Source organism: Pseudooceanicola batsensis HTCC2597, from assembly GCF_000152725.1.
Lineage (GTDB): Bacteria > Pseudomonadota > Alphaproteobacteria > Rhodobacterales > Rhodobacteraceae > Pseudooceanicola > Pseudooceanicola batsensis.
The window spans coordinates 2,090,905-2,143,054 of the sequence record NZ_CH724131.1 but is presented as its reverse complement, the minus strand read 5'-3'; the positions used below and the strand labels follow the sequence as shown (position 1 = coordinate 2,143,054).

Genomic DNA, 52,150 nt, shown 5'->3' with positions numbered 1-52,150 from the left:
GACGCCATGGCGACCGAAACCACTCAAGCCGCCGGTCACGCAGCTGAGGCCGCGTCCGCACCGGGCATGCCGCAGCTCGACTTCTCGACCTGGGGCAACCAGATTTTCTGGCTGATCGTCACGCTGATCGCGATCTACTTCATCCTCAGCCGTATCGCGCTGCCGCGGATCTCTGCGGTGCTGGCGGAACGCACGGGAACGATCACCAATGACATCGCCGCCGCCGAGGACCTGAAGCAGAAGGCCAAGGACGCGGAAGCGGCCTATGAAAAGGCGCTGGCCGATGCCCGCGTCGAGGCCAACAGGATCGTGGCCGAGACCCGGTCCGAGATCCAGGCCGATCTCGATGCGGCGACCGCCAAGGCCGATGCCGAAATCGCGGCGAAGACCGCCGAGGGCGAGAAGGCGATCGCCGAAATCCGCGCGAACGCGATGGAAAGCGTCGAGACCGTCGCCAAGGACACCGCCCAGGCCATTGTTTCGGGGCTCGGCTTTTCCGCCGAAGCCGCGTCTGTCGACAAGGCCGTGGCCGACCGGATGAAAGGCTGAACGATGCGTTATGCTGCCCTGATTGCCGCCCTGATCGCCGCGACACCCGCCGCGGCCGCGACGGGCCCGTTCCTTTCGCTCGGCAACACCGACTTCATCGTGCTGCTGGGCTTTTTGCTGTTCATCGCCGTGCTGATCTATTTCGGCGTTCCCGGAATGCTGATGGGCATGCTGGACAAGCGCGCCGACCAGATCCGCTCGGAACTGGACGAGGCGAAATCGCTGCGTGAAGAGGCGCAGGCGCTGCTGGCCTCGTACGAGCGCAAGCAGAAAGAAGTTCAGGCCCAGGCGGACCGGATCGTCGAGACCGCCCGTAAGGAGGCGTCCGACTCTGCGGCCCAGGCCAAGCTCGATCTCGAAGCCTCGATCCAGCGCCGTCTTGCCGCGGCCGAGGATCAGATCGCCTCGGCCGAGGCCTCGGCCGTGAAAGAGGTCAAGGACCGCGCTGTCGCCGTCGCCATTGCCGCCGCCCGCGAGGTCATCGCCGGTCAGGTCAAGGCCGCGGATGCCAACAAGATGATCGACGACTCGATCGACACGGTCGAACAAAAGCTGCACTGAGGTCCCCTGCGGGACTGCAGAAAAGCCCGGGCCGCTCTGCGTCCCGGGCTTTTTCGTTGCGTCAGGCCCTTGCGCGGTCGGTTATCGTCGGGCTTGACCCAGGGGTCCCGTGACCCGCGCCCTGTTCAAGTGGGAGTTCCTCGGGACCGGCCCGAGGATGTTGCGCAGCCGCCGCCTAGAATTCGACGCCGACCTGCGCCTTGATGCCGGACCGGAAGGGATGTTTGACCAGTTCCATCTCGGTCACGAGGTCGGCGATCTCGATCAGCTCGTCCTTGGCGTTGCGGCCGGTCAGCACGACATGGGTCATCTCGGGCTTTTCGGTGGTCAGGAACCCGGTCACCTCGGCGATGTCGAGATAGTCATAGCGCAGGGCGATGTTGATCTCGTCCAGCAGCACCATGCGGTTCGCGGGATCGCGGATCAGGTCCTTGGCCTTTTCCCAGGCGGCCTGGGCCATCTCGGTGTCGCGGGTGCGGTCCTGGGTTTCCCAGGTGAAGCCTTCGCCCATGGTGTGAAAGGCGCAGATGTCGGTGAATTTCGACAGGATCAGGTCGCGTTCCCCGGTGGACATGCCGCCCTTGATGAACTGCACCACCGCACAGGGCATGTCGTGGGCGATGCAGCGGAAGATCATGCCGAAGGCGGCCGAGCTCTTTCCCTTGCCCTTGCCGGTGTGGACGATGACCAGACCCTTCTCGTCGGTCTTGGTGGCCATGATCTTGTCGCGGGCGGCCTTTTTCTTGGCCATTTTCCTTGCGTGGCGGTCGGGATCGTCGGTCATGGCATTCTCCTGTCGCGGACATACTGCGTAGCGCGGGCCCGCGGGCGGAGCAAGGGAAAGGGCGGATCGGGCCCGCGTCGGGGCCACCCGCCGAGCAGCGGTCCCGGGGTCGCGCGGCGGTGACGCCCGCCGGGAACGTTGTGGCGTGTTCGCGTCGCGGGGCGCTCGTGGCTGGGGCTTAACGGAATGTTCACCTTTTGAGACGCCAATGAAACGATGGATCGCCTCATTCCGATTTTCCTGCTGATCCTTCTCGGGGCCTGCGATGCCGCCCCGACGGGCTTTCGTGGCGTGCCGCCGTCGCGCCATGTGGTCGAGGGCAGCCAGTTCAGTGTCTATCGCAAGGGCGGTCTGGCCCAGGCCGTCCGGACGAACCGCCAGTTCGCCCCTCGGATCGGGCCGCTGGCCGGGCGCGCGGCGGTCGCGATCCAGCAGGCGACCGGGTGCCGCGTGACGGAGCTGGCGGGCGACGCGGCGGTTCTGGTCGGGCGGCTGCGGTGCGACGCTCCGGTTGCGCGGGCCTGCGAGGTCGATGCCGAACTGCGGGGGCGTCGCGGGATGCGCCTGCCGGTGGTGCGCAGATGTGCGGGATAGCGGCTCAGACGGGCCGTTCGAAAGTCACGCTCGTGGGGCGGTCGTGGCCGGGATGCGCGGTGCGTCCGGTCTGCACAAAGCCGAGCCGGCGGAAGGTCGCATGGTTCTCTGACAACTCGACCCTTGTCTGGAGGCGCAGTGTCGGCAGGCCGTGCGCAGCGGCCCGATCCCGGGCGAGGCCGATGAGGCGGCGGGCAAGACCCGTGCCCCGCGCACTCTCGGCGACGGCCAGCTTTCCGATGTACAGGTGATCGGTTGCGGGCGTGAGGATCACGCAGGCCGTCGGTCCGGGAATGATCCAGAGTTCGTTCTCGCGCGCCTCTTGCGCGAGGCTGGCAGGGGTCATCCGCGTAAGCGAGGAGGGCGGGTCGATCCGCGCATCCATAGGGGCGAAGGCGCGCCGCAACAGGTCCAGCACCGGCGCCAGGTGGTCGTCGGGACCTAGCCGCATCGGCCGTTCCGTGTGCGCTTGGCTCATGCGAGGTCCGAGATCCGGGCGCGGGCCGAATTGGAGCGGGGTGTCCAGAGCCCCCGGTCGATCGCCTCCTGCAGCCGTTCGGCCATTTCGCGCAGGGCCGCGGGATTGTGGTCGGCGATGAAGGCGCGGGTCTCCTCGTCGGCGAGAAAGGCTTCTTCGACGAGGTCGAAGTGGTGGGGCTTGACCGCGCCCGTGGTGGCGGCGAAGGCAAAGAGATAATCGACCGTGGCCGCCATCTCGAAGGCGCCCTTGTAGCCGTGCCGCTTGACCCCCTCGATCCACTTGGGGTTCACGACGCGGGAGCGGAGCACGCGGGAGATTTCCTCGTCCAGGGTGCGGATCACGGGCCGTTCCGGGCGGGAATGGTCGTTGTGATAGACCGGCCGCGCGCGGCCCTGGAGATGTTGGATCGCGGCCGAGGCGCCGCCTTCGAACTGGTAGTAGTCGTCGCTGTCCAGCAGGTCGTGCTCTCGGTTGTCCTGGTTCTGCACGACGGCCTCGGCCTGCGAGAGGCGCTGCTCCAGGCCCGCGCGATCGGCCTCGCCGCCGGTCGATGCGCCGTAGGCATAGGCTCCCCAGGTCAGGTAGGCCTCCGCCAGGTCGGCGGTGCCGGACCAGAGCCGTTCGTCGATCATCGCCTGCAGGCCGGCCCCGTAGGCGCCGGGTTTCGATCCGTAGATGCGGTGCGCCGCCTCGCCCGCGCGCCGCCGCGCGGCGGCCGGGTTGATCTCCTCGGGCTCGTCGAGCTGCTGGACCGCCCGGGCGGCGCTGTCGAACAGTGCGATGAGCTGGGGGAAGGCGTCGCGGAAGAACCCCGAGATGCGCAGGGTGACGTCGACGCGGGGACGGCCCAGGGCGGTCTCCGGGATGATCTCGAACCCGGTGACGCGGCGGTTCGCGGCGTCCCATTGCGGCCTGACGCCCATGAGAGCCAGCGCCTGTGCGATGTCGTCGCCCCCGGTGCGCATGTTGGCCGTGCCCCAGGCGGTGACCAGCAGTGAGCGGGGATAGTCGCCGTGGTCCTGAAGATGACGCTCGATCAGGAGGTTGGCAGATTTCCAGCCGAGCTTCCAAGCCGTCGGCGTGGGCACCGCGCGGCTGTCCACGCTGAAGAAGTTGCGCCCCGTGGGAAGGGTGTCGAGGCGGCCGCGGGTCGGCGCGCCGGATGGCGCCGGGGCGATGAAATGCCCTGCAAGGGCGGTGAGGAGGCCCGAGCCCTCGGCCGCGCCGCAGGCCGCGAGGGTCGGGGCGATGTCGTCGCGGATCGTATCGAGCACCGCGCGGCTCGCCGGGCCGGGGCACGCAGCCTCGCGCGGGGGCGCCAGGATGGCGTCGACCAGCGCGGCGCCGCAAAGCTCGATCCGTTCGACCGTGTCGCCGGTGCTGCGCCACGGGTCGTCGGACACGGCGGCCAGCGCGGCGGGGCGCGGTCCGGTCCAGGGCTGCCCTGGGTCGCAGTCGAGCGGGTCGAACCCGAGGTGGAGGTCCCGGGCCAGCGCGCGGGGGAGAGAGGCGTCGCCCCCCGTGCCGTCGCCGCGCGGGATGCGGGTGAGCGCGAGCAGGAGGTCACGGAAGAGGCGGCCGGTCGGGGACTGGCCGAAGATGTGCAGGCCGTCGCGGATCTGCGCCTCCTTCAGATCGCAGAGCCAGGCGTCGAGCTTTTGCAGGTCGGTCTCCTCCTCGCCGGTGAAGCCGACATCCAGATCGATGCCGGTGGCGGAGGTGAGGCTGAGGATCTCGCGGCGGAGGTGGTCGATGCGCCGCGGATCGACCCCGGCGGCCTCGTAATATTCGTCGACCAGCGCCTCGAGGTCGCGCAGGGGGCCGTAGCTTTCGGCCCGTGTCAGGGGCGGGGTCAGGTGGTCGATGATGACGGCCTGGGCGCGCCGCTTGGCCTGGGTGCCTTCGCCCGGGTCGTTGACGATGAACGGGTAGATATGGGGCATCGGGCCGAACACCGCCTCGGGCAGGCAGGTTTCGGACAGGGCGATGGCCTTGCCCGGGAGCCATTCGAGATTGCCGTGCTTGCCCATGTGGACGATCGCATGCGCGCCCCATGCCTCGCGCAGCCAGATGTAGAAGGCGAGGTAGTTGTGCGGCGGGGGAAGGTCGGGGGCGTGGTAGGTCTCTTGGGGGTCGATGTTGTAGCCGCGGGCGGGCTGGACGCCGATCATGACGTTGCCATGGGGGTGGAGGGAGAGCTTGAAGCCGGGGGTGCCTTCGGCCCGGGCGGCCGGTCCGGACGCCTCCGGCGGGAGTATTTCCGGCAAGATGAAGCCGGGGTCCTGCGCTTCCTCCGGCGTGAGGTGGTGAAGGAAAGGGTCGTCTTCGGGGCGGCCCCATCTGTCGGTGATCTGCTGCTTGACCTCCCAGGGGAGGGCATTGAAGTGCTGGAGATAGGTGGCGAGGGGGAGGAACGTGCCTCCGGTGCGCGCGGCGCGGTCCGTCAGGTAGTTGGTGGGGCCGGCCGTGATCTCGGCCATCAGCGCGGCGCTGTCGGCGGGCGGGGTCTTCACGGTATAGCCCTGGCTGGCCAGCAGGGACAGGGCGTGGATGGTGGCTGCGGGCGTGTCGAGGCCGACGCCGTTGGCGAGGCGACCGTCCTTGTTGGGGTAGTTGGCGAGGATGATCGCGGCGCGGCGGTCCGGCGGCGGGGTGCGGCGCAGGGTGGTCCAGCGGCGGGCCAGCTGGGTCACGAAGTCGATCCGGTCGCCGCGGGTCTGCCAGCCGGCGATCGGGCACTGGGTGGCCTCGTCGTAGAAGCTCTCGCCCTTGAAGGCGACCGCGCGCGAGAGGATGCGGCCGTCGACCTCGGGCAGGGCCACGTTCATGGCGATGTCGCGGGCCGAGAGGCCGGTCAGGGTTTCTGACCAGACCTCTTCGGAGGTGGCGGAAAGAACGACCTGGAAGACCGGGCTCCGGTTGGCCGAGGGAGCGGTGAGGGGGTTTTCTCCGGTGTCGTCGCCGTGCGGCGAGCCGACGGCGAAGCTGGTGAGGTTGAGGATCAGCTCGGGCGTGGTTTCGGCAAAGAGATGGTCGAGCGTGGCGGCGGAGACCGGATCCTTGAGCGAGGCCACGTAGACCGGCAGCGGGTTGAGACCGGCACGCAGGAGGGTCTTCGTCAGGCGGTTGATGGGGCCGAGGTCGCCGGCCTGGAGAAGGGCGCGGTAGAAGACGATTGGCACGGTCGGGGCGTCGGGGGTCCAGGCCCGGCGGAGGGTGGCGAGGTCGGGGGCGGAGGCGCCGGGCCAGTAGAGGCCGGCCTTGAGGAGCGGCCGCGCGGGGGCGGGGCGGTCGGCGCCTTCGAGCATGGCCCGGGCATGGGCGAGGAAGGTCCGGGCATTGTCCGGGCCGCCTTCGACGAGCGCCTGCCAGAGGGCGGTGTAGTCCTCCTCGGGCACGGTGGAGAGGCGGCGCAGATCGGCATCGGGCCTGTCGTCGCCGGGCAGGGCGGCGAAGGGCACGCCGGCCTCGGCCAGGCGGGCGGCGTATTGCTCCAGCCCGTATGCCCAGTAGGCGGCGCCGCCGAGGATGCGGGCGACGACCAGTTTCGATTTCGTGGCGGTGTCGTCGAGGTGCAGGTCTACGGACATCGGGTGCTGCAGGTTCGACAGGTTGGCCAGCCTGAGGGAGGGCGGATCCTGCATCGCCGCGCGGGCGTGGGAGAGGGCGGCGAGTTCGGTGTCCGCGGCGGAGATCACGACGATTTCGGCCGGGGTCTGGGCGAGGTCGACGGCCTCGGTGTCGTCGATGCGTCCGGGCGTGGCGGCGAGAAGGTGCATGGCGGGTGTCCGGGGTCGCCCCTGCGGGGCGATGCCTCCGGCGGGGATATTTGCGGGACCAAAGAAGCGGGGGCGGGCGCCCCGGCCGGTCAGGCGGCGGTCTCGGCCTCTTCCGTGGCTGGGAGGGTCTTTTCCATGAAGACGGAGGTTCCGTTCTCGGCATAGGCGCCGAAGGGGCCGCGCCGGGTGAAGCCGTGGCGTTCGTAGAGGCGGCAGGCGGCGTCGAGCCTGTCGGCGGTTTCGAGGCGGAGGAGCGAAACGCCTTCGTCGCGGGCCGTGTCTTCGATCTGGCGGAGCAGGGCGGCGCCGATGCCGCGGCCGCGGGCGGCGCCGGAGACGTAGAAGCTTTTGACCTCGCCGTAGCCGTCGCAGAGCTTGAGCGCCGCGCAGCCGAGGGTCTCCGCGCCGTCGCGGGCGGTGAAGAACCGCACATCGGGCTGCGCCAGCGCGGCGTGGGAGAGGAAGTGGTTCTCCTCGGGGTCGAAGAGGCGGCGCATCAGGGCCTGGCTGGCGTCGAGCAGGGCCGAGGCGGGCGGGGCGATCGGATCGCCGGGTTCGACGATTATCATGCGGCCAGAGCCCTTTCGATCGCGGCGCGGTCGAGGCCGGTCTGGCCGATCACGACGAGGCGGGTTTCGCGGGGGGCGGCGCCGAAGGGCTGGTCGTAGTAGGTGTCGATGCGGGGACCGACCGCCTGCAGGGTCAGCCGCATCGGCTTGCCCGTGACGGCGGCGAAGCCCTTGAGGCGCAGGATGCCGTGAGCCCGGATCGTGTCGGCGACCTGTTCGGCGAAGGCCTTCGGGTCGGCGACTTCGCCGCGTGTGACGACGAAGGATTCGAACTCGTCGTGGCCGTGCTCGTGTTCGTGATCATGGTCCTCATCGTCATCGTCATCGTCATGGTGATGATGGTGGTGGACCTCGTGACGGGCCTCCATGTCGGCCTCGGCGGCGGTTTCGAGGCCGAGAAGCACTTCGGTCGGCAGCGCACCCATGGCGGCCTGAACGACACGGACGCCGGGACGGGTGGCCTGGGTCAGCGTCTGCGTGGTGGAGGTGAGCGCCGTGGAGTCCATCAGGTCGGACTTGTTCACGACGATCATGTCGGCGCAGGCGAGCTGGTCCTCGAACAGTTCCGACAGGGGCGTCTCGTGGTCGAGGTTCTCGTCCAGGGCACGCTGCGCGTCCACGGCGGCGACGTCATGGGCGAAGGTGCCGGCGTGATGGGCGGGGCCGTCGACCACGGTCACCACGCCGTCGACGGTGACGCGGGTCGAGATGGCGGGCCAGTTGAAGGCACGGACGAGGGGCTGGGGCAGGGCGAGGCCGGAGGTCTCGATCACGATGTGGTCGGGGCGCTCCTCGCGGTCGAGCAGCTTTTCCAGCGTCGGGATGAAATCCTCGGCCACGGTGCAGCAGATGCAGCCGTTGGAAAGCTCCATGATGTCTTCTTCGCGGCAGGCCTCGTCGCCGCAGCCGCGCAGGATGTCGCCGTCGACGCCGAGGTCGCCGAATTCGTTGATGATGAGCGCGATCCGTTTGCCGTTCGCGTTCTGCAACATGTGGCGGATCAGGGTGGTCTTGCCGGCGCCGAGAAAGCCGGTGACGACGGTTGCGGGGATCTTGGCGGGCATCCTGTGCCTCCCTCAAACGGTGGAAGGGCGGCTCGCGATGAGCCGCCCGGGATGGTCGTCGGACTGTCCGTGGATCAGGCGGCGGCGAAGAGGCGCGGGGTGAAGAGGCGCGCGGCCCGGGTGTCGCGCAGCGTCTTGGCCCCGGCGAGGACGGCGAGATCGGCCAGAGGCTCGATCACGATGACCATCATGTAGGCTGCGCCGAAGGACAGGACCGAGGCGACGTTGGTCGCGCCGAAGCCCTGACCGTAGAAGGCCCAGAAGGCGACCCATGCCACGACACCGGCCTGGAAGGTGGTGGAGAGCGCCAGCGCCTGGCCATAGCTCACGTCGGCATAGCGCGTACCGGCGGGGATGATCCGCCGGGCGAGGATCGACATGGCGTAGAGCGGGGCGAGCAGTGTCGTCACGTTGATCGTGTACTGCGGCAGGTCGAACGGCGCGAAGAGCAGGCCCTGCGCCAGCAGGCCGAGCGCCAGGCCGATGGCCGCGGGGGCCGCACCGAACAGCAGGAAGAGCGTCGAGCCGAGGATGAAGTGAACCTCGGAGACGCCGACGGGGAAGTGCGGCAGGACCTGGAAGAAGATGAAGGTCAGGACGGTCGAGGCGGCGGTGCCGATGGCGAGGCGGGCGATGTCGAGGCGTTTCACCTGGTCCCAGACCAGTTTCGCGGTGTAGCCGCCGGCCGCGGCGGCCGTGCCGTAGCTGAGGACCATTTTCGCGCCAGTGACGATTCCGGGTTCGATATGCATGTGTCTGTCTCCTTCGCCGTCATCCCCGACGGCCGGTTAGAATTGACGCAGGGCTGGTCTCCTGGCTCGCGGGTCGTCGCATCGTGCCGCCTTCCCGGTTGCCCAGTGGCTCGTGACACATGCTCTCCGCTCACAGTCGCGGGGGCGGCTGCGGCTGAAGGCCCCGATGTGGGTCGCCTCTCCGCATTCCCATTTGATCCTCGGGCCTGAGACCCGTCTGAGGAACCATGCCTTTCGGTTGTGCCGCGCGCGGCCCGGCCCGGTCAAGAGCGAATCGTGGCGCCTGCCGGTCCGGGCTGACGGACTCGTGATGCAACCCGGTCCGGGCCCGGCCGTTGACTCCCGTTATCCAAATCCAGAGGGAGACTGTGAATGACCCTGCGAACCAGCCTGCTGTCCGGTGCGGTAATTGTCGCCGCGGCCCCCGTCCTGGCCGACCCGACCTTCAACCGGGGCGATCGCAACACCGACTTCGAGCCTCAAAGCGACAGCCAGTTCCGGGCCGAACTGGTGTCTTCCGACATGGAACTGGAGCGTACCACCGTTGCGGGCGGGCTCGTTCATCCCTGGGGTATCGATGTCCTGCCGGAGGATGCCGGGTACCTCGTGACCGAACGCAGCGGTCAGCTGCGGCACGTCAGCGAGGCGGGCGAGATGTCGGACCCGATCGCCGGTCTGCCCGAGGTGGCGGCGCAGGAGCAGGGCGGGCTGCTGGACGTGGCGCTCGGGCCGGATTTCTCAAGCGACCGCATGATCTATTGGACCTATGCCAAGCCGGTGGAGGGCGGTTTCGTAACCGCGGCCGCGCGGGGCGTGCTGAACGAGGAGTTGACCGAGGTCACCGAGGTCGAGGACATCTTCGTGCAGACACCCGCCGCAAGCGCACCGATGCATTTCGGGTCGCGGATCGTGTTCGACGGCGAGGGGCATGTCTTCATCACGACCGGCGAGCACTTCACGCAGGAATACCGCGTCCTGGCACAGGAGCTTGACAACACCTTCGGCAAGGTCGTGCGGCTCAACCTCGACGGGTCGGTTCCAGACGACAATCCCTATGTCGGCGACGACAGCGCGATGGACGAAATCTGGAGCTATGGCCACCGCAACATCCAGGGCGCCTGGATGAGCGACGGGCAGCTCTGGACGATCGAACACGGGCCGAAGGGCGGCGACGAGATCAACCTGACCGAAGCGGGCAAGAACTATGGCTGGCCCGAGATCTCCTATGGCGCGCAGTACAGCGGGAACCCGGTCGGCAGCGGCGAGGCCCAGGCCGAGGGGATGGAACAGCCGGTGTATTTCTGGGACCCGGTGATCGCACCGGCGGGCACGGTGGTCTACGAGGGCGAGACGTTCGGCGCATGGTCCGGCGACCTGCTGATTTCGTCGCTGCACCCGGGCGGGATCGTCCGCCTTGTCATGGAGGACGGCACGGTCACCGCGGAAGAGCGGCTGGTCCGGGACATGGGGCGCGTGCGCGATCTGGCTGTCGATGACGACGGGACGATCCTGGCGCTGACCGATTTCGAGGACGGGCGGCTTGTCCGCATCGCGCCGGCCCCCTCGGGGAATTGATCGGCCTCCGGTGATTGCCGGCCAATATGTTGTGGATATCGCCGCTGCGCCTTCAATATTTGGGCGCGGCGGCGTTGACTAGTCCGCGCGGGCTACGTCAGTCTGAAAGCCGGTCCAGAATCATCGACAGGCGCGCTCCGTGCGGTTTTCCAAACTTCGCCTCACCGGCTTCAAGAGTTTCGTCGATCCGACGGATCTTCTGATCCATGACGGGCTGACCGGGGTCGTCGGGCCGAACGGCTGCGGCAAGTCGAACCTACTCGAGGCGCTGAGATGGGTCATGGGCGAGAACCGTCCCACGGCCATGCGGGGCGGCGGCATGGAGGACGTGATCTTTGCCGGCGCCGCATCGCGCCCGGCCCGGAACTTCGCCGAGGTCAGCCTGATCATCGACAATGCCGAACGGCTGGCGCCGGCGGCGTTCAACGACTCGGACCAGATCGAGATCGTGCGGCGGATCACCCGCGATGTCGGGTCCGCCTACAAGGCGAACTCAAGGGACGTGCGGGCGCGGGACATCCAGATGCTCTTTGCCGATGCCTCGACCGGATCGCAATCGCCGGCGCTGGTGCGGCAGGGGCAAATCTCGGAACTGATCAACGCCAAGCCCAAGGCCCGGCGCCGCATCCTGGAAGAGGCGGCTGGCATCTCCGGTCTCTATCAGCGGCGGCACGAGGCCGAACTCAAGCTGAACGCGGCCGAGCAGAACCTCAAGCGCGTCGACGATGTGATCGAGACGCTGACCCAGCAGTTGCAGACGCTGGAGCGGCAGGCCCGGCAGGCGCAGCGATACCGGGCCATCGGCGCCGAGTTGCGCCGGGCCGAGGGGCTGTTGCTCTACCGCCGGTGGAAAGAGGCGGACGATGCGCGGACGGCGGCCAGGGACGGGCTGAAGAACCGGGAGGCCGAGGCGGCGCAGGCCGAGGCGGCGGCGGTGCGTGCCGCGGGTCTGCGGGCCAAGGCCGAGGACGGATTGCCCGCGAAACGCGAGGAAGAGGCCGTCGCGGGGGCCATCCTGCAAAAGCACCTGGTCGAGCGGGACGCGCTGACCGAAGACGAGGCCCGGGCGGCCGAGACGATCGCCCTTCTGACCGGCCGGATCGAACAGCTTGTCCAGGACCGCACGCGGGAAGAGGGCCTGAACCGCGACGCGGGCGAGACCATCGACCGGCTCGAGTGGGAGCAGAGGGAACTCGCCAAGGCCGGCGAAGGCCATGAGGCGGCGCTGGCAGAGCTGAAAGAAACGGCGCGCCAGGCGGCGGCGGTGCTGCAGCAGCGCGAGAGCGATCTGGCCACGCTGACCGAGGACGTGGCGCGGCTGGCGGCGCGGCACCAGTCGGCTCAGCGGTGGTACGACGACAGCCTGCGGACCGTGACGCGCAGCGAATCCGAGGCCGAGAAGGCCCGGTTCGCCGTCTCCGAGGCCCGGACCGTGCTGTCCGGGGCGGCCGAGGACCGGACGGCGGCCGAGGCCGAACTGTCTCAGGCCCAGGGCACGGTGCAGCGGGCCGAGGAGACGCTGACGGCGGCTGAGACTGCGCGGGCCGAAACGCAGTCGCGGGAATCCGATGCACGTGCGGCGCTCTCTTCGGCTCAGGGCGAGGTGAACGCGCTGCGGGCGGAGACCACGGCGCTGGCCCGGCTGGTGCAGCGCGAATCCAGCGAAGGCGGCCAGGTTCTCGACGATGTGCGGGTGACGTCGGGCTACGAGAAGGCGCTCGGCGCGGCGCTGGCGGACGACCTCCGGGCCCCGGCGGTGTCGGGGGACGGACCGTCAGGCTGGGTGATGCTGGACGATTATACCGAGGCCCCGGCGCTGCCCGCAGGTGTGATGCCGCTGCGCGACGTGGTGACCGTGCCCGCGGTGCTGCGCCGGCGGATCGCGCAGGTGGGGCTGATCGATCCCGAGGAGGCGCCGCGCCTGCAGCCCCTGTTGCGGCCGGGCCAGCGCCTGGTGTCGATCGAGGGCGACCTGTGGCGATGGGACGGCTATCGCGCCTGGGCGGAGGATGCGCCCTCGGCGGCGGCCCTGCGCCTGGAGCAGTTGAACCGGCTCGAGGAACTCAAGCAGGAGAGCGAGCGCGCCACGGCGCAGGCCGAGGGTGCGCAGGCGGCACATGCGTCGCTTTCCAGGCGCCTGGCGGATCTGACCGATGCCGACCGGCGCGCGCGCGAGGCGCGGCGGCAGGCGGATCAGCTGGTGGCCGAGGCGGCGCGCAAGCTGAACCGGGCCGAGGCCGACATGTCGCTGGCCGAGAGCCGGCTGGAATCGCTGGGCCTGTCCGTGTCCCGGCACGAGGAAGAGGCGCTGGCCGCCTCGGCCCAGCTGAAGGAGGCCGAGACGGCGCTTGCGGATCTGCCCGATCTCGACCGGGCCCGGGGCGGCGTCGAGGACGTAAAAATGGCGGTCGAGGCGGCCCGGGTCACCATGATGTCCCGCCGCGCGTCGCACGACGAACTGCGGCGCGAAGGCGAAGCGCGGGTGCGCCGGGCGCAGGAAGTCAGAAAGGAGATCAGCGGCTGGCGGCTGCGGCTCGAGACGGCGGACAAGCGGATCGCCGAGATCGAGCGGCGCGATGCCGAAAGCAGGGCCGAGCTGGACAGGGCGAAAACGGTGCCGGCAGAGCTGGCGGCGCGCCGCGAGGATCTGAATGTGGCGGTCGCGACGGCCGAGGCGCGCAAGGCCGAGGCGACCGCCGCGCTGTCTGCGGCCGAAGCCGCCCTGCGCGAGGCCGTCGCCGCGGAACGGGATGCCGAGCGGACCGCCTCGGAGGCGCGCGAGGCGCGGGCACGGGCCGAGGCCCGGGTCGACGGGGCGCAGGAGGCCGTCGAGACGGCGGCCGAGCGCATCGCCGAGGCGCAGGAGATGACGCCGCGGCAGCTGCTGGAAAGCCTCGGCGCCGATGTCGACACGATGCCGCCCTCGGACGCGATCGAGAACGAGCTGAACCGCCTGCGCCGCCAGCGCGACGCGCTCGGGGCGGTCAACCTGCGTGCCGAGGAGGATGCAAAGGAGGTCGCGGCCGAGCATCTGAACCTGATCCGGGAAAAGGACGACCTGACCGAGGCGATCGCGACCCTGCGCGGCGGAATTGCCGGGCTGAACCGCGAGGGCCGCGACCGGCTGCTGGCCGCCTTCAGCCAGGTGAACCGCAACTTCGGCATGCTGTTCCGACACCTCTTCGGCGGCGGCGAGGCCAATCTCGTGCTGGTCGAAAGCGAGGATCCGCTGGAGGCGGGGCTGGAGATCATGTGTCAGCCGCCGGGCAAGAAACTGTCGGTCCTGTCGCTGCTGTCGGGCGGCGAGCAGACGCTGACGGCGCTGGCGCTGATCTTCGCCGTGTTCCTGGTGAACCCCGCGCCGATCTGCGTGCTGGACGAAGTCGATGCGCCGCTGGACGATGCCAACGTGACCCGCTTCTGCGACCTGCTGGACGAGATGTGCCGGCGCACCGATACGCGGTTCCTGATCATCACGCACCATGCGGTGACGATGGCGCGGATGGACCGGCTGTTCGGCGTCACCATGCAGGAGCAGGGCGTCTCGCAGCTGGTTTCGGTCGATCTTAAACGGGCGGAAGCGCTGGTGGCGTGAGGCGGCGGCCCCCGGCCCTTGGAAGGCTCGGGGTGCATCGCACGTGAAGATGGTGCCTGCGCGAGAGTTGCCACGTCGTGTTTCCTGGAATTGTCCGGGGCGTCGGTGGCTCCCCCGCGCGTCGGTCCTGTTGCGCAGGGGCGCGATCCGGGGCGGGGGATCCTCGGGGCGCGATCCGGGGATGGCGACACGTGGGGCGGTGACGCGCCGGCCGAGGGTTAGAGGCGCCCCGGCTGCCTGACGCGAGCAAGCCGGGCCGCGGTCCGGGTCTCGGCGAACAGCCGCCGAACGGTTTGATCCCGCCGCTGTGCGGCCACAGATCCCGGGGGTACCACGACAAGAGAGGAAGCCTGTGATGCTCATGCTTCGCGATGCGCTGTCGTCTCTCTGGACGCAGCTGAATCCAAAGGAACCCGGGATCGGGTTCCTGGTGGCCTTCATGGCCACCGCCCTGACGATCTTTGCCCTGGGGCTGATCATCGGCGCCGGCGCCGAGGTGGTTACAGCCGGTTGAGCAGCGCCGGGGTGGGCCAGGCATCGGCGGGAAGGCCGAGTTCCTGCTGGACCTGCTGCACGGCCTCGCGCGTCTTCGCCCCGAGGATGCCGTCGACCTCGCCCACGTCATGGCCGCGCGCGACGAGCCTGCGCTGGAGCCGGATCATCTGCTTGTCCGAGAGACCGGGCTCGGGGTTTCCGGCGTCGAAGACCGGCGCCCCTTCCAGCCGGGTGGCGAAGTAGGCGGCCGTCAGCACGTAGGTGAAGCTCTGGTTCCATTCGAAATAGACGCTGAAATTCGGGTAGGCGAGGAAGGCCGGACCCTTGCGCCCCTGCGGAATGATGACCGAGGCGGGCTGATCCGACAGCCACCTGCCCGAGCGCGGGCGGACCCCCATCTGCTGCCACTGCTGCGGCGACATTGCGGTTCTCAGCCCCGTCTTCGACCAGTCCATCCCGTCCGGCACGTCGATTTCCTGCAACCACGGCTCGCCCGGGCGCCATCCGAGGTGCCGCAGCATCCTGGCGCCCGACATCAGCGCATCGGGGGCGGATGTCTTGAGGGTCACGTGCCCGTCGCCGTCCCCGTCCACGCCGTTCTCGATGATGTCGCCGGGCAGCATCTGGACCATGCCGATCTCTCCGGCCCAGGCGCCGGTGGTGCGTGCCGGGTCGAAATCGCCGTTCTCGTAGAGTTCGAGGGCCGAGAAGATCTGCGGGCGGAACAGGTCGGGGCGGCGGCAGTCATGCGCCAGCGTGGCCAGGGCGTTCAGCGTGTTGAAGTCGCCCTGGAAGGCGCCATAGTCGGTCTCGAAGGCCCAGAAGGCCAGCAGGACACCCCGGTTGACGCCGTACTCGGCCTCGATCCGGTCGAAGATGGAGTCGTATTTGCGCGCGTTGGCCGCGCCCGCGTTCAGGCGGTGCTGCGAGATCAGGCGGCGGGCGAAGGTGGTGAAGTCGAGTTGGAACACGCCTTGCGCGCGGTCGGCCCGGATGACCTTGGGATCCTGGCGGACCGAGGCGAAGAATCGATCCACGGTCGCCCGGTCGTGGCCCCTCTGGACCGCTTCCGCCTTCAGGCCGCTGACAAACGTGCCGAAGCTGCCACCGCAGGCCGCGAAAGCGGGGCTGGCGGCGAGAAAGAGGGCGGTCGCGGCAAAGATCACTCGGTGCATCTGTATCCTTTCTCAAGCGGTTCGGCGCACCCTAGCAGGTCGGGGCAAGGGGGCAACGGGGCTAGTGCCCCGCCACCAGCGCCACCGGGAGCAATAGCGCCCAGCTGCGCCAGATGAGCGCGACGGCGGCCTCGATCTCGGCCGGGCCGATGGTCCGGCGGCCCGCGGGGTTGACGAAGGGAAACGCCCGCCGTTCGCCGTGATAGGACCGGGGGCCGGCCAGGGCGACGCCGAGGCACCGGGCCATCGCCGCCTCGGGCCAGCCGGCATTGGGCGAGCGGTGCCGGCGAGCATCGGCGCGCAATTGCGTCCAGTCCGGCCAGTGCCGGGCGGCGAGGCACATCAGACCCGCCGTCAGCCGGGCGGGCAGGAGGTTCAGCAGGTCGTCGCAGCGGGCGCTCGCCCAGCCGAAGTCCGCGTGGCGGGGCGTGCGATACCCGATCATGCTGTCGGCGGTGTTCACCGCCTTGTAGGCCAGCATGGCGGGAAGCCCGCCGACCATGAACCAGAAGGCGGGCGCGACGATCCCGTCCGAGAGGTTTTCGGCACCGCTCTCGATGGCGGCGCGGCTGATGTCGGCAGGGTCCATCCCCGCGGTATCGCGCCCGACGATCCGCGCCACGGCAAGCCGCCCCGAGCCTGGCGAGAGGCGCAGGCCATCGGCGACGGCCCGCACGTGATCCGCGAGAGACCGCTGGGCCAGCAGGACCGCCGCGGCGAGGATCTCGACGACCGGACCGGGGATCGCGATCAGCGCGCCGGTGGCCAGCCCGCCGGCGATCAGGGCGAGGCAGAGGAGCGTGCCTTTCGCCTTCCGCATCCCGCCGCGGTTCAGCCGGCGATCCGCCCAGCCGATCGCATTGCCGATCGCCACCGCGGGATGCGTGACGCGGGACCAGAGCCATTCCGGTTCCCCGAAGGCGGCGTCCAGCAGGAGCGCGGCGGCCAGGATCATGCGAAATCCTGCAGCGCGGTTGTCAGCCGCGTCCATTGGTCCGGCGCCGGCAGGCCGAAGCGGATGGCGGTTCGGGACCAGGGGAAGAGGCGGGTAAGGATGTGCCGGCGCATCAGGTGGTCGTGCAGGTCCTGCGCGCGCGGATGATCATAGAGCCGGAAGAGCGTCGTGCCGCCGGTCAGCGTCGCGCGGGTCGCGGTCACAGCGCGGTCCAGCCGTGCGGCGTCGCGCGTCAGGCGGTCGCGCGTGGAGCGCGCCCACTCTCCGTCCTTCAGCGCCGATGCGCCAATGGCGAGGGCCGGGCCGGACACCGGCCAGGGTCCGATCCGTGCGGCGAGGTGACCGATCAGGTCCGGATCGCCGATCACGAAGCCCAGGCGCAACCCGGCCAGCCCCCAGAACTTTCCGAAGCTCTTGAGGATCAGGATCCCGGGACGGGCGGCGAGATGGACGAGCGAGGCGTCGGGGTCGGTATCGCAGAAGCTCTCGTCGATGATGGTGAGCGGCGCGTCCGCCTCGGCCGGACCATGGCGGGTTCCGTCGGGATTGTTCGGGTGGACGAGGATCCGGGCGTCGGGTGCGTCGTCTGCGCAGGGGCGCCAGCCAGCGGCACGGAAGGCTGCGGCGTGCTCGTTGTAGGTGGGTTCGCGGATGGCGAAGGTTCCGGGCCCGGCGAGCCGGGGAACCTGCGCGATCGCGATCGAGGCGCCGGGCACGGGGAGGAGCGCGGCCCCGTCCGGTACGCTCCAGGCCCGTCGGGCCGCGGCGATGAGGCGGTCGTTCGCCGCACGGTCCGGCAATTCGGCCCAGGCGGCCGCGGGGACCGCGCCCGTGGGGTAGGGCATGGGATTGATGCCGGTTGACAGGTCGATCCACGCCTCCCGCGCGCCGCCGAAGCGGTCGATGGCCTGATCGAGCCGGCCTCCGTGATCGCGTCCGCTGGCGTCTGAAGTCATGCTGAAGCCCGAGCTGTTGCCGTCACCGGGCCCTGCGGACCCGTCTGCCGGCGGGTTTGACCGCATTCCGGCGGATTTGGCAATTTCTCCCGCAAATTTTTCGATCCGAAAAAGCGTTTACCGTTTATTAGGATTTTTCGGCCCATGCTGAGGGGGCTCGTCGGTATGTGGATGTCTGGTCATGGCGTAGATGAACAAGCGAGGGTCCCGATTTGAAGCTCTTGGAGTATGCGCAGCCAGAAGGGCCGGCGGAACGGTCAGGGGGCGTTCCGCTGCGGGTCCTTGTCATCGGCGCCACGACCGATGTTCTCCGACGCATGTGGATTCGTGATCTCACCGCGCACGGTTTCAACGTCGAGGTGGCGGAGGGCGAGGGGCAGGCCCTCGACCACCTGCGAGAGCAGGCCTGCGACGTCATCCTCCTCGACATGGTCTTTCAGCGCGGTTCGGCGCTCGTGGTGTCCGATTACGCCAATTTCCGACGACCGGAGGCCAAGCTGATTTTCGTGAACAGCGACGATTTTCTCGCCGACGGAACGATCTTCCGCCTCTGCTCCAACGCGCGGGCGATGATTCCCGCGCACAGCAAGCCCGCCGACGTCGCTGCCATGGTCGCCTATTTCGGCGGCGCCGTCTGACCCCGCTCAGTCCCCCCGGCCATGCGGCGCCTCGAGGTCGAGTTCCGCCGTGATCGGCACGATGCGGTACGGATTGATGTGGTCGTGGCTGTAGTAGTAGTGGCGGGTGATGTGGTCGAAATCTACCGTTCCCGCCACACCGGGCCACTGATAGAGTTCGCGCAGATAGCCCGCCATGTTGGGGAAATCGACGATCCGGTTCCGGTTGCACTTGAAGTGGGTGTGGTAGACCTTGTCGAACCGGATCAGCGTGGTGAACAGCCGCCAGTCGGCTTCCGTTACCCGGTCGCCGGCGAGATAGCGCGAGGTCGAGAGGATTCCCTCCAGCCAATCCAGGCTGTCGAAGAGCGCGTGCACGGCGGAATCATAGGCCGATTGCGAGGTGGCAAAGCCCGACTTGTAGACGCCGTTGTTGACCGTGTCGTAGACGCGGGCGTTGATCTCGTCGATCCGGTCGCGCAGCTCTTCGGGATAATAGTCGTCGGTATTTCCGGTGATCCCGTCGAAGGCGCTGTTGAACATGCGGATGATCTCGGCGCTTTCGTTCGAGACGATGGTGCCGCGCGTCTTGTCCCACAGGACGGGTACGGTGGCGCGGGTCGTCACATCGGGATCGGCGGCCGTATAGACGCCGTGCATCGCCCCGGCGTTCAGGATCGGATCTCCGGTCGCACCGGGGAAGTCGGTCGAGAAGGTCCAGCCCTCGTCCAGCATGTCGGGATGCACGACCGAAAGCCCGATGTGGTCGGTCAGCCCTTTCAGTTCGCGAAAGATCAGCGTCCGGTGCGCCCAGGGGCAGGCGTAGGACACGTAGAGGTGATAGCGGCCGCTCTCGGCCTCGAACCCGCCCTCGCCCGACGGGCCGGCAGAGCCGTCCGCGGTGACCCAGTTCCGGAACGAGGATTCCTTGCGTTTGAATTCTCCGTCCTCGGCGAGCTTGCCAAGGTTCTCTTTCTGCCATTTGCCGTCGACCAGTTGGCCCATGATGTCGTCCTCTGTCTCGTCTCCCCATCAGAATAGGGCGCGGAGGTGGCGATCCAAGCCGGGGCGCCGCAGGTCCGACCTGCGCAGGCGCACAGCGCTCATGCACGCCCGCGAATGTCGCTCCGGCGGGCGGAGTGGTCGGGAAACCTCGTTGCGGAGCGCGGGGCGGCGGGGTATCCAGACCCGAGACGAAGTCCCTGTTGGGACCGGAAAGGGGCCGGCCCTCCGCATCGACCCAGACAGGGGATGCCGGGCCGGATCGTCGGAGCCCGCCGGTGCGGGACCTGCGCTTTCCGCAATCGGAAAGGACACAACATGCGTGTATCTCTCGCCATCCTGCTGACGGCCGTCGCCGGCCCTGCCGCTGGCCATGTCGGCCATCTGGGCGAAGTTGCGGGCCATGGTCACTGGCTGGGAGCCGCGGCGCTCGGAGCGGCCATCGCGATCGGACTGTGGCAGGGGCTGCGCGGCAAGTCCTCGGACGAGGGCGATGAGGCGGAGGCCGAGGACGAGGCGCGGGACGAAGAGCCGCAGGAGGCCTGATCCCATGTCCAAGACAGGTGTGATGATCTGTGGCCACGGGTCGCGGAGCCAGGCGGCCGTGGACGAATTCGCCGTTCTGGCCCGGAAGCTGCCGGCGCTTCTGCCCCCGGACTGGCCGGTCGACTACGGCTATCTGGAATTCGCGAACCCGGTCATCCGCGACGGCCTGGACCGGCTGCGCGACCAGGGGTGCGATCGCATCCTCGCGGTGCCGGGCATGCTCTTTGCGGCGATGCATGCCAAGAACGACATCCCGACGGTGCTGAACACCTACGCCGCGCGGCACGGGGTCGAGATCACCTATGGGCGGGAGCTCGGGGTCGATCCCAAGATGATCGCCGCAGCCGCCGAACGGGTCGGCGAGGCGCTGGCGGCGGCGGGCGACGATGTGCCCCTGTCCGAAACCTGCCTCGTCGTGATCGGGCGCGGGGCCTCCGACCCGGATGCCAACGGCAACGTCGCCAAGGTGGCGCGGATGCTGCACGAGGGCATGGGCTTCGGCTGGTGCGAGGTGGGATATTCCGGCGTGACCTTCCCGCTGGTCGAGCCCTGCCTGAAACACGTGGTCAAGCTGGGCTACAGGCGCGTCGTGGTCTTTCCGTATTTCCTCTTCACGGGGATCCTGGTCGACCGGATCTACGGGTTCACCGATCGCGTCGCCGCCGAACATCCGGAGATCGAATTCGTGAAGGCGGGTTACCTGAACGACCACCCCAAGGTACTGGAGACCTTCGCCGAGCGGGTGACCGAACAGCTGGGCGAGGTGCCGCCGCCGAATTGCGCGACCTGCAAGTACCGCGTGCAGGTCCTGGGATTCGAAGCGGAGGTCGGTGCTCCGCAGGAAAGCCATCACCATCACGTCGAGGGGCAGGGCGCCTCGGCCCCCGGGTCCAATGTCGAGGACTGCGCGCTGTGCGACACCTTCTGCACGGGAGAGTGCCGGCTGGACATGGATCATCACCACCATCACGACCACGACCACGGTCACGGTCACGGTCACGACCATGGGCACGGTCATGACCACGGGCATCACCATCACCCGCAATATCCCCACGCGCAGCATCCGCACGGGCCCGAGAGCGCGCGGCGAAAGTGACGCGACCTCTCTTCGATACGCATGTGGTGGTGGACTGGTCCGCCCGGAACGCGCCCAGCCCGGCCCGTCCCTCGAAGGACGCGATATGGATCGGGATCGTCCGGGAGGGGGCCGCGCAGGCGCCCGTCTACCTCAGGACCCGTCACGAGGCGGTGGCCTGGCTGGCGGATTTCCTGTCGGCCGAAGCAGAGGCCGGGCGCCGGGTCCTCGCGGGGTTCGATTTTCCCTTCGGGTATCCGGCCGGTGTCGCGCAGAGGCTCTGCGGCTCCGACAGCGCGCTGGCCCTCTGGGACTGGCTGGCCGGGCGGGTCGCGGACGGGGCGGACAATGTCTCGAACCGGTTCGAGGTGGCGGCGTCGATCAACGCCGAGTACGACGGTGTCGGCCCCTTCTGGGGGCGGCCGGACACGGTCGATCTTCCCGCGATTCCGATCCGGGCCTCCGATCGGCACGGGACGGATCATCCGCCCGAACGCCGTGTGGCGGACGCTTCGGCCAAGGGGGCCAAGACGGTCTGGCAACTGGCCTATGCGGGGTCGGTCGGGTCGCAAGTGATCGTCGGGCTGCCGGCGCTGGCGGCCCTGCGTGCGGATCCCCGCCTGCGCGATCGACTGCAGGTCTGGCCCTTCGATACCGGGCTGGCCGTGCCGGAGGGCCGCATCGTCCTGGCCGAGGTCTATCCCTCGCTGTTGCAGACGCAGGCTCATGCCGAGCGCGCGGAGGACGAGGTGCTGGACAGCGCGCAGGTGCGGGTGGTGGCGGGTGCCCTGGCGGCGCTCGACCGGGAGGGGGGGCTGGCGCCACTCTTCCGCGGCGCGCCGGACCTCACGGGCCCCGAACGCGAGGTCGTGGCGCGGGAAGAGGCCTGGATCCTCGGGTTGGGGCACGAGGCGGAACTGGTCGCCGCCGCCCCCGACGCGTCCGGCCCCGCGCGGGCTCCGGTGCGGCAGATGCGCTATGAACGGGACCCGGCCGAGATCTATGCACAGAGTTTCGCCACCGTTCGCAGGGAGGCCCGGCTGGACAGGTTCCCCCCGGGGCTTCAGTCGGTCGCCATCCGCCTGATCCATGCCTGCGGCATGGTCGAGGTGGCCGACCGGCTGGCCTCGTCGAGCGGGGCGTGGGAGGCGGGCCGGGCGGCGCTGCTGGCCGGCCGGCCGGTCCTCTGCGATTGCGAGATGGTGGCGGCCGGCGTCATCCGGCGCAACCTGCCGGCCGGGAACGAGGTCACGGTCACGCTGAACGCGCCCGAGGTGCCGGATCTGGCGCGACGCATCGGCAATACCCGGTCGGCGGCGGCGGTCGAGCTTTGGCTGCCCCATCTGGAGGGCGCGGTCGTGGCCATCGGCAACGCTCCGACCGCGCTGTTCCACCTGCTGGAACTGCTGGACCGGGGCGCGCCGAAACCCGCGATGATCCTGGGATTCCCGGTGGGGTTCGTGGGGGCTGCGGAAAGCAAGGCCGAGCTGGCGTCCGATCCGCGCGGGTGCGAGTTCCTTGCCCTGCGCGGCCGTCGCGGCGGGTCGGCCATGGCCTCGGCGGCGGTCAATGCGCTGGCTGCGGGTTTGCCGGGGGAACAGGTCTGATGGCGGGTTGCGCGGCCGGCCGGGCACGCCTCCGGCGGGAGTATTTCAGGCAAGATGAAGCCTGGGGCGGTTCTGCGCGCCGGTGTCCGGCGCGGGTAGGCGGCGCGTCATGAGCGCGGCATGGCTGCATGTCGTCGGGATCGGCGAGGACGGGATGGCGGGGCTGCTGCCGGCCACCCGCGCCGTTGTCGAGGCGGCCGAGGTGATCGTCGGCGGCGACCGGCATCACAGGCTGTCGGACGCGGTCACGGCCGAGCGTGTCGCCTGGCCGCATCCGTTCGACGCGCTGATCGACACGCTTCGGGGGTTGCGCGGGCGGCGGGTGGTCGTGCTGGCGACCGGCGATCCGCTCTGGTTCTCGGTCGGCGCCCGGATCGGCCGGTCGATCCCGCCCGATCAGATCGTCTATCACCCGCAGCTTTCCGCGTTCCAGCTGGCCTCGGCCCGGATGGGCTGGTCGATGGCCGACCTCGAGACGCTGACGGTGCATGGCCGTCCGGTCGAACAGATGATCGCCTTCATCCAGCCCGACGCACGGCTGCTGATCCTGACGACCGGCGGGGATACGCCGGGCCGGATTGCCCGTTTCCTGACCGAACGGGGGTTCGGCAGATCCACGATGACCGTTCTCGCCAACATGGGCGGAGAGGCGGAGCTGAGGGTCGAGGGGCTGGCGGAAAGCTGGTCTCACGAGGTGCCTGCCTTCAACACGCTGGCGGTGGACTGCGTCGCCGCCCCCGACGCGGCGCTGCTGCCGCGCGTGCCGGGGCTGGCGGACGATCTGTTCCAGTCCGACGGAACGATGACCAAGCGCGAGGTGCGTGCGGTGACGCTGGCCAAGCTGATGCCGATGCGCGGGGCGCTTCTGTGGGACATCGGTACCGGCTGCGGGTCGGTCGCGGTCGAATGGATGCGGGCGGCGCGGTATGCCAGGGCGGTCGGGATCGAGCCGCGCGCCGACCGGCGGGCGATGGCGGCCGAGAATGCGCTGGCGCTCGGCGTGCCGGGACTGCAGCTGATCGAGGGCGAGGCGCCCGCGGCGCTGGCCGGGCTGGACCGGCCAGATGCGGTGTTCATCGGTGGCGGGCTGAGCGAGGCGGCATTCGCCACCGCCTGGGACCGGCTGAAACCGCTCGGCCGTCTCGTGGCGAATGCCGTCACGATCGAGAGCGAACAGGTGATGCTGGCCCTGCAGGCCCGGCACGGCGGAGAACTGGCCAAGCTTCAGGTCGCGCGGGCCGAGGCGGTCGGACGGCTTTCGGGCTGGCGGCCAGCAATGCCGGTGACCCAGTGGAGCCTGGTGAAACGATGAGCGGTCAGGCGGGACGACTGATCGGTGTCGGGCTGGGGCCCGGGGACCCGGACCTGCTGACGCTGAGGGCGGCGCGGCTGATCGGCGGCGCGCGGGTGATCGCCTATCCGGCGCTCGCGGGGGGGGACAGCTTCGCCCGCTCGATCGTCGCGGAGCTGATCCCCGACGGGTGCCGCGAGATCGTCATGGACGTGCCGATGACGGTGGAACGCGGCCCGGCGCAGGCGGCCTACGATCGCGGCGCCCGGGAGATCTCGGCCGCGCTGGAGACCGGAGCCGACGTGATCTGCCTGTGCGAGGGGGACCCGTTCTTCTATGGCTCGTTCATGTATCTCCATGCGCGGCTCGCCGACCGGTTCACGGTCGAGGTGGTGCCCGGCGTGACATCGCTGAGCGCCTGCGCCGCGCGGGCGGGTCTGCCCCTCGTCGCGCGGAACCAGCAGCTGACGGTGCTACCGGGGCCGCTGCCGGCGGCCGACCTGCGCGACAGGATCGGCCGTGCGGAGGCTTTCGCCATCATGAAGGTGGGCCGGCATCTCGGCAAGATCCGGGCGGTCCTGGCCGAGGTCGGGTTGCTGGAGCGCGCCGTCTACATCGCCCGTGTCGGACTGCCCGACGAACACGTCTGCGCGCTGGCGGATGCGCCGGACCGGGCACCCTATTTCTCGATGGTCCTGGTCGGACAGGAGGAGGATCCATGGCTCTAGAGCCTGTCATCATGGCGGTGTCCGGATCGGGCGCCGCAACCGCCCGCCGGGTGGCGGACGCGCTCGGCCTGCCGGTTTGGGGCCGGGCGGGGCGCGTGCCCGGGGCGGATCACGCGTTTCCGGACGCGCTGGCCTTCGCGCGCGAGATGTTCGCGGCGGGGCGGCCGGTGGTCGGCGTCTGCGCCTCGGGCATTCTGATCCGGGCGGTCGCGCCCCTGCTGGGCGACAAGCGGAGCGAACCGCCGGTGCTGTCGGTCAGCGACGACGGCGGTGTGGTCGTGCCGCTGCTGGGCGGGCACCGCGGGGCGAACCGGCTGGCGCGGGAGATCTCGGTGGCGCTCGGAGGCCGGGCCGCGGTGACCACCGCCGGCGACGTCGCGCTGGGAATTTCGCTGGACGAACCCCCCCAGGGTTGGAGGCTGGCGACACCGGACCTGGCCAAGGGCGCCATGGCACGACTGCTCGCCGGTGCATCGGCCCGCATCGAGGGCGACGCGGCAGAGCGGGCCGACTGGCTCGGCGGGCTCGCGGCGGCGGGGACCGGCGGCGACAGGGTGCGCATCGCGGCGACGGAGGCCCCGGCGGCCGAGGGGGTCCTGACCTTCCATCCGGTGCGTTATTCGCTCGGCGTCGGCTGTTCGCGCGATTGTCCGCCCGAGGAACTGGCGGCACTGGTGCGCGGGATGCTGGCGGAGTCCGGGATCGCGCCGGGGGCGATATCCGCGGTGCATTCGCTGGACCTCAAGGGGGACGAGCCGGCGATGATCCGGCTGGCCGAGACGCTCGGCCTGCCGTTTCGCCTGTTCTCGGCGGCCGAACTCGAGGCCGAGACACCGCGCCTGGCTACACCTTCGGAGGTGGTCTTTGCCGAGGTCGGATGTCACGGCGTCTCCGAGGGGGCGGCGCTGGCGGGGGCGGGGCCCGAAGGCGTGCTCGTCCAGCCGAAACGGAAGAGCGCCAACGCCACATGCGCCCTCGCGGTCTCTCCCGAGGTGATGCCCGGGCCGCGTGGCCGGGCGCGGGGGCGGCTGGCGATCGTCGGGATCGGGCCCGGACAGTCGGCCTGGCGGACGCCCGAAGTGTCGCGGCTGATTTCCGAGGCCGATGAACTGGTGGGCTACGGGCTCTACATCGACCTGCTGGGGCCGCTGGCGGCGGGCAAGCCGCGGGCGGACTTCCCCCTGGGCGGCGAAGAGGACCGCTGCCGCCATGCGCTGGAGCGTGCGGGCGAGGGGCGTTCGGTCGCGCTGGTCTGCTCGGGCGACGCCGGGATCTATGCCATGGGCGCGCTGGTCTTCGAACTTCTGGATCGCGGCGATGGCGAAGGCGGGGTCAGCGACGCCGCGCGACGGGCCGAGGTGGTCTGTTCGCCGGGGGTCAGCGCCCTGCAGGGGGCGGCCGCGCGCGCCGGGGCGCCGCTCGGTCATGATTTCTGCGCCATATCGCTGAGCGATCTTCTCACGCCGCGCGCCGACATCCTGCGGCGGATCGAGGCGGCGGCGACCGGGGATTTCGTCGTGGCCTTCTACAATCCCGTCAGCCGGACGCGCCGCGTCCTGCTGGCCGAGGCGCGCGACATCCTGCTGCGGTCCCGCTCGCCCGATACGCCGGTGATGCTGGCCACGAACCTGGGCCGGCCCGAGGAGCATCTGCGCTACCGGCGGCTGGCCGATCTGGACGTGAACGAGGTCGACATGCTCACCGTGGTCCTGGTCGGGTCGTCGAATTCGCGGCTGGCGAACCTGGGCGAGGGGCCGCGCATGTACACGCCGCGCGGCTATGCGCGCCGGATCGACGGCGACCTGCGCGAGGTCGGCAACCGCCATCTGGGCGACAGCACGAAGGGATCGGTCGCATGACGGTCTATTTCATCGGTGCGGGCCCGGGGGATCCCGAACTCCTGACGCTCAAGGCGCAACGGGTGATCGGGCAGTGCCCGGTCTGCCTCTATGCGGGCTCGCTCGTCCCGGCCGAAGTCGTGGCTTGCGCGCCCGAGGGGGCGCGGGTGTTGGACACGGCCCCTATGACGCTGGACGAAACCCATGCCGAGATCGTCACGGCCCACGAGCAAGGCGAGGACGTGGCGCGGGTGCATTCGGGCGATCCGTCGCTCTATGGCGCGATCGCCGAGCAGATCCGCCGGTTGCGGGCCGATGGGATCGGCTACGAGATCATCCCCGGCGTGCCGGCCTATGCGGCTGCGGCGGCCGCGCTCGGGCAGGAACTGACCGTGCCCGAGATCGCGCAGTCGATCGTCCTGACCCGGGTGAGCATGAAGTCGACCTCGATGCCCGAAGGCGAGACGCTGGCCAATTTCGCGCGGACCGGCGCGACGCTGGCGATCCACCTCGGCGTCCGCCACCTGCGCGAGATCGAGCGGCAGCTGTCGCCGCACTACGGAAGCGATTGCCCCGTGGTCGTGGCCTACCGCGTCGGCTGGCCGGACCAGATGTTCATTCGCGGCACGCTGGCGGACATCCACGCAAAGGTGCGGGCCGAAAAGATCACGCGCACCGCGCTGATCCTGGTGGGTCCGGTCCTGCAAGACATCCGCGATTTCCGCGACTCCGCCCTTTACGACCGGGATATCCCCCATGTTCTGAGGCCCAGGGTCAGGCTGCGGGAAAGCTGACAAAAGTTTCGCGAAACAGTATGGAACCTTTCCGTTAACTTGACGCTAATCTCAGGTCGGGCATCCTGTTGTCGGAGGAACAACCATGACCTATCTGCCGAAAGAGGTACGGGAGGGGCTGGAAGCGGCCCGCACGGCGGCGCTCGGGCGTCGCAACCGGCTGCGCGTCGTCATGGCGGACACCGTGGTTCCGCTGCTGCGCCTCTGGGATCACGGCTTTGCGGTTCCAGTGGCCCAGGCGCCGCGCCTGCGGGGGCTGGTGGACGTTCACGACGGGGGGCGGCACCTCTGGCAGTGCCTGATCGTCGCGGCGGCCGAAGAGGGTGACGAGATGCTTTACGAGTTCAAGCGGCAGACCGCGGCGCTGGACCGGCCGGCGCCGGATTTCGTCATTCCGCAGGATGCGCCGGCGGGGCTTCTTCCGTCCTCCTGAGCCAAGTGATTCGGCCGGAAATACGATGAAACGGTTCCGTCAGCCGGGTTTCCCGGTGCTCCGGAGTGGCCGTCGCCCCAGAAAATAGGTGACAGTGCCACATGTTTCCTTGGAAATTAAATCACTGACCTCCAGAACGTTTGACAGCGCCAATTCCCATCGGCATCTTTTGCCGGCACGACCGCCATTGCGGCAATCGGAAGCGGACGCGGACAGGGCCTTTCGGGGCGCCTGTTCCTCTCTCCGATACCGGCACGACGGCGCGACATGACGGGAGGACAACATGTCATACATCAAGACGGCACTTCGCGGGATTGCCGCCGCAGCCCTTCTTGCCGGCACCGGATCGGTCGCCATTGCGCAGGAATACACTTTCAAGATGCACCAGTTCCTGCCGGCGCAGGCTTCCGTGCCGCGGCTGATCCTGGATGTCTGGGCAGACCGGGTCGAAGCGGACAGCGACGGACGCATCAAGATCGATCGCTACCCGGCCATGCAGCTGGGCGGGCGCCCGCCCGAACTGGTGGACCAGGTGATCGACGGCGTGGCCGACATCGTCTGGACCCTGCCGGGGTACACGCCGGGACGCTTCCCGCGGGCGGAAGTCTTCGAAATGCCCTTCATCATGAGCAACGGCGAGGACACCAGCCGTGCCTACTGGCGCTACGCCGAGAAGAACATGATGGACAAGGATTTTGCCGAGTTGAAGATCCTCGGCACCTGGGTTCACGGCCCGGGCCTGATCCACTCGAAGGAGCCGATCACCTCGGTTTCGGACCTGAACGGCGTGAAGCTGCGCGCGCCGACGCGCGTGATCAACAAGCTTTTCACCGACATGGGGGCGACCACGATCGGCATGCCGGTTCCCGCGGTGCCCGAGGCGCTGTCCAAGGGTGTGATCGACGCCACGGTGATCCCGTGGGAGGTGACCACCGCGCTCAAGGTCTCGGAACTGGTCGAGAACCACACGACCTGGCCGGGCAACGCGCTTTATACCGCGACCTTCATCTGGGCGATGAACAAGGACAAGTACGAGGCGCTGCCGGATGACCTGAAAAAGGTCATCGACGACAACTCGGGCGAGGAATTCTCGGCCTTCGCCGGCCGCGTGATGCAGGAGGCGGACCAGCCCGCCCTCGAATTCGCCCAGGAACGCGGCAACAACATCATCGACCTCAGCGACGAGCAGATCGCCGAGTGGAAAGAGGCCGCCGCGCCGATCGAGACCTGGTGGGTCGAGGAAATGACCGATGCCGGCCTGGACGGCCAGGCGCTTCTCGACGAGGCCAAGGCCCTGATCGAAGAGGCCAGCCAGTAACACCACGGGCTGTCCCTCGGACGCCCCCGCCGCGCCGGGTCCACGGATCCGGCGCGTTTCATTCACCCCCGGAACAGGCTGGCCAATGACCCGCGTCTTTCTGACCCTCGCCCGGTTCGCCGCCATCCTGGGCGGTATCGTGCTGACATTCCTGATCCTGCTGACGGTCGTTTCGGTCGTCGGGCGGGCTCTGAACACCCTGATGCACGGCATGATCGACGCCGGGCTTCTGCCGGGGCTGGCGCAGCAGGTGCTGGACGCCGGGGTCGGTCCCGTCCTCGGCGATTTCGAGATCGTCGAGGCAGGGATCGCCTTCAGCATCTTCGCCTTCCTCCCGCTGGCGCAGATCAGCGGAAGCCACGCGACCGTGGATATCCTGACATCGCAACTGTCGGGCCGGATCAACCGCCTGCTGTCGGCGGTCTGGGAAGTGGTCTTCGCCGCCGCGCTGATCGTCATCGCCTGGAAGCTCTACGAAGGGATGGCGGGCAAGATGCGCTACAACGAGACGACGATGCTGTTGCAGTTTCCGGTCTGGTGGGCCTATGCCGCCTCGTTGGCCGGGGCCTGCGTCGCGGCGGTCGTGTCGGTCTATGTCGCCTTGGCCCGTGTCGCCGAAACGATCACGGGGCGTCCATTTCTGACGGTCGAGGGGGCCGCGCACTGATGAGCAATTTCGACATCGGGCTCCTGTCCTTCCCGGTCCTCATGCTGCTGATCTTTCTGCGGATGCCGATCGGGCTGGCGATGTTCGCCGTCGGTTTCGGCGGCATGTACTTCGTGACCGGGGGTACCATCGTCGCCCTGGCCCGGCTGAAGTCCGAGACCTATTCGACCTTTTCGTCCTATTCCCTGTCGATCGTGCCGATGTTCCTGCTCATGGGGCAGTTCGCCACCCTTGGCGGGATGAGCCAGGCGCTGTTCAAGGCGGCGGAAAGCTGGCTGGGGCACCTGCGCGGCGGCGTGGCCATGGCGGCGATCGGGGCCTGTGCGGGCTTCGGGGCGATCTGCGGATCGTCTCTCGCCACCGCCGCCACCATGGGGCAGGTCGCCCTGCCCGAGATGAAGCGCTACGGCTATTCCGGCGGGTTCTCCTCGGCCACGCTGGCTGCTGGCGGAACGCTGGGGATCCTGATCCCGCCGTCGGTGATCCTCGTGATCTACGCGATCCTGGCGGAACAGAACATCGCCAAGCTGTTCCTCGCCGCCTTCATCCCGGGCCTTCTGGCGGCCGTGGGCTACATGATCACCGTGTCGATCTACGTCCGGCTCAACCCGGATTCGGCCGGGGTGCGCCCGCCCGTGCCGATGGCCGAACGCTTCGGGTCTCTGATCGCCGTCCTGCCGGTCCTGATCGTCTTCGTGGTGGTCGTGGGCGGCATCTATCTCGGCCTCTTCACCCCGACCGAAGGGGCGGCCGTCGGAGCTGCGGGCACGGGGCTGATCGCGTACCTCAACGGCGGCCTGCGCGGCCGGGCGTGGCTTGACAGCTTCTTCTCGACCGCCAAGAGCACGGCGATGATCTTCTTCATCGTGCTGGGTGCGGCGTTCTACAACGGTTTCCTGGCGCTGACGCAGGTGCCGCAGGAACTGGCCGCCTGGGTGGTCGAGCGGGGGTTCAACCCCTGGGCCGTCCTGGTGCTGATCCTGGCGCTCTACCTCGTTTTCGGCTGTCTCATGGACAGCCTGTCGATGATCCTTCTGACGATTCCGATCTTCTTTCCGATCGTCTCGGCCCTGGACTTCGGCCTCGGACCCGAGGAGTTCGCGATCTGGTTCGGGATCATCGTGCTGATCGTGGTCGAGGTGGGGCTGATCACGCCTCCGGTCGGGATGAACCTGTTCGTGATCAACTCGATGGATCGCGAGACGCCGATCGTGAAGACCTACGGCGCGGTGATGTATTTCGTCGGCTCCGATATCGTCCGGGTCGCGTTGCTTGTCCTGTTCCCCGGGATCACGCTCTTCCTGCTGCGGGTCCTCGGTTAGGGCGGCCAGGGTTGCGCGCCGGACGAGGTTCGTCCGGGCGCGCGGGTCGTGCGGGCGGTCAGGCCGGCTCCGGGGTCCGGTCCGGCAGGCGGGCCAGGGCCTCTTCGGCTGAAATCCAGTCGAGCCCCTGCGCCTCGGCGACGGGCCGGCACGTGATCCGGCCGTCCGCCACGTTGAGCCCCGCGCGCAGGTGCGCATCGCGATCCAGCGCCGTCTTGACGCCAAGGTCGGCCATGCGCAGCAGGTGCGGCAGCGTGGCGTTGTTCAGCGCATAGGTCGAGGTGCGGGCCACCGCGCCGGGCATGTTCGCGACGCAGTAGTGGACGATGCCGTCGACCTCGTAGATCGGGTCCGCGTGGGTCGTGGGCTTCGAGGTCTCGAAACACCCGCCCTGATCGATGGCGACATCCACGATCACCGTGCCCGGCTGCATGCCCCCGAGCATGGCCCGGGTCACCAGCTTCGGCGCCGATGCGCCCGGAATGAGCACCGCACCGACGATGAGGTCGGCGGCTCCGATCAGGTCGTTCAGCGCCGTGGCGGTCGAATAGACCGTGCGGACCCGTCCGGCGAACTGGCGGTCGATATCCTCGAGCACGTCGTGCGATCGGTCGAGGACGGTGACATCCGCGCCAAGGCCGACGGCCATCTGGGCGGCATTGCGGCCGACCACGCCGCCGCCGATGACGATCACCCGGCCCGGCGCGACCCCCGGCACCCCGCCCAGCAGGACGCCGCGACCGCCCTGTGCCTTTTCCAGCGCATGCGCCCCGGCCTGGACCGACATGCGGCCGGCCACCTGGCTCATCGGGCGGAGCAGGGGCAGGCCGCCGCCCGGACCGGTGACGGTTTCATAGGCGATGCAGGTCGCGCCGCTGTCGATCAGGTCGTCGGTCTGGTCGGGATCGGGCGCGAGGTGGAGATAGGTATAAAGCGTCTGGCCCGTGCGCAGGCGCTCGCGTTCCACGCGCTGCGGCTCCTTGACCTTGACCACGATATCCGCCCAACCGAAGACCGTCTCGACATCCGTCACCTCTGCGCCGGCGGCGGCATAGTCGTCATCCGCGGCACCGATGCCATCTCCGGCACCGGCTTCCATCAGCACGGAATGGCCGCGCTGCGTCAGCTCGGCGACGCTCTCGGGGGTGAGACCAACGCGGTATTCGTGATTCTTGATTTCCCTGGGACAGCCGATGATCATGACATCCTCCCTGATCGGCATTTCTCTGGATGCCTTCAGCGGAACAGGATTTCCGTGCAATTTCCTTTCCATTCTCCCGCGCAGGATCACTTTCTTCGCAGCAATGTGCGCGCTCAGGCTGGATAACGACAGATTATCCTGCTCCGGGCGAAAGGTGTGAAAGGCTGTCCTTTTCGCGTCAGGCGGGCATCGGCAAGCCGAGGATCTCGCGCGCCTGCTGCCAGCTTGCCACGGGCCGTTCGTGCCGGTCGCAGATATCCACGATCCGCCGGACCAGCGCGGCGTTCGACGGCGCCAGCGTCTTTCGGTCGAGGCGCACGTTGTCCTCGAGCCCGCAGCGGGCATGCCCGCCCGCCGGAACGGTCCATTCGTTGATGGTGATCTGGTCCTTGCCGATTCCCGCGGCGCACCATTCGCTGTCGGGCAAAAGCCGCCTCATCGTCTCGATATAGAAATCGAAGGTAGGCCGATCCACCGGCATGGCATTCTTCACCCCCATCACGAACTGGACATAGGGCGTTTCGGCGATCTTGCCCTGGCGGAACATCTGCGCGGCCTGGTGGATGTGCGACAGGTCGAAGGCCTCGATCTCGGGCTTCACGCCGTGATCCATCATTTCGGCCGCGAGCCAGTCGACCAGGTCGGGCGGGTTCTCGTAGACGCGGGTGGGAAAGTTGTTCGAGCCGACAGAGAGCGATGCCATGTCAGGGCGCAGGGACAGATGCCCGCCGCGTTCCCTGCCGGCGCCGGAGCGGCCGCCGGTCGAGAACTGGATGATCATGCCGGGGCAGTGCTTTTCCAGCCCTTCCTTGAGACGCGCGAATTTTTCCGGGTCGGAGGACGGGGTCTCGTCATCGTTGCGGACGTGGGCATGGCAGATCGTGGCGCCGGCCTCGAAAGCCTCCTGCGTGGATTCGACCTGTTCGGCGACGGTGATCGGGACGGCGGGATTGTCGGCCTTGGTCGGCAGGGAGCCGGTTATGGCAACGCAGACAATGCAGGGTTTCGTCGGCATCTCGGTACCTCGGCTTCACGGCGGATCGTGGTCGGCGTCACCTATCAGAGAGGGACGCGCGGTTGAAGGCCCGAGTCTATCGCGGCAGAGGAGCAAAAAAGAAGGGGCGATCCGCAGATCGCCCCTGTCCCGTCGTTGCAGAGGGGGTCGGTCAGCCTGCCTGGCCGGCGGGCAGCAGGACGCGGTCGATCACGTGGACCACGCCATTCGACTGGTCGACATCCGCCACGGTCACCGTCGCGACGCGGCCGTTCTCGTCCTTCAGCTTCAGCTCGCCGCCTTCCATGTAGGCTTCGAGGCCGCAGCCGCCGACCGTGGGGACGACGTGCATGCCGCCATCGTCCGAGATCATGCCGGCGATGTCGGTCGAGAAGGCTTCGGTCGCGACGACGTGGCAGGTCAGGATCTGCTGCAGCTGGCCGCGGTTCTCGTCCATCAGAAGCTGGTTGAGCGAGGCTTCCGAAATCATGCCGAAGGCGTCGTTGGTCGGCGCGAAGACGGTGTAGGGGCCTTCGCCCATCAGCGTCTCGGCTAGGCCGGCAGCTTTCACGGCCGAGACGAGCGTGGTCAGGTTCGGTGCGTTGGAGGCGTTTTCCGCGATGGTCATGTCGGCCATCATCGGCGCACCGCCGACAGTCGGGTTCTCCTGAGCGACGGCAACGGTGGCGATGCCGGCGGCGGCGGCGACAGCAGCGATAAACTTGGTTTTCATCATACTTCCTCTCGGTATCTGCGACAGGCTCTATTGCCGCCGCTATGACCCGAGTTACGCGCCGCCCGGAGAACCGGTTTCAAATCGGCCGAACTTTTTTTTCCGTATAATGCCCGGGGCGAGGTGTGATCGGCAGCCCCCTCGCGCCCGGCGCGCAGCCGGGCGGGGGGGCCGGATCGGGCCGGGTCTTCCTATCCGAGCAGGCGCCGGGCGATGACCTGCGCCTGTATTTCGGCCGCACCTTCGAAGATATTGAGGATGCGGGCGTCGCAGAGCAGACGGCTGACGGTATATTCCAGCGCAAAGCCGTTTCCGCCGTGAATCTGCAGCGCATTGTCGGCGCAGGCCCAGGCCACGCGGGCCCCCAACAGCTTGGCCATGCCGGCCTCGAGGTCGCACCGCCGGTCATTGTCCTTCTCGAAGGCCGAGAAATAGGTGAGCTGGCGCGCCACCGCGATCTCGACGGCCATCATCGCCAGTTTGCCCGAGACGCGCGGGAAGTGGACGAGAGGCTGGCCAAAGGCCTTGCGGTCCAGCGCGTATTGCAGACCGACGTCCAGCGCGGCCTGGGCGACGCCGATGGCGCGGGCGGCGGTCTGGATGCGCGCGGCCTCGAAGGTCTTCATCAGCTGGCGGAAGCCCTGGCCCTCCTTGCCGCCCAGGAGGTTCTCGCCCTTCACGTGGAAATTGTCGAAGCCCAGCTCGTATTCCTTCATGCCGCGATAGCCGAGCACCTCGATCTCGCCGCCCGTCATGCCTTCGGACGGGAAGGGGTCTTCGTCGGTGCCGGGGAGCTTCTCGGCCAGGAACATCGACAGGCCGTTGTGGTCGGTCGTCTCGGGATCGGTCCGGGCCAGCACCGTCATGACGTGGGTGCGGGCGGCGTGGGTGATCCACGTCTTGTTGCCGGTGATGCGATAGTCCTCGCCATCCTTAACCGCACGGGTGCGAAGCGACGCCAGGTCGGAGCCGGTGTTGGGTTCGGTGAAGACCGCCGTCGGAAGGATCTCGCCCGAGGCGATCTTGGGCACCCAGTGGCTTTTCTGCTCTTCCGTGCCGCCGCCGAGGATCAGTTCCGCGGCGATCTCGGACCGGGTCGCGAGCGAGCCGACGCCGATGTATCCGCGCGAGAGTTCTTCGGATACGACGCACATGGAGGCCTTGGACAGGCCGAACCCGCCGAGGTTTTCGGGAATGGTCAGCCCGAAGACCCCCATCTCGGACAGCTCCTCGATGACCGACATGGGGATCAGCTGGTCCTTGAGGTGCCATTCATGGGCGTGGGGCTCGACCTTTTCGACCGCGTAGCGGCGGAACTGGTCGCGGATCATCTCGAGCTCTTCGTCGAGGCCAGAGGCGCCGAACATCGTGGCGCCCTGCTGTTCGACCATGAGTTCGGCCAGCCGCGACCGGGCGTCTTGCGTGTTGCCGGACTGGCAGAGCGTCATCACGGCGTCGGACATCAACCCGCGCTGGTCATCCTGCGACAGGCCCAGGTCCTGCAGGCGGACGATCTCGTTCTGCGACATCTGGATGCCGCCATAGATCTGCCAGAGGTATTCGCCAAAGGCGATCTGGTGGATCAACTGTTCGATCTCGCCCAGCTTGCCCTCGTTCTTCAGGTGCTCGGCCCACTTCTGCATCTGGCGGAGGGATTCCACATAAGTCGCCAGCCAGGCGAGGCCGTGGGTGGCCGTCTGGTGCCGCTCGACCGCCGGCGTGGTGATCTTTTCGTCGGACCCCAAAACAGCGGCGCGGACGCTGTTGCGCGCCTTTTCCAGAAGCTCTTCGACCGGGGCGATCGCCGCGCCCGTCAGTGCGAGGAGGTCCGGCAGGAGCACGTTGCCCGCCCCAGTGATATCCTGTCCGTCATGCGCCATGAATCATCCTCTATCCGATTTCGTCCGGGCTACCGCATTTTGCAGGTGCAGCGCAACTTATATGCGTTGACCGGCTGTCGCGCGACCTAATGTTGCGCCGCGGTTTTTCCAGTGGCAGAGCGTCGCAGCGCGGCGTAAGGGGCAGGCATGGAAATGCTCATCGACCTCGTCCCGCTGCCGGCCCTGGCGGCCTGCCTGTTTGTGGGGCTCCTCGCCGGCGTGATCAAGGGGATGGTGGGCTTTGCCATGCCGATGATCATGATCTCGGGAATGGGGTCCTTCGTCTCGCCGGAACTGGCGCTTGCCGGGCTCATCCTGCCCACGCTCGCGACCAACGGGTGGCAGGCGATGCGGCAGGGCGGGGCGGCGGCCTGGGCGGCGGTCAAACGGTTCCGGATCTTCCTGACCGTGGGGTTGGTCGCGCTGGTCGTTTCGGCGCAGATGGTCCGCATCCTTCCGGCCAACGTGATGCTGCTGTTGATCGGGGTGCCGATCGTGGTGTTCGCCGTCACCCAGCTGATGGGCCGTCAATTGACGCTGGGGGCAAGCCCCTCACGCTGGATCGAAGTCTCGGTGGCCGCCTTCGCCGGGTTCATCGGAGGATTCTCCGGGGTCTGGGGGCCGCCGACCGTGGCCTATCTGACGGCGCTGCAGACGCCCAAGCAGGAACATGTCCGCGTGCAGGGGGTGATCTATGGTCTGGGCGCCCTCGCGCTGCTGGGGGCGCATATGGCCAGCGGAGTTGTGCGCGCGGAGACCCTGCCGTTTGCCGTCGTTCTCCTCGTGCCGGCGCTGCTGGGCATGTGGATCGGGTTCAAGGTGCAGGACCGCATCGACCAGCAGGCGTTCCGGAAGGCGACGCTGGTCGTGCTGCTTCTTGCCGGCGGAAACCTGCTGCGGCGCGGGTTGATGGGCTGACGGGGCCGCGGCCGGGGCGCGGGCTGCCCTGACACCTCGCCATGACTGACAGATACGAAAGAACCGGGCGGCTGGGCCGCCCGGTCCGGGATAATCGAGGTCTGACCTGGTATCAGTTCAGGCGGATCTCGCGGTCGCTATCCACTTCTTCCGATGCGTCGTATTCGAAGTCGCGCGCATCGTCGATTTCGGCTGCCGTCAGCTCCTGCAGTTGGAGCCGTTCGTTCTGAGCGTCCATCTGGACACGGCTCAGCGGCACGGCGGTCTGGTCTTCGCCGAGGCCGAGGAAACCGCCTTCGTCGATCACCAGCATGATCTGGCCGTCGCGTTCGATCACGGCTTCTGGTTCACCGAGTTCCTCGCCGTTCGCGCCGATCACTTCCATGCCGAGCAGGTCACGCACGAGCAGGACATTCGCCATGCGCTGATCGTTGGCGTTTTCACCCTGCTCGGGCGCATTGCCGGCCGTCTGACGCTCGTTCTGCGGCTGTTCGTTCTGTTGCCGTTCGAGCCGGGCCTGACGCTCTTCCGCGGTTTCGAAGGTCACCTGGACCTCGCCCGTCTGCGCCAGTTCCACGGTGGGTTGCTGGGTGAAACGGACCGAGACGTTCGGCTCGCTGCCCTCGAACTGCACCTGCGGCTGTGCCCGGTTGATGGACAGCCCCGGCTGACCCTCGGGCTGAACGATCTCGACCTGCGGTTCGTTCGAGGCAATCTGGACGTCGCCGCCGCGGTTCACGTCCGAGCCGTCTTCGTTCTCGGCGGTCTGGCGCGTCTCAGTGTCGGTCTGGTCCGCGTCGCCTTCGGCATCGACGCCGAGATCGACCTGCAGTTCCGGATCGGGCTGGGTCACGGTCACGCGGGGCTCGCCCTGCTGCACCTCGACCTGCGGATCGGCGCTCGAGACGCGGACGGTCGGGTCGTCGGACTGGATGAAGATCGAGGGGGCCGGCACTTCCACGCGCACGACGATCTCGGGGATCTCAACCTCGACATTCGGTTGCGGCTGCTGAACCTGGATGGTCGAGGGAGCCTCTTCGACGCTGACCTCGGGCTGCGACTTGCGCACGGTCACCTGCGGCGGATCGACCTCGACGTCGACATTGGGCTCGGGCACGTTGACGGCGGCGACACCTTCGATGGTGGCCTCCTGCTCGAGTTCGACGCGCTCGCTCACCTCTTCGCTCTCGCGGTTGGTGACGCTTTCGCTGTCGCGGGCGGTGGCATCGGCCTGGTCACGGTTCTCGGCTGGCATGTCCTGCAGAACGGTGGCGAGGTCGGTGCAGGCCTCGGCATTGTCGTTGTTCAGCGCGCGAAGCACGTCCTGGCTGCGCTCGTCGGGAACCATGTTGTTGCGGTCGCGGATATGTTCGACCAGCGTGCGGCACTCCTCGTTGAGGTTCGGAACCTGACTGTCGGACAGCCGGATTTCGGTCGCGGCGGATGCGGCATGGGCCAGGATCAGCGTCAGGGCGGTGCCGAGCAGCGCGGTGACGCGGACGTTGGATCGTGTCATCATGTGACTCCTCCTTGTGTAGGGCTTCAGCCGGTCCAACCGGCGGCGGCGCCAGATGTTCCAAGCGATTTTCAGCCGAGACGCCGGAGAGGGGCTTTTCTTCGCCGAGGAGACAGGGATCGCGCGGGCCCGCGCGGGGCGGTTCAGGAGTAGACGTCCGCGCCGGGGCAGGGGTCCGGCATGTCCGGGCGGAGCGCCGGATCGAAAACCGTGAAGGTCTTGCTTATCAATGGGTCACCGTCGAGGTAGACCTCCATCGTCCAGGGGCCGGGCGCCAGTTCGTAGTCGAACTCGAAAAAGAAATAGCGCGCGCTCGGCACGCCGCCGGTGATCGACGAGGTCCAGCTTTCGGTGTCGAGATAACCGGGCCCGAACGGGGGGTGGCGGGTCACCATGGTCACCTCGAGGGTACCGGACGAGGGCGCCGTGTGAATGCGGATCCCGAAGGCGAGGCCGTGCCGGGCCGGGACCAGATCGGTCTGGTGATCGAAGCGGACGGGAACGCCGCCGCGGCGCACCTTGCCGGCGTTCGTGCCCGGGGCCGGGACGTCCCTCCCGCGGGGGACGTAGTCGCAGACGATGCCGTACTCGACATGGTCGACCGGGGGCGCGAAGACCGGCTCGGCGCGGGCCGTACCGGCCTCCGAGAGGCAAAGCGCCCCGGCCAGCAGGACGGGGCGCAGGGTTTGCAGGATCAGTCGCATGCGGCTCAGCCGATCGCGGCGGCCTTCACGTCCTCGTCGATGAAGGGCAGGTACTGGGCGAAGTTCTCGGAGAACATGTTGACCAGTTTCTGTGCCTGCCGGTCATAGGCCTCCTGATCGTCCCATGTCCGGCGCGGGTCCAGCAGGACCTGGGCGACCCCGGGGACCGAGATCGGCACGTCGAAGCCGAAGTTCGGATCCTTGCGGAACTCGGCCTCGTTCAGCGACCCGTCCAGCGCGGCGGTCAGCAGGGCGCGCGTGGCCTTGATCGGCATCCGCGATCCGGTGCCGTAGGCGCCGCCGGTCCAGCCGGTGTTCACCAGCCAGCAGGTCGCGCCGTGCTTGGCGATCTTCTCGCGCAGGAGATTGCCGTATTCCTCGGGGCGACGCGGCATGAAGGGGGCGCCGAAGCAGGTCGAGAACGTGGGCTCGGGTTCGGTCACGCCACGCTCGGTGCCGGCGACCTTGGAGGTGAACCCCGACAGGAAGTGATACATCGCCTGCGCCGGGGTGAGCCGCGAGATCGGCGGCAGGACCCCGAAGGCGTCGCAGGTCAGCATGATGATGTTCTTGGGATGGCCGCCGAGCGCGGTGTCCGAGGCGTTGGAGATATACTCCAGCGGATAGGCGCAGCGCATGTTGGCGGTCAGGCTGTCGTCCTCGAAGTCGAGCTCGAAGGTCTCTTCGTCGAAGACCATGTTCTCGATGACGGTGCCGAACTTGCTGGTGGTGGCGTAGATCTCGGGCTCGGCCTCGGGGCTGAGCGAGATCGTCTTGGCGTAGCAGCCGCCTTCGAAGTTGAAGGTGCCGCGGTCGGACCAGCCGTGTTCGTCGTCGCCGATCAGGACGCGGTTCGGGTCGGCCGAAAGGGTGGTCTTGCCGGTCCCGGAGAGGCCGAAGAAGACGGCGGTGTCGACCGGGTTGTCCTGCGCGTGGTTGGCCGAGCAGTGCATCGGCATCACGCCCTTTTCCGGCAGGATGTAGTTGAGCAGGGTGAAGACCGATTTCTTGTTTTCGCCCGCGTATTCGGTGCCGCCGATCAGGATCAGCTTCTTGTCGAAGTTCATCGCGATCACGGTTTCCGACCGGCAGGCGTGACGGCCGGGATCCGCCCGGAAGGTCGGGCAGTTGATCACCGTGAAGTCGGCCATGAAATTGTCGAGCGTGGCCCGGTCGGGACGGCGCAGCATGTGGCGGATGAAGAGCCCGTGCCAGGCCAGTTCGGTCACCATGCGGACGTTGATCGCATAGGCCGGATCGGCGCCGCCCACGAGATCCTGGACGTAGTAGTCCTTGCCCTTCATGTGATCGAGCATGTCGGCGTGCAGGTTATCGAAACCTTCCGGCGACATCTCGGCGTTGTTCTCCCACCAGATCTTGTCGGAGACATTCGTTGTATTCACGACATGTTTGTCCTTGGGCGAGCGGCCCGTGAACTTGCCGGTGGTGACCAGAAAGGCGCCCCCGTTGCCGAGACGGCCTTCGCCGTTCTTCAGCGCTGCTTCGATCAGCGCGGGCTCCATCAGGTTGTAATAGACATTGCCCAGACCCTCGATCCCCTGATCTTCAAGGCGGAATTTCGGGTTCACCCGTCCAAATGTCATGTGCCAAGCTCCTGTAGCTGCGCTGTGCGGCATCTTTTTCCGTAACTGACCGAGACTCCGGGCCAGGGCGGCCTGCCGATAGCGGGCCTCTTAACACGCGGTTCACAGGTCTGAACAGGAGGCTTGGTCGCAGTTAGCGCCACCAAGTAAACTTTAGCGCAATCACCCGCGGGGCGGTGCCGGGACATGCTCGGGATCGGGGGACAATTCAGGCAATTCTAAGACATTTTCGCCACAATCCTGCCGAGAGGACGCGGGCGATTCGCGTTTTGGGATTGATTGTAAAGGCCAAAAACGCGATGAGTGATGAAAAACAGGCAAGAACGCTGAGCAGCATAAGGAACAACGCGATGTCGAAGATCGCCCTTGTCGACGACGACAGGAATATCCTGACGTCCGTCGCCATCACCCTCGAGGCAGAAGGTTTCGAGGTTGAGACGTATAACGACGGCCAGGCCGCCCTGGACGCCTTCAACAAGAAGCTTCCGGACATGGCGGTGCTGGATATCAAGATGCCCCGCATGGATGGCATGGACCTGTTGCAGCGCCTGCGGCAGAAGACCTCGATGCCGGTGATCTTCCTGACCTCCAAGGACGACGAGATCGACGAGGTGCTGGGGCTGCGCATGGGCGCGGACGATTACGTCAAGAAACCGTTCAGCCAGCGCCTGCTGGTGGAGCGGATCCGCGCGCTGCTGCGCCGGCAGGACGCGATCGGCGGCGAAGTGGTCGCCGAGACCGAGGAAACCAAGGTCATGGAGCGGGGCAACCTGCGGATGGACCCGCTGCGGCACGCCGTGGCGTGGAAGGGGATGGACGTGTCGCTGACCGTGACCGAGTTCCTGCTGCTCCAGGCCCTGGCGCAGCGCCCCGGCTTCGTGAAATCGCGGGACCAGCTGATGGACGTGGCCTATGACGATCAGGTCTATGTCGACGACCGGACCATCGACAGCCACATCAAGCGCCTGCGCAAGAAGATGCGGAGCGTCGATCCGGAGTTCTCCGCGATTGAGACGCTGTATGGTATCGGGTACAGATACAACGAAGAGTGATGGCACTCGCCGAGAGGATCAGCTTGCGCGACGACACGCCTGATACCGGAGGCGATGTCGTCCTGGGGGACGACTTCGTCGCGCCGAACGCCACCGTTGCGGAAGAGCTCCGGGCCCGCCGCGAGCGGCGGGGAATGTTTTCGCTGAAGGCCTCGCCGCTGACGCGGAAGATCATCATCTTCAACCTGATCGCGCTGAACGTGCTGGTGGCCGGCATCCTCTATCTCTCGGCCTCGCGCGACAGCCTCGTCTCGCAGCGGGCGGGAAGCCTGGTGAGCGAGGCCGAGCTGATCGCCGATGTCTTCGAGGTCGGGTTCGCCGCCGCGCGCACGCCGGACCGCGCCGACACGCCGGAGGATCGCGATTTCGGCGCGCAGCCCGAAGACCTGTCCGAGGGCTCCATCGGGCGCGGCGACGCCACGGGGCTGCTGTCGGAGCTGGACCTGCGCAAAGGGATCGACGTCTACGTCTTCGGCACCGACGGCCAGCTTGTCGGCCACAAGACCGGCGCGGCCGAGCCGCTGGTGGCTTCGCTCGGCGATCCGGAAGACGACAGGACGATCATCATCGACTTCCTGACGATGCTTTGGGACGGCATGACCTCGGTCTTCTCCTCCGGCAAGCGCGAGGTGCCCGAGGTTGGCGTCGAGGACCAGGCCCGCTCCCTCGTGGAGGGCTCGCTGAGCGGCCAGACGCAGGTCAGCATCGGCCGCGGCGATGCGGGAAGTTTCCTCGCCGTGGCCTCGCCGATCATGCGGGAGGGCGTGGCGGTCGGGACGGTCGCGCTGGCCTCTTCCGCCGGCCAGATCGACGCGATCGTCCGGAGCGAGCGGGAGCGCGTGCTCCAGATGTTCGTCATCGCCACGCTGGTGTCGATCGGACTGAGCCTCGTGCTGGCCTCGACCATTGCCAACCCGCTGGCCGATCTGGCCGCCGCGGCCGAGGTCGGGCGCGACAAGAAGGGCAAGTCGGTCGCGCCGGCACGGGTGCGCATCCCCGACCTCACCGCGCGACCGGACGAGATCGGACGGTTGTCGGGCGCGCTCCGCGGCATGGTCGCGGCACTTTACGAACGGATCGACGCGAACGAACAGTTCGCGGCCGACGTCGCGCACGAGATCAAGAACCCGCTGGCCTCGCTCCGGTCGGCGGTCGTGACCCTGCGGGTGGCCAAGCGCGAGGATCAGAGGACCCAACTTCTGGACGTGATCGACCACGACGTTCGGCGGCTGGACCGGCTGGTCAGCGACATCTCGAACGCGTCCAGGCTGGACAGCGAACTGGTCAAGGAGGAGCAGGACCCGTTCGACCTGATCAAGATGCTGGAAAACCTCAGCGAGTATCTGGGCGAACAGGCGTCCGACAAGGGCATCGACTTCATCTCGGACCTGCCGTCCGACTCGATCATTCTCGCCGGTCTCGAGGCGCGGCTGGCGCAGGTCTTCGTCAACCTGATCACCAATGCCATCAGCTTCTGCGAGGATGGCGACGCCATCCGGGTCTGGGCGCGTCGGCGCGAGAACCGGGTGCTGGTCGTGGTCGAGGATACCGGGCCGGGCATACCGGACAATGCGCTCACCAAGATCTTCAAGCGGTTCTACTCGCACCGGCCGGCCAACGATTTCGGCAACAATTCGGGCCTCGGGCTCGCGATCTCGAAACAGATCGTCGAGGCGCATGGCGGCGTGATCTGGGCCGAGAACATCCGGCCCACGGATGCGGACATCACGTCCGACCCGCTCGGCGCGCGGTTCGTGGTCGGCCTGCCGATCTGAGCGAGGGGGCGGCATGACGGAGGCCCCCCGCAGCACCGTCCTTCACGCCAGCGCGGTCGCTCTCGAAGGGCGGGCCGTGCTGATCGAGGGGCCCTCGGGCAGCGGAAAATCCTCGTTGGCCCTGGCGCTGATGGCCATGGGTGCCCAGCTCGTGGCGGACGACAGGGTCGGCCTGGTCCGGGTCGGGCAGGAGATCAGGGCCGAGGCCCCGCCGACCATCGCCGGACGGATCGAGGCGCGTGGTGTCGGCATCCTTGCGGCGGCGCATGTCGGAAACATACCGGTCGCGCTGATGGTCGATCTTTCCGAAATGGAAACAGACCGTCTTCCGCCGCGGCGCAGCAAGTATTTGCTGGGGATTTCGCTCCCCTTGCTTCACAATAGCGGTAGCGCACATTTCGCCGCCGCCATCCTGCAATATCTCAGGGGCGGACGAGAGGCGTGACAGGGTCATGACAGCCATGGGTATGCAGAGCACGAGGATCGACACACCGACCGCCGACCGCCGGGTTCTCGTGACCGGGCCCTCGGGGGCCGGCCGCACGACCGCGATCCACGCCCTCGAGGACCTGGGGTACGAGGCGATCGACAACCTGCCGCTGTCGCTCCTGCCGCGCCTGATGGAGGGATCGCCGGTGCGGCGCCCCATGGCGCTCGGCATAGACGCGCGGAATCGCGATTTCTCGACCCATGCGCTGGAAGAAGTGATCGACCTCTGGGGGGCCGACCGCACCCGCCCCCTCGAGGTGCTCTATATCGACTGCAGTCCCGACATGCTGCTCAAGCGGTTTTCCGAGACGCGCCGGCGCCATCCCATGGCCCCGGCCGAGACGCCGCGCGACGGGATCGACCGCGAATTCGACCTGCTGGGTCCGATCCGTGCGCGGGCGGACGTGCTGATCGACACCTCCGAGATGTCGCCGCACGATCTGCGGGCCGAGGTGGAGCGCTGGTTCGCCGTGTCCGAAACCCGGTCGCTGTCGGTGTCGATCCACAGTTTCAGCTACAAGCGGGGGCTGCCGCGCGGGATCGACATGGTGTTCGACACCCGGTTCCTCAGCAACCCGTACTGGGAAGAGGGGCTGAGAGGGTTCGACGGCCGGCATGCCGCGGTGCAGGATCACGTCGCGGCCGATCCGCGGTTCCCCGCCTTCTGCCAGAAGGTGACCGATCTGATCCGGATGCTGCTGCCGGCCTATGCCGATGAGGGCAAGTCCTATTGCGCCATCGCCTTCGGGTGTACCGGAGGGCAACACCGTTCCGTTACAATCGCGGAACGGCTGGCCAAGGCCCTTGCGGAAGCCGGCTGGCAGGTGTCAATTAGACATCGTGAGCTCGAACGCCGCGGTGCGGCGGAGGGCTGAGGGGTAGGAATGAACAAGACCGGCGTCATCACGGCGGAGATGTTGCACGAAGACGCGCGACCCGAACTCGGGATCGTCATCGTCGCCCATGGCGGGTTGGCGCGCGAATATCTCGCCGCGGTGGAACACGTGGTGGGCGAACAGTCGGCGATCCGCACGGTCGCGATCGATGCCAATCACGACCGTTTCGCCAAGCAGTCGGAAATCTGCGAGGCCGCCGACGACGTGGATCGCGGCAACGGCGTGGTGGTGGTCGTCGACATGTTCGGCGGATCCCCCTCGAACCTGTCGCTGATGGCCTGCCGCCCGCACGACCGGCGCATTCTCTATGGCGCGAACCTGCCGCTTCTGATCAAACTGGCCAAATCCCGTCACAAACCGCTTGCCGACGCCGTCCGCGCGGCGACCGAGGCGGGGCGGAAATATATCGACAGCCAGAACCTCAGCACGCACTGATCCTCATGTCCCAATCCGTGACCCGCACGTTCAAGATCGTGAATGAAAAGGGCCTGCACGCGCGGGCCTCGGCCAAGCTGGTCGAGGTGGTCGAGGAACACGACGCCCAGGCCGAGGTCAGCCGCGACGGCATGAGCGCCAGCGGCGACAGTATCATGGGGCTTTTGATGTTGGCAGCGTCGAAGGGAAGCACTATTGAGGTCCAAACCTCGGGACCGGAAGCCGAGGCGCTTGCCGATGCTCTGGAAGCGCTCGTGGCAAGCCGGTTCGGCGAAGACATGTAAGGCGCCGGGCTGCGGCCCGGTACGATGAAGGCAAGGGGGCGACCCGTGGTGGACAGCGCGCAGAACCGGACGACGCTCGCGCCGCGCGCGGGGGGACGGGGCGAACCGCCGGCCGACACCGTGACCTTCACCAAATACGACCGCCGCTCCCTGACCTATTCGACCTCGTTCGAGGACCCGTGGCGCCGCAACGCGATCCGCGCCATCGAATGGATGACGGGCAAGGTCTCGATCATCCGCATGATCCGCAAGTTCGAGAAACGGGGGGCGCCGCAGGGCCAGGCCTTCTGGCGCGCGACGCTGGACGTCATGGGGATCGACCTGCTGACCCCGCCCGAACAGCTGGCGCGCATCCCCAAGGACGGACCCGTCGTCGTGGTGGCGAACCATCCGCACGGCATGGTCGACGGGATGATCTTCGCCGATCTGATCGGGCGTGTCCGCAACGATTACAAGATCCTGACGCGGCAGCTTCTGACCGGCATCGACGAGGTCGCGTCGAGCTACATGATACCGGTGCCCTTCCCGCATGACCAGGACGCGCAGCGCAAGTCGGTCGAGATGCGTGCCCGCGCGATGGCCCATCTGAAGGAGGGCGGTCTCGTCGCGCTCTTCCCCTCGGGGGTCGTGGCGGCGTCGAAGTCGATGTTCGGACCCGCGATCGAGGCCGAGTGGAACGTGTTCACCGCCCAGATGATCCGCCGCTCGGGCGCGCGGGTGGTGCCGATATTCTTTCCCGGCGCGAACAGCCGCTGGTACCAGATGGCGAACCAGATCAGCCCGATCCTGCGGCAGGCCTTTCTGCTGCACGAGATCGTGCATAGCTGCAACAAGCCTCAGGCGCCGGTGGTGGGCGACCCTCTGTCGGATCAGCAGATGGAGCTGCTCAAGTCGGACCCGCGCGGCTTCATGTCCTGGCTGCGGGACCATACCCTCGCCCTGGGCCGGTCCGCGACCTCCTAGGCGGAACGGATCGCGCGGAAGAGGGCCGAGGCGCCCCAGCCCGCGAAGATCGCCAGCGACAGCGACAGAAGGCCGTAGGCCAGGGGCTGCTCTCGCGACAGGACAAAGAGCCACCGTTCGAGCCCGACCTTGCGGACGTCGATCACCGTGTCGAAGCGCGAGACGACGTGCCCTTCCCTCAGCAGGAAGACCCGGGTGTCATAGGCGCCTTCCGTCAGGTTCGACGGGAGAGAGATGCTGGTGCGGAACAGGGTCTGCTGGTCCAGTTCCACCGCCTCCTCGAGGCTTTGATAGACGCCGCCGTTCTCGCGGATCCGGATCAGCGCCTCGGTATAGGCGGCCGGGTTCTGCGTCATCGAGGCCGCTCCGACCGACCGGATCGCGCGGGGTACGGTGATGGAATGGCGCAGATCCTCGGTCTGCCGCAGGATCTCTCCGGTCGGACCGGAGGAGGCGACGGCGTAAAAGCTCGGCGCGGCGTCGATATCCACCGTTTCGGCATTGACCCAGATGCCGAGCCGGCGGTCCTTCTTGTGGATGGTGACCGGGGTGGAGGGCCCGGCGAGCGTGACGATCACGTCCAGCGGGGGCTCGATGATCGGGCTCTCGCGTTTGACCGCGCCGAAAATGAGGATCTCGGAGCCGTCGAAATCGGCCGTGATCCGCACGCGGTTCTGGCTGAGACCCAGGACGATATCCTCCTTTGCCGCGAGCGGTGCGGCCAGAAGCGTGACGAGAAGGGCAAGTAGTCCGCGCATCACGCCTCCGCCAGTTCGTAGAGTTCCTCCGGCGGCAGCAGGAGGTCGAGCGCCAGCTTGCCGCAGACCGCCAGGACCAGGACGGCCAGCAGGATCCGCAGCTGCTCGGCCCGCATGCGAGAGCCCAGGCTGGTGCCGAACTGGGCGCCGACGACCCCGCCGAGAAGCAGCGTGAGAGCCAGCATGAGATCGACGGTCTGGTTGGTGACCGCGTGCAGAAGGGTCGTGAAGGCCGTCACGAAGATGATCTGGAACAGCGACGTCCCGATCACAACCTTGGTCGGCATGTTCAGAAGATAGATCATGGCGGGAACCATGATGAAACCTCCGCCGACGCCCATGATCGCGGCCAGGACACCGACGGACATGCCGACGAGGATCGGCGGGATCACCGAGATATAGAGACCCGAGGTTCGGAACCGGACCTTCAGGGGCAGGGCGTAGATCCAGCTGCGCTGTCGCCTCGGTTTGACCGGCGCGACCGTCCCGGGCTTGCGGCGCGTGCGCTGGAGGGCGCGCAGGCTCTCGATGAACATCAGCGCGCCGACCGTGCCGAGGAAGATCACGTAGCAGAGGTTCACCAGCAGATCGACCTGCCCCTGACTGCGGAGATAGTTGAAGATGACGATGCCCAGGGCCGAGCCCATGAGGCCGCCGAGAAGAAGCACCGTGCCCATCCGGAGGTCTACGGTTCGCCGTCTCAGATGCGCGAGAACGGCCGAAACGGACGAGGCGACGATCTGGTTGGCCGAGGTCGCCACGGCGACCGCCGGCGGGATGCCGACGAAGAAGAGCAGGGGTGTGATCAGAAAGCCGCCGCCGACGCCGAACATCCCCGAAAGTACGCCCACGATGCCGCCGATCCCCAGGAGGAGAAAGACGTTTACCGAAACTTCTGCAATCGGCAGGTAGACTTGCATATCCCTACCTACGCCCGGTTGCCGCAGTGCCGCAAGCGTGTTGCCGGGTCAGCGTTCCTTTACATAGGGCGCGCCGCCCGCCCGCGGGGGGATGGCGCGACCGACGAAACCGGCCAGGATGATGACGGTCAGGATATAGGGCAGCGCGTCCAGCAGCTGGACCTGGACCCTGATGCCGATCGTGTTCTGGATCAGGTCGGGCCGCAGGGCGACCGCCTGCAGAAACCCGAAGAGCATCGTCGACATCAGCGCGTACCAGGGGCGCCACTTGGCGAAGATCAGCGCGGCCAGGGCGATATAGCCGCGCCCGGCGGCCATGTCCTTGACGAAGCCCGCCTGCAGCCCGGTGGCGAGATAGGCGCCCGCGACACCGGTGAGCACGCCGCAGATGGCGACCGCGGCATAGCGCAGCCCGACGACCGAGACGCCGGCCGTATCCACCGCGGCCGGGTTTTCGCCGACCGCACGCAGACGGAGGCCGAAGCGGGTCCGGAACAGGATCCACCAGGTCAGCGGCACCATCAGGAAGGCGACGTAGACCAGGATCGTGTGACCCGAAATCAGGTCGTGATAGATCGGACCAAGGATCGGGACCCCCTGCAGCGCCTCGGCGAAGGGCAGGGTGATCGCGTTGAACCGCGCCCCGCCCGAAAGCGACGGGGTTCGCCCTCCCTGGCTGAACCAGTCCTGCGCGATCAAGACCGTCATGCCCGCCGCGAGAAAGTTTATCGCGACGCCCGAAATCAGCTGGTTGCCCCGGAAGGTGATCGAGGCCACGCCATGCAGCGCCGAGAGCACCATGGACGAGGCGACCCCGGCCAGCAGCCCCATCCAGACCGATCCGGTGGTGTAGGCGATGGCGGCCGAGAAGAAGGCCGCGATCAGCATCTTGCCTTCCAGGCCGATGTCGAAGATGCCAGCCCGCTCCGAGAAGAGCCCCGCGAGGCAGGCCAGCAGCAGCGGCGTCGCCAGGCGGATGGTGGAGTCGAGGACCTGCAGGATCGTCGGGAAGTCCATGGCTCAGCTCTCCTTCCGGCGCAGGGCGAGGAAGATGCGTTCCAGCGGCATCCGCACCATGTTGTCGAGCGCCCCGGTAAACAGGATCACGAGCGCCTGGATGACCACGATCAGCTCGCGCGGGATATTCGTCCAGAGCGCCAGTTCCGCGCCGCCCTGATAGAGGAAGCCGAAGAGGATCGCCGCAAGCAGGACGCCGAAGGGATGGTTGCGGCCCATGAGCGCCACCGCGATCCCGATGAACCCTGCGCCCTCGGTCGAGTTCAGGATCAGCCGCTCGGCCTCGCCCTGCGTCGTGTTGACGGCCATCAGCCCCGCCAGCCCACCGGAAATCAGCATCGAGATGATGATGATCCGGGTGCCCGAGATCCCGGCGTATTTCGCACCGGTCTGGGACCAGCCATAGGCCCTGATCTCATAGCCGAGCCGCGACCGCCAGATCAGCAGCCAGACGAAGAGACAGGCCGCGAGGGCAAGGAAGAAGCTGACATTGGCCGGGGCGCCGCGGAAGAGCGGCGCGTCGGCGGATGAGAACATCTGCTGGAAGGTCGGCAGGGCGAAGGAGGGGTCGAACTTGGCCGAGGCCGGCTCCATCGACCCCGTGGGCTTGAGCACGCCGATCAGGAGGTAGTTGAGCAGGGCGGCGGCGATGAAGTTGAACATGATCGTGGTGATCACGATGTGGCTGCCGCGCCGGGCCTGGAGATAGGCCGGGATCAGCGCCCAGGCCGCGCCGAAGGCGGCCGCCCCCAGGGTCGAGCCGAGCATGGCCAGCGTCCAGTGCGGCCAGGGAACATAGAGGCAGGCGAGCGCCACGCCCAGTCCGCCCAGCATGGCCTGACCCTCGCCGCCGATGTTGAACATGCGGGCGTGGAAGGCGACCGCCACGGCGAGGCCGGTAAAGATGAAGTTGGTCGCGTAGTACAGCGTGTATCCCCACCCCGAAGAGCGCATCAGCGCGCCGTCGACCATGAGGTTGAAGGCTTCGACCGGGCTCTCGCCGATGGCCAGGATGACCACGGCCGAAAGGATCGCGGCCAGCAGCAGCGAGATCAGCGGGATGAGGACCACGTCGGCCCAGGCCGGCATCTTATCCATGCTTCGGCGCCTCTCCGTGTTCGATGGCGTCGAGATTCTCGTCGACCGCCTTCCAGGCCGGCTTGTCCGGCTCTTCCGAGATGCCCGCCATCAACAGGCCGAGTTCCCGTTCGTTGGCCTCGGCCGGGTCGCGTTCGCCCATCAGCCTGCCGTCGAACATGACAGCGATCCGGTCCGAGAGGGACATGATCTCGTCCAGTTCGACCGAGACGAGGAGGATCGCCTTGCCCTCGTCGCGCAGGCGGATGATCTCCTGGTGGATGAATTCGATGGCGCCGATGTCCACGCCTCGGGTCGGCTGACCGACGAGCAGCAGGTCGGGGTTGCGCTCGATCTCGCGCGCCAGAACGATCTTCTGCTGGTTGCCCCCGGAAAAGTTCTTGGCGGTCAGATGCGGGTTGGGCGGCCGAACGTCGAACCGCTGCATCTTGCCCTCGGCCTCCTGCACGATCCCGGCGTTGTTCATCAGGGGGCCGGCGGCCCAGTCCGGGTCGCGGTGGTAGCCGAAGACCATGTTCTCCCAGGCCGTGAAGTCGAGGATCAGCCCTTCGTCCTGGCGATCTTCCGGCACGTGGCCGATGCTGCGCGCCCGGCGGGACTGGCCGTCGGAGTACCGGCCCGTGAGGTCGATCTCTTCGCCGTTCATGGTGATCGTGCCCGTGCCGGCCTGCATTCCGCCGAGCACCTCCATCAGTTCCGACTGGCCGTTTCCGGCGACCCCGGCGATGCCGTAGATCTCGCCGGCGCGGATGTCGAAACTGACGCCCTTGATGCGCTCGACGCCGGCGCTGTCGGTGACGCGCAGGTCCTTGACCGACAGGACGACCTGTTTCGGCTGCGCGGGCTTCTTGTCGACGCGGAGCAGGACCTTGCGGCCGACCATCAGCTCGGCCAGTTCCTCGGTGCTTGTCTCGGCGGTCCGGACCGTCGCCGTCATCTCGCCACGCCGCATCACGCTGACGGTATCGGTGTATTCCATGATCTCGCGCAGCTTGTGCGTGATCAGGATGATCGTCTTGCCCTCGTTCCGCAGGTTGTCGAGGATGCGGAACAGGTGATCGGCCTCGGCGGGGGTCAGCACGCCGGTCGGTTCGTCCAGGATCAGGATGTCGGCCTGCCGATAGAGCGCCTTGAGGATCTCGACCCGCTGCTGGTGGCCGACCGAGAGGTTCTCGATCTTGGCGTCGGGATCGACGTTGAGCTCGTATTCCTCGGCCAGCTGCTTGAGCGACTTGCGCGCCTTGGCGATCGATGGCCGCAGCTGAAAGCCGTCCTCGGCGCCGAGGATCACGTTCTCGACCACGGTGAAGTTCTCGACCAGCTTGAAATGCTGGAAGACCATGCCGATGCCGGCGCTGATCGCGGCCTGGCTGTCGGGAATCTCGGTCCTGGTCCCGTTGATGAAGACCTCGCCCTTGTCGGCCTTGTAGAAGCCGTAGAGGATCGACATCAGGGTCGATTTGCCCGCGCCGTTTTCGCCGATGATGCCGTGGATCGTGCCCGGCATGACGCGGATGGAAATGTCCTTGTTGGCCTGAACGGGACCGAAGGCCTTGGAGATGCCTTTGAGTTCGATCGCAGGGGCTGTGTCGGTCATGGGCGTATGGGGCTCCTGCGGAACAGGTCGGGGCAACGCGCCACGTTGCCCCGATTGATACGCCGGGCGGCGCCGGGCCGCCCGGTCACACTCAGAAGGTCAGTGCCGGGCAGCTGTCGTCGGACGAATAGTCGTGAACCGAGATTTCGCCGGCCGCGATCTGGGCCTTGGCGTCCTCGACCGCCGTCGTCATC

The 52,150-nt window shown here is 67.8% G+C and carries 49 protein-coding genes and 1 riboswitch (1 of these 50 cut by a window edge); of the genes, 26 read left to right on the top strand and 23 right to left on the bottom strand.

The features are described 5' to 3' along the window. Positions 1-6 precede the first annotated feature (6 nt). Together OB2597_RS14225 and OB2597_RS14220 are read left to right on the top strand one after the other, a co-directional pair. On the top strand, positions 7-549 hold the full coding sequence (locus OB2597_RS14225; RefSeq protein ID WP_040609806.1) for a F0F1 ATP synthase subunit B': 543 nt from the start codon (positions 7-9) through the stop codon (positions 547-549). A gap of 3 nt (positions 550-552) precedes the next feature. After that, positions 553-1,110 (top strand): F0F1 ATP synthase subunit B, encoded by a 558-nt coding sequence (locus tag OB2597_RS14220; RefSeq protein WP_009806289.1) that lies wholly within the window; start codon positions 553-555, stop codon positions 1,108-1,110. Between the two features lie 175 nt (positions 1,111-1,285). Here the strand turns inward: OB2597_RS14220 and cobO are convergent, their stop codons facing one another. Then, entirely contained in the window at positions 1,286-1,894 is a 609-nt protein-coding gene (gene cobO, locus OB2597_RS14215) for a cob(I)yrinic acid a,c-diamide adenosyltransferase (protein ID WP_009806288.1), read from the bottom strand. Positions 1,895-2,110: 216 nt separating this feature from the next. Here cobO and OB2597_RS14210 point away from each other — a divergent pair, with 216 nt between their 5' ends. Beyond that, positions 2,111-2,488, top strand: a complete 378-nt coding sequence (locus OB2597_RS14210; RefSeq protein ID WP_009806287.1) for a hypothetical protein — start codon at positions 2,111-2,113, stop codon at positions 2,486-2,488. Between the two features lie 4 nt (positions 2,489-2,492). Here the strand turns inward: OB2597_RS14210 and OB2597_RS14205 are convergent, their stop codons facing one another. The 5 genes from OB2597_RS14205 to OB2597_RS14185 form a co-directional block, all read right to left on the bottom strand. Further along, positions 2,493-2,966 carry a GNAT family N-acetyltransferase gene (locus OB2597_RS14205; RefSeq protein ID WP_148234738.1) on the bottom strand — a complete coding sequence of 158 codons (474 nt, stop codon included), beginning with the start codon at positions 2,964-2,966 and terminating at the stop codon, positions 2,493-2,495. Then, on the bottom strand, positions 2,963-6,748 hold the full coding sequence (cobN, locus tag OB2597_RS14200) for a cobaltochelatase subunit CobN (protein WP_009806285.1): 3,786 nt from the start codon (positions 6,746-6,748) through the stop codon (positions 2,963-2,965). The genes OB2597_RS14205 and cobN overlap by 4 nt, the downstream gene beginning before the upstream one ends. Before the next feature lie 89 nt (positions 6,749-6,837). Further along, positions 6,838-7,317 (bottom strand): GNAT family N-acetyltransferase, encoded by a 480-nt coding sequence (locus OB2597_RS14195; RefSeq protein ID WP_009806284.1) that lies wholly within the window; start codon positions 7,315-7,317, stop codon positions 6,838-6,840. Next, on the bottom strand, positions 7,314-8,381 hold the full coding sequence (cobW, locus tag OB2597_RS14190; RefSeq protein WP_009806283.1) for a cobalamin biosynthesis protein CobW: 1,068 nt from the start codon (positions 8,379-8,381) through the stop codon (positions 7,314-7,316). The genes OB2597_RS14195 and cobW overlap by 4 nt, the downstream gene beginning before the upstream one ends. Positions 8,382-8,455: 74 nt before the next feature. Further along, positions 8,456-9,133, bottom strand: a complete 678-nt coding sequence (locus OB2597_RS14185) for an energy-coupling factor ABC transporter permease (RefSeq protein WP_009806282.1) — start codon at positions 9,131-9,133, stop codon at positions 8,456-8,458. 34 nt (positions 9,134-9,167) lie between these two features. After that, a riboswitch (cobalamin riboswitch) is annotated at positions 9,168-9,376 on the bottom strand. Positions 9,377-9,505: 129 nt separating this feature from the next. Between OB2597_RS14185 and OB2597_RS14180 the strand changes: the two genes are divergently transcribed. The 3 genes from OB2597_RS14180 (at position 9,506) to OB2597_RS22105 (ending at position 14,817) form a co-directional block, all read left to right on the top strand. Beyond that, the gene (locus OB2597_RS14180; protein WP_009806281.1) at positions 9,506-10,708 is read left to right on the top strand and encodes a PQQ-dependent sugar dehydrogenase; all 1,203 of its coding nucleotides are present in this window, start codon (positions 9,506-9,508) and stop codon (positions 10,706-10,708) included. 139 nt (positions 10,709-10,847) lie between these two features. After that, positions 10,848-14,303, top strand: coding sequence for a chromosome segregation protein SMC (gene smc / locus OB2597_RS14175; protein ID WP_009806280.1), 3,456 nt, complete (start codon positions 10,848-10,850; stop codon positions 14,301-14,303). Between the two features lie 355 nt (positions 14,304-14,658). Continuing rightward, on the top strand, positions 14,659-14,817 hold the full coding sequence (locus OB2597_RS22105) for a hypothetical protein (protein ID WP_009806279.1): 159 nt from the start codon (positions 14,659-14,661) through the stop codon (positions 14,815-14,817). Here the strand turns inward: OB2597_RS22105 and OB2597_RS14170 are convergent. The 3 genes from OB2597_RS14170 to OB2597_RS14160 form a co-directional block, all read right to left on the bottom strand. Continuing rightward, positions 14,804-15,973 (bottom strand): lytic murein transglycosylase, encoded by a 1,170-nt coding sequence (locus OB2597_RS14170; protein WP_009806278.1) that lies wholly within the window; start codon positions 15,971-15,973, stop codon positions 14,804-14,806. The genes OB2597_RS22105 and OB2597_RS14170 overlap by 14 nt on opposite strands. Before the next feature lie 61 nt (positions 15,974-16,034). After that, positions 16,035-16,928 (bottom strand): adenosylcobinamide-phosphate synthase CbiB, encoded by an 894-nt coding sequence (gene cbiB, locus OB2597_RS14165; RefSeq protein WP_009806277.1) that lies wholly within the window; start codon positions 16,926-16,928, stop codon positions 16,035-16,037. Next, positions 16,925-17,884 carry a threonine-phosphate decarboxylase gene (locus tag OB2597_RS14160; protein WP_040609802.1) on the bottom strand — a complete coding sequence of 320 codons (960 nt, stop codon included), beginning with the start codon at positions 17,882-17,884 and terminating at the stop codon, positions 16,925-16,927. The genes cbiB and OB2597_RS14160 overlap by 4 nt, the downstream gene beginning before the upstream one ends. Before the next feature lie 221 nt (positions 17,885-18,105). Here OB2597_RS14160 and OB2597_RS14155 point away from each other — a divergent pair, with 221 nt between their 5' ends. Next, positions 18,106-18,522, top strand: coding sequence for a DNA-binding transcriptional response regulator (locus OB2597_RS14155; RefSeq protein WP_050759238.1), 417 nt, complete (start codon positions 18,106-18,108; stop codon positions 18,520-18,522). 6 nt (positions 18,523-18,528) lie between these two features. Here the strand turns inward: OB2597_RS14155 and OB2597_RS14150 are convergent, their stop codons facing one another. Then, positions 18,529-19,506 carry a glutathione S-transferase family protein gene (locus OB2597_RS14150; protein WP_009806274.1) on the bottom strand — a complete coding sequence of 326 codons (978 nt, stop codon included), beginning with the start codon at positions 19,504-19,506 and terminating at the stop codon, positions 18,529-18,531. Positions 19,507-19,821: 315 nt separating this feature from the next. Between OB2597_RS14150 and OB2597_RS14145 the strand changes: the two genes are divergently transcribed. The 11 genes from OB2597_RS14145 (at position 19,822) to OB2597_RS14095 (ending at position 31,122) form a co-directional block, all read left to right on the top strand. Next, the gene (locus tag OB2597_RS14145; RefSeq protein WP_009806273.1) at positions 19,822-20,049 is read left to right on the top strand and encodes a DUF6732 family protein; all 228 of its coding nucleotides are present in this window, start codon (positions 19,822-19,824) and stop codon (positions 20,047-20,049) included. A 4-nt stretch (positions 20,050-20,053) separates the two neighbouring features. Continuing rightward, positions 20,054-21,145 (top strand): sirohydrochlorin chelatase, encoded by a 1,092-nt coding sequence (locus OB2597_RS14140; RefSeq protein WP_009806272.1) that lies wholly within the window; start codon positions 20,054-20,056, stop codon positions 21,143-21,145. Between the two features lie 950 nt (positions 21,146-22,095). After that, positions 22,096-22,731, top strand: coding sequence for a precorrin-8X methylmutase (locus OB2597_RS14135; RefSeq protein WP_040609799.1), 636 nt, complete (start codon positions 22,096-22,098; stop codon positions 22,729-22,731). A 109-nt stretch (positions 22,732-22,840) separates the two neighbouring features. Next, a complete protein-coding gene (locus tag OB2597_RS14130; RefSeq protein WP_009806270.1) occupies positions 22,841-24,043 on the top strand; it encodes a bifunctional cobalt-precorrin-7 (C(5))-methyltransferase/cobalt-precorrin-6B (C(15))-methyltransferase in 1,203 nt (400 codons plus the stop codon). Next, positions 24,040-24,750, top strand: a complete 711-nt coding sequence (cobI, locus tag OB2597_RS14125; protein ID WP_009806269.1) for a precorrin-2 C(20)-methyltransferase — start codon at positions 24,040-24,042, stop codon at positions 24,748-24,750. Before OB2597_RS14130 ends, cobI begins: the two co-directional genes overlap by 4 nt. After that, positions 24,741-26,609, top strand: coding sequence for a precorrin-3B C(17)-methyltransferase (gene cobJ, locus OB2597_RS14120; protein ID WP_040609358.1), 1,869 nt, complete (start codon positions 24,741-24,743; stop codon positions 26,607-26,609). The genes cobI and cobJ overlap by 10 nt, the downstream gene beginning before the upstream one ends. Further along, a complete protein-coding gene (gene cobM / locus OB2597_RS14115; RefSeq protein WP_009806267.1) occupies positions 26,606-27,382 on the top strand; it encodes a precorrin-4 C(11)-methyltransferase in 777 nt (258 codons plus the stop codon). Before cobJ ends, cobM begins: the two co-directional genes overlap by 4 nt. Positions 27,383-27,467: 85 nt before the next feature. Then, a complete protein-coding gene (locus tag OB2597_RS14110; protein WP_009806266.1) occupies positions 27,468-27,815 on the top strand; it encodes a hypothetical protein in 348 nt (115 codons plus the stop codon). Between the two features lie 283 nt (positions 27,816-28,098). Then, positions 28,099-29,133, top strand: a complete 1,035-nt coding sequence (locus tag OB2597_RS14105; protein WP_009806265.1) for a TRAP transporter substrate-binding protein — start codon at positions 28,099-28,101, stop codon at positions 29,131-29,133. A gap of 85 nt (positions 29,134-29,218) precedes the next feature. After that, complete coding sequence (locus OB2597_RS14100; RefSeq protein ID WP_009806264.1) at positions 29,219-29,800, top strand: TRAP transporter small permease; 582 nt, start codon at positions 29,219-29,221, stop codon at positions 29,798-29,800. After that, positions 29,800-31,122, top strand: a complete 1,323-nt coding sequence (locus tag OB2597_RS14095) for a TRAP transporter large permease (protein WP_009806263.1) — start codon at positions 29,800-29,802, stop codon at positions 31,120-31,122. The genes OB2597_RS14100 and OB2597_RS14095 overlap by 1 nt, the downstream gene beginning before the upstream one ends. Positions 31,123-31,180: 58 nt before the next feature. Here OB2597_RS14095 and ald read toward each other — a convergent pair whose 3' ends face one another. The 4 genes from ald to OB2597_RS14075 all read right to left on the bottom strand — a co-directional run bounded on the left by ald (position 31,181) and on the right by OB2597_RS14075 (position 35,930). Further along, a complete protein-coding gene (gene ald, locus OB2597_RS14090) occupies positions 31,181-32,323 on the bottom strand; it encodes an alanine dehydrogenase (protein ID WP_040609798.1) in 1,143 nt (380 codons plus the stop codon). 178 nt (positions 32,324-32,501) lie between these two features. After that, on the bottom strand, positions 32,502-33,338 hold the full coding sequence (locus tag OB2597_RS14085; protein WP_009806261.1) for a BKACE family enzyme: 837 nt from the start codon (positions 33,336-33,338) through the stop codon (positions 32,502-32,504). A gap of 151 nt (positions 33,339-33,489) precedes the next feature. Next, on the bottom strand, positions 33,490-34,050 hold the full coding sequence (locus OB2597_RS14080; protein ID WP_009806260.1) for a fasciclin domain-containing protein: 561 nt from the start codon (positions 34,048-34,050) through the stop codon (positions 33,490-33,492). 191 nt (positions 34,051-34,241) lie between these two features. Next, positions 34,242-35,930, bottom strand: a complete 1,689-nt coding sequence (locus OB2597_RS14075; RefSeq protein ID WP_009806259.1) for an acyl-CoA dehydrogenase family protein — start codon at positions 35,928-35,930, stop codon at positions 34,242-34,244. Positions 35,931-36,077: 147 nt separating this feature from the next. Between OB2597_RS14075 and OB2597_RS14070 the strand changes: the two genes are divergently transcribed. Next, entirely contained in the window at positions 36,078-36,848 is a 771-nt protein-coding gene (locus tag OB2597_RS14070; RefSeq protein ID WP_009806258.1) for a sulfite exporter TauE/SafE family protein, read from the top strand. A gap of 112 nt (positions 36,849-36,960) precedes the next feature. Here the strand turns inward: OB2597_RS14070 and OB2597_RS21015 are convergent, their stop codons facing one another. From OB2597_RS21015 to OB2597_RS14055, 3 genes are all read right to left on the bottom strand, one after another. Beyond that, on the bottom strand, positions 36,961-38,367 hold the full coding sequence (locus tag OB2597_RS21015; protein WP_009806257.1) for a PRC-barrel domain-containing protein: 1,407 nt from the start codon (positions 38,365-38,367) through the stop codon (positions 36,961-36,963). Positions 38,368-38,507: 140 nt separating this feature from the next. Beyond that, the gene (locus tag OB2597_RS21010) at positions 38,508-39,068 is read right to left on the bottom strand and encodes a DUF3859 domain-containing protein (protein ID WP_009806256.1); all 561 of its coding nucleotides are present in this window, start codon (positions 39,066-39,068) and stop codon (positions 38,508-38,510) included. A gap of 5 nt (positions 39,069-39,073) precedes the next feature. Then, complete coding sequence (locus OB2597_RS14055; RefSeq protein WP_009806255.1) at positions 39,074-40,672, bottom strand: phosphoenolpyruvate carboxykinase; 1,599 nt, start codon at positions 40,670-40,672, stop codon at positions 39,074-39,076. A 350-nt stretch (positions 40,673-41,022) separates the two neighbouring features. Here OB2597_RS14055 and OB2597_RS14050 point away from each other — a divergent pair, with 350 nt between their 5' ends. From OB2597_RS14050 to OB2597_RS14020, 7 genes are read left to right on the top strand one after another with little or no spacing between them, the layout of a single operon-like run. Then, a complete protein-coding gene (locus OB2597_RS14050) occupies positions 41,023-41,724 on the top strand; it encodes a response regulator transcription factor (RefSeq protein WP_009806254.1) in 702 nt (233 codons plus the stop codon). After that, positions 41,724-43,499, top strand: coding sequence for a sensor histidine kinase (locus tag OB2597_RS14045; RefSeq protein ID WP_009806253.1), 1,776 nt, complete (start codon positions 41,724-41,726; stop codon positions 43,497-43,499). The genes OB2597_RS14050 and OB2597_RS14045 overlap by 1 nt, the downstream gene beginning before the upstream one ends. 13 nt (positions 43,500-43,512) lie before the next feature. Beyond that, positions 43,513-43,944 (top strand): HPr kinase/phosphorylase, encoded by a 432-nt coding sequence (locus OB2597_RS14040; RefSeq protein WP_009806252.1) that lies wholly within the window; start codon positions 43,513-43,515, stop codon positions 43,942-43,944. A gap of 16 nt (positions 43,945-43,960) precedes the next feature. Then, positions 43,961-44,863 (top strand): RNase adapter RapZ, encoded by a 903-nt coding sequence (gene rapZ, locus OB2597_RS14035; protein WP_238529758.1) that lies wholly within the window; start codon positions 43,961-43,963, stop codon positions 44,861-44,863. A 9-nt stretch (positions 44,864-44,872) separates the two neighbouring features. Continuing rightward, positions 44,873-45,319, top strand: coding sequence for a PTS sugar transporter subunit IIA (locus OB2597_RS14030; RefSeq protein WP_009806250.1), 447 nt, complete (start codon positions 44,873-44,875; stop codon positions 45,317-45,319). A 5-nt stretch (positions 45,320-45,324) separates the two neighbouring features. After that, the gene (locus OB2597_RS14025) at positions 45,325-45,603 is read left to right on the top strand and encodes an HPr family phosphocarrier protein (RefSeq protein WP_009806249.1); all 279 of its coding nucleotides are present in this window, start codon (positions 45,325-45,327) and stop codon (positions 45,601-45,603) included. Between the two features lie 45 nt (positions 45,604-45,648). Continuing rightward, complete coding sequence (locus OB2597_RS14020; RefSeq protein WP_009806248.1) at positions 45,649-46,566, top strand: lysophospholipid acyltransferase family protein; 918 nt, start codon at positions 45,649-45,651, stop codon at positions 46,564-46,566. Here OB2597_RS14020 and OB2597_RS14015 read toward each other — a convergent pair. From OB2597_RS14015 to OB2597_RS13990, 6 genes are all read right to left on the bottom strand, one after another. After that, entirely contained in the window at positions 46,563-47,324 is a 762-nt protein-coding gene (locus tag OB2597_RS14015; protein WP_009806247.1) for a TIGR02186 family protein, read from the bottom strand. The genes OB2597_RS14020 and OB2597_RS14015 overlap by 4 nt on opposite strands. Then, entirely contained in the window at positions 47,324-48,244 is a 921-nt protein-coding gene (locus tag OB2597_RS14010) for a sulfite exporter TauE/SafE family protein (RefSeq protein ID WP_009806246.1), read from the bottom strand. Before OB2597_RS14010 ends, OB2597_RS14015 begins: the two co-directional genes overlap by 1 nt. A gap of 48 nt (positions 48,245-48,292) precedes the next feature. Next, positions 48,293-49,261, bottom strand: a complete 969-nt coding sequence (locus tag OB2597_RS14005; protein ID WP_009806245.1) for an ABC transporter permease — start codon at positions 49,259-49,261, stop codon at positions 48,293-48,295. A gap of 3 nt (positions 49,262-49,264) precedes the next feature. Beyond that, positions 49,265-50,359 (bottom strand): ABC transporter permease, encoded by a 1,095-nt coding sequence (locus OB2597_RS14000; RefSeq protein WP_040609356.1) that lies wholly within the window; start codon positions 50,357-50,359, stop codon positions 49,265-49,267. Beyond that, the gene (locus tag OB2597_RS13995) at positions 50,352-51,956 is read right to left on the bottom strand and encodes an ABC transporter ATP-binding protein (RefSeq protein ID WP_009806243.1); all 1,605 of its coding nucleotides are present in this window, start codon (positions 51,954-51,956) and stop codon (positions 50,352-50,354) included. Before OB2597_RS13995 ends, OB2597_RS14000 begins: the two co-directional genes overlap by 8 nt. Before the next feature lie 91 nt (positions 51,957-52,047). After that, positions 52,048-52,150: the final stretch of a BMP family lipoprotein gene (locus OB2597_RS13990; protein WP_040609355.1), read on the bottom strand. 902 nt of this gene lie beyond the right edge of the window; the window shows 103 of its 1,005 coding nt (coding positions 903-1,005); its start codon lies beyond the right edge, outside the window; it ends in the stop codon at positions 52,048-52,050.

What these genes read in the sequence shown, in the direction of transcription:
- OB2597_RS14225 (WP_040609806.1), top strand. Translation starts at nt 7, where the DNA reads ATGGCGACCGAAACCACTCAAGCCGCCGGTCACGCAGCTGAGGCCGCG.
- OB2597_RS14220 (WP_009806289.1), top strand. Translation starts at nt 553, where the DNA reads ATGCGTTATGCTGCCCTGATTGCCGCCCTGATCGCCGCGACACCCGCC.
- cobO (WP_009806288.1), bottom strand. Translation starts at nt 1,894, where the DNA reads ATGACCGACGATCCCGACCGCCACGCAAGGAAAATGGCCAAGAAAAAG.
- OB2597_RS14210 (WP_009806287.1), top strand. Translation starts at nt 2,111, where the DNA reads ATGGATCGCCTCATTCCGATTTTCCTGCTGATCCTTCTCGGGGCCTGC.
- OB2597_RS14205 (WP_148234738.1), bottom strand. Translation starts at nt 2,966, where the DNA reads ATGAGCCAAGCGCACACGGAACGGCCGATGCGGCTAGGTCCCGACGAC.
- cobN (WP_009806285.1), bottom strand. Translation starts at nt 6,748, where the DNA reads ATGCACCTTCTCGCCGCCACGCCCGGACGCATCGACGACACCGAGGCC.
- OB2597_RS14195 (WP_009806284.1), bottom strand. Translation starts at nt 7,317, where the DNA reads ATGATAATCGTCGAACCCGGCGATCCGATCGCCCCGCCCGCCTCGGCC.
- cobW (WP_009806283.1), bottom strand. Translation starts at nt 8,381, where the DNA reads ATGCCCGCCAAGATCCCCGCAACCGTCGTCACCGGCTTTCTCGGCGCC.
- OB2597_RS14185 (WP_009806282.1), bottom strand. Translation starts at nt 9,133, where the DNA reads ATGCATATCGAACCCGGAATCGTCACTGGCGCGAAAATGGTCCTCAGC.
- OB2597_RS14180 (WP_009806281.1), top strand. Translation starts at nt 9,506, where the DNA reads ATGACCCTGCGAACCAGCCTGCTGTCCGGTGCGGTAATTGTCGCCGCG.
- OB2597_RS22105 (WP_009806279.1), top strand. Translation starts at nt 14,659, where the DNA reads ATGCTCATGCTTCGCGATGCGCTGTCGTCTCTCTGGACGCAGCTGAAT.
- OB2597_RS14170 (WP_009806278.1), bottom strand. Translation starts at nt 15,973, where the DNA reads ATGCACCGAGTGATCTTTGCCGCGACCGCCCTCTTTCTCGCCGCCAGC.
- cbiB (WP_009806277.1), bottom strand. Translation starts at nt 16,928, where the DNA reads ATGATCCTGGCCGCCGCGCTCCTGCTGGACGCCGCCTTCGGGGAACCG.
- OB2597_RS14160 (WP_040609802.1), bottom strand. Translation starts at nt 17,884, where the DNA reads ATGACTTCAGACGCCAGCGGACGCGATCACGGAGGCCGGCTCGATCAG.
- OB2597_RS14150 (WP_009806274.1), bottom strand. Translation starts at nt 19,506, where the DNA reads ATGGGCCAACTGGTCGACGGCAAATGGCAGAAAGAGAACCTTGGCAAG.
- OB2597_RS14145 (WP_009806273.1), top strand. Translation starts at nt 19,822, where the DNA reads ATGCGTGTATCTCTCGCCATCCTGCTGACGGCCGTCGCCGGCCCTGCC.
- OB2597_RS14140 (WP_009806272.1), top strand. Translation starts at nt 20,054, where the DNA reads ATGTCCAAGACAGGTGTGATGATCTGTGGCCACGGGTCGCGGAGCCAG.
- OB2597_RS14135 (WP_040609799.1), top strand. Translation starts at nt 22,096, where the DNA reads ATGCGCTATGAACGGGACCCGGCCGAGATCTATGCACAGAGTTTCGCC.
- OB2597_RS14130 (WP_009806270.1), top strand. Translation starts at nt 22,841, where the DNA reads ATGAGCGCGGCATGGCTGCATGTCGTCGGGATCGGCGAGGACGGGATG.
- cobI (WP_009806269.1), top strand. Translation starts at nt 24,040, where the DNA reads ATGAGCGGTCAGGCGGGACGACTGATCGGTGTCGGGCTGGGGCCCGGG.
- cobJ (WP_040609358.1), top strand. Translation starts at nt 24,741, where the DNA reads ATGGCTCTAGAGCCTGTCATCATGGCGGTGTCCGGATCGGGCGCCGCA.
- cobM (WP_009806267.1), top strand. Translation starts at nt 26,606, where the DNA reads ATGACGGTCTATTTCATCGGTGCGGGCCCGGGGGATCCCGAACTCCTG.
- OB2597_RS14110 (WP_009806266.1), top strand. Translation starts at nt 27,468, where the DNA reads ATGACCTATCTGCCGAAAGAGGTACGGGAGGGGCTGGAAGCGGCCCGC.
- OB2597_RS14105 (WP_009806265.1), top strand. Translation starts at nt 28,099, where the DNA reads ATGTCATACATCAAGACGGCACTTCGCGGGATTGCCGCCGCAGCCCTT.
- OB2597_RS14100 (WP_009806264.1), top strand. Translation starts at nt 29,219, where the DNA reads ATGACCCGCGTCTTTCTGACCCTCGCCCGGTTCGCCGCCATCCTGGGC.
- OB2597_RS14095 (WP_009806263.1), top strand. Translation starts at nt 29,800, where the DNA reads ATGAGCAATTTCGACATCGGGCTCCTGTCCTTCCCGGTCCTCATGCTG.
- ald (WP_040609798.1), bottom strand. Translation starts at nt 32,323, where the DNA reads ATGATCATCGGCTGTCCCAGGGAAATCAAGAATCACGAATACCGCGTT.
- OB2597_RS14085 (WP_009806261.1), bottom strand. Translation starts at nt 33,338, where the DNA reads ATGCCGACGAAACCCTGCATTGTCTGCGTTGCCATAACCGGCTCCCTG.
- OB2597_RS14080 (WP_009806260.1), bottom strand. Translation starts at nt 34,050, where the DNA reads ATGAAAACCAAGTTTATCGCTGCTGTCGCCGCCGCCGCCGGCATCGCC.
- OB2597_RS14075 (WP_009806259.1), bottom strand. Translation starts at nt 35,930, where the DNA reads ATGGCGCATGACGGACAGGATATCACTGGGGCGGGCAACGTGCTCCTG.
- OB2597_RS14070 (WP_009806258.1), top strand. Translation starts at nt 36,078, where the DNA reads ATGGAAATGCTCATCGACCTCGTCCCGCTGCCGGCCCTGGCGGCCTGC.
- OB2597_RS21015 (WP_009806257.1), bottom strand. Translation starts at nt 38,367, where the DNA reads ATGATGACACGATCCAACGTCCGCGTCACCGCGCTGCTCGGCACCGCC.
- OB2597_RS21010 (WP_009806256.1), bottom strand. Translation starts at nt 39,068, where the DNA reads ATGCGACTGATCCTGCAAACCCTGCGCCCCGTCCTGCTGGCCGGGGCG.
- OB2597_RS14055 (WP_009806255.1), bottom strand. Translation starts at nt 40,672, where the DNA reads ATGACATTTGGACGGGTGAACCCGAAATTCCGCCTTGAAGATCAGGGG.
- OB2597_RS14050 (WP_009806254.1), top strand. Translation starts at nt 41,023, where the DNA reads ATGTCGAAGATCGCCCTTGTCGACGACGACAGGAATATCCTGACGTCC.
- OB2597_RS14045 (WP_009806253.1), top strand. Translation starts at nt 41,724, where the DNA reads ATGGCACTCGCCGAGAGGATCAGCTTGCGCGACGACACGCCTGATACC.
- OB2597_RS14040 (WP_009806252.1), top strand. Translation starts at nt 43,513, where the DNA reads ATGACGGAGGCCCCCCGCAGCACCGTCCTTCACGCCAGCGCGGTCGCT.
- rapZ (WP_238529758.1), top strand. Translation starts at nt 43,961, where the DNA reads ATGGGTATGCAGAGCACGAGGATCGACACACCGACCGCCGACCGCCGG.
- OB2597_RS14030 (WP_009806250.1), top strand. Translation starts at nt 44,873, where the DNA reads ATGAACAAGACCGGCGTCATCACGGCGGAGATGTTGCACGAAGACGCG.
- OB2597_RS14025 (WP_009806249.1), top strand. Translation starts at nt 45,325, where the DNA reads ATGTCCCAATCCGTGACCCGCACGTTCAAGATCGTGAATGAAAAGGGC.
- OB2597_RS14015 (WP_009806247.1), bottom strand. Translation starts at nt 47,324, where the DNA reads ATGCGCGGACTACTTGCCCTTCTCGTCACGCTTCTGGCCGCACCGCTC.
- OB2597_RS14010 (WP_009806246.1), bottom strand. Translation starts at nt 48,244, where the DNA reads ATGCAAGTCTACCTGCCGATTGCAGAAGTTTCGGTAAACGTCTTTCTC.
- OB2597_RS14005 (WP_009806245.1), bottom strand. Translation starts at nt 49,261, where the DNA reads ATGGACTTCCCGACGATCCTGCAGGTCCTCGACTCCACCATCCGCCTG.
- OB2597_RS14000 (WP_040609356.1), bottom strand. Translation starts at nt 50,359, where the DNA reads ATGGATAAGATGCCGGCCTGGGCCGACGTGGTCCTCATCCCGCTGATC.
- OB2597_RS13995 (WP_009806243.1), bottom strand. Translation starts at nt 51,956, where the DNA reads ATGACCGACACAGCCCCTGCGATCGAACTCAAAGGCATCTCCAAGGCC.